Annotated in this window: 53 protein-coding genes (2 of these 53 running past the window's edge); 24 read left to right on the forward strand and 29 right to left on the reverse strand. The window is 65.3% G+C overall.

Annotation, left to right across the window (positions count from 1 at the left end; translation table 11 throughout):
* The 10 genes from BJF92_RS24190 to BJF92_RS24235 all read right to left on the reverse strand — a co-directional run.
* Positions 1–14, reverse strand: the 5' portion of a protein-coding gene (locus BJF92_RS24190; protein WP_075637326.1) for a branched-chain amino acid ABC transporter substrate-binding protein. Its footprint begins 1,105 nt before the window's first position; only the first 14 of its 1,119 coding nucleotides appear in the window; it begins with the start codon at positions 12–14; the stop codon falls past the left edge of the window.
* Positions 15–133: 119 nt separating this feature from the next.
* Positions 134–478 carry a DUF6867 family protein gene (locus BJF92_RS24195; protein WP_075637327.1) on the reverse strand — a complete coding sequence of 115 codons (345 nt, stop codon included), beginning with the start codon at positions 476–478 and terminating at the stop codon, positions 134–136.
* Between the two features lie 33 nt (positions 479–511).
* Complete coding sequence (locus BJF92_RS24200; protein WP_075637328.1) at positions 512–1,234, reverse strand: ABC transporter ATP-binding protein; 723 nt, start codon at positions 1,232–1,234, stop codon at positions 512–514.
* Complete coding sequence (locus tag BJF92_RS24205) at positions 1,231–2,133, reverse strand: ABC transporter ATP-binding protein (protein WP_075637329.1); 903 nt, start codon at positions 2,131–2,133, stop codon at positions 1,231–1,233. Before BJF92_RS24205 ends, BJF92_RS24200 begins: the two co-directional genes overlap by 4 nt.
* On the reverse strand, positions 2,133–3,524 hold the full coding sequence (gene livM, locus BJF92_RS24210; protein ID WP_075637330.1) for a high-affinity branched-chain amino acid ABC transporter permease LivM: 1,392 nt from the start codon (positions 3,522–3,524) through the stop codon (positions 2,133–2,135). Before livM ends, BJF92_RS24205 begins: the two co-directional genes overlap by 1 nt.
* A 4-nt stretch (positions 3,525–3,528) precedes the next feature.
* The gene (locus BJF92_RS24215) at positions 3,529–4,431 is read right to left on the reverse strand and encodes a branched-chain amino acid ABC transporter permease (protein WP_075637331.1); all 903 of its coding nucleotides are present in this window, start codon (positions 4,429–4,431) and stop codon (positions 3,529–3,531) included.
* A gap of 318 nt (positions 4,432–4,749) precedes the next feature.
* Complete coding sequence (locus BJF92_RS24220; protein WP_075637332.1) at positions 4,750–5,307, reverse strand: sarcosine oxidase subunit gamma family protein; 558 nt, start codon at positions 5,305–5,307, stop codon at positions 4,750–4,752.
* Positions 5,304–8,288, reverse strand: a complete 2,985-nt coding sequence (locus BJF92_RS24225) for a sarcosine oxidase subunit alpha family protein (RefSeq protein ID WP_075637333.1) — start codon at positions 8,286–8,288, stop codon at positions 5,304–5,306. Before BJF92_RS24225 ends, BJF92_RS24220 begins: the two co-directional genes overlap by 4 nt.
* Positions 8,285–8,563 (reverse strand): sarcosine oxidase subunit delta, encoded by a 279-nt coding sequence (locus BJF92_RS24230; RefSeq protein WP_075637334.1) that lies wholly within the window; start codon positions 8,561–8,563, stop codon positions 8,285–8,287. Before BJF92_RS24230 ends, BJF92_RS24225 begins: the two co-directional genes overlap by 4 nt.
* Before the next feature lie 67 nt (positions 8,564–8,630).
* Positions 8,631–9,881 (reverse strand): sarcosine oxidase subunit beta family protein, encoded by a 1,251-nt coding sequence (locus BJF92_RS24235; protein ID WP_075637335.1) that lies wholly within the window; start codon positions 9,879–9,881, stop codon positions 8,631–8,633.
* Positions 9,882–10,298: 417 nt separating this feature from the next.
* On the opposite strand from BJF92_RS24235, the gene BJF92_RS24240 reads away from it, so the two are divergent.
* Positions 10,299–11,327, forward strand: coding sequence for a DUF2793 domain-containing protein (locus BJF92_RS24240; protein ID WP_075637336.1), 1,029 nt, complete (start codon positions 10,299–10,301; stop codon positions 11,325–11,327).
* Positions 11,328–11,425: 98 nt separating this feature from the next.
* Here the strand turns inward: BJF92_RS24240 and BJF92_RS24245 are convergent, their stop codons facing one another.
* Positions 11,426–11,803, reverse strand: a complete 378-nt coding sequence (locus BJF92_RS24245) for a response regulator (RefSeq protein ID WP_280938398.1) — start codon at positions 11,801–11,803, stop codon at positions 11,426–11,428.
* Between the two features lie 307 nt (positions 11,804–12,110).
* On the reverse strand, positions 12,111–12,866 hold the full coding sequence (locus BJF92_RS24250) for a Crp/Fnr family transcriptional regulator (protein WP_075637338.1): 756 nt from the start codon (positions 12,864–12,866) through the stop codon (positions 12,111–12,113).
* 296 nt (positions 12,867–13,162) lie between these two features.
* On the opposite strand from BJF92_RS24250, the gene BJF92_RS24255 reads away from it, so the two are divergent.
* Both BJF92_RS24255 and BJF92_RS24260 read left to right on the forward strand, forming a co-directional pair.
* Positions 13,163–14,029, forward strand: coding sequence for an SDR family NAD(P)-dependent oxidoreductase (locus BJF92_RS24255; protein WP_075637339.1), 867 nt, complete (start codon positions 13,163–13,165; stop codon positions 14,027–14,029).
* A 3-nt stretch (positions 14,030–14,032) separates the two neighbouring features.
* Positions 14,033–15,697 (forward strand): VOC family protein, encoded by a 1,665-nt coding sequence (locus tag BJF92_RS24260; RefSeq protein WP_075637340.1) that lies wholly within the window; start codon positions 14,033–14,035, stop codon positions 15,695–15,697.
* Positions 15,698–16,283: 586 nt separating this feature from the next.
* Here BJF92_RS24260 and BJF92_RS24265 read toward each other — a convergent pair.
* The 3 genes from BJF92_RS24265 to BJF92_RS24275 all read right to left on the reverse strand — a co-directional run bounded on the left by BJF92_RS24265 (position 16,284) and on the right by BJF92_RS24275 (position 21,692).
* The gene (locus BJF92_RS24265; protein WP_075637341.1) at positions 16,284–17,192 is read right to left on the reverse strand and encodes a response regulator transcription factor; all 909 of its coding nucleotides are present in this window, start codon (positions 17,190–17,192) and stop codon (positions 16,284–16,286) included.
* A gap of 129 nt (positions 17,193–17,321) precedes the next feature.
* The gene (locus BJF92_RS24270; protein WP_075637342.1) at positions 17,322–20,723 is read right to left on the reverse strand and encodes a hybrid sensor histidine kinase/response regulator; all 3,402 of its coding nucleotides are present in this window, start codon (positions 20,721–20,723) and stop codon (positions 17,322–17,324) included.
* A gap of 81 nt (positions 20,724–20,804) precedes the next feature.
* On the reverse strand, positions 20,805–21,692 hold the full coding sequence (locus BJF92_RS24275; protein WP_075637343.1) for a LysR substrate-binding domain-containing protein: 888 nt from the start codon (positions 21,690–21,692) through the stop codon (positions 20,805–20,807).
* Positions 21,693–21,876: 184 nt separating this feature from the next.
* On the opposite strand from BJF92_RS24275, the gene BJF92_RS24280 reads away from it, so the two are divergent.
* The 19 genes from BJF92_RS24280 (at position 21,877) to aidB (ending at position 38,956) form a co-directional block, all read left to right on the forward strand.
* Entirely contained in the window at positions 21,877–23,214 is a 1,338-nt protein-coding gene (locus tag BJF92_RS24280; protein ID WP_075637344.1) for an MFS transporter, read from the forward strand.
* Between the two features lie 230 nt (positions 23,215–23,444).
* Positions 23,445–24,737 carry an urea ABC transporter substrate-binding protein gene (urtA, locus tag BJF92_RS24285; RefSeq protein ID WP_075637345.1) on the forward strand — a complete coding sequence of 431 codons (1,293 nt, stop codon included), beginning with the start codon at positions 23,445–23,447 and terminating at the stop codon, positions 24,735–24,737.
* 440 nt (positions 24,738–25,177) lie between these two features.
* Positions 25,178–26,836, forward strand: coding sequence for an urea ABC transporter permease subunit UrtB (gene urtB, locus BJF92_RS24290; protein ID WP_075637346.1), 1,659 nt, complete (start codon positions 25,178–25,180; stop codon positions 26,834–26,836).
* Complete coding sequence (gene urtC / locus BJF92_RS24295) at positions 26,833–28,017, forward strand: urea ABC transporter permease subunit UrtC (RefSeq protein WP_075637347.1); 1,185 nt, start codon at positions 26,833–26,835, stop codon at positions 28,015–28,017. Before urtB ends, urtC begins: the two co-directional genes overlap by 4 nt.
* A 6-nt stretch (positions 28,018–28,023) precedes the next feature.
* Positions 28,024–28,776, forward strand: a complete 753-nt coding sequence (urtD, locus tag BJF92_RS24300) for an urea ABC transporter ATP-binding protein UrtD (protein ID WP_075637348.1) — start codon at positions 28,024–28,026, stop codon at positions 28,774–28,776.
* Between the two features lie 108 nt (positions 28,777–28,884).
* Positions 28,885–29,580, forward strand: coding sequence for an urea ABC transporter ATP-binding subunit UrtE (gene urtE, locus BJF92_RS24305; protein ID WP_075637349.1), 696 nt, complete (start codon positions 28,885–28,887; stop codon positions 29,578–29,580).
* Between the two features lie 23 nt (positions 29,581–29,603).
* Entirely contained in the window at positions 29,604–30,503 is a 900-nt protein-coding gene (locus tag BJF92_RS24310) for an urease accessory protein UreD (protein ID WP_245294887.1), read from the forward strand.
* A 24-nt stretch (positions 30,504–30,527) separates the two neighbouring features.
* Complete coding sequence (locus BJF92_RS24315; protein ID WP_026618115.1) at positions 30,528–30,830, forward strand: urease subunit gamma; 303 nt, start codon at positions 30,528–30,530, stop codon at positions 30,828–30,830.
* An 82-nt stretch (positions 30,831–30,912) separates the two neighbouring features.
* Entirely contained in the window at positions 30,913–31,218 is a 306-nt protein-coding gene (locus tag BJF92_RS24320; RefSeq protein ID WP_075637350.1) for an urease subunit beta, read from the forward strand.
* Positions 31,215–31,661, forward strand: coding sequence for a lysozyme inhibitor LprI family protein (locus BJF92_RS24325; protein WP_078058368.1), 447 nt, complete (start codon positions 31,215–31,217; stop codon positions 31,659–31,661). The genes BJF92_RS24320 and BJF92_RS24325 overlap by 4 nt, the downstream gene beginning before the upstream one ends.
* A 145-nt stretch (positions 31,662–31,806) precedes the next feature.
* Entirely contained in the window at positions 31,807–32,070 is a 264-nt protein-coding gene (locus BJF92_RS24330; protein ID WP_075637352.1) for an AbrB/MazE/SpoVT family DNA-binding domain-containing protein, read from the forward strand.
* Complete coding sequence (locus tag BJF92_RS24335) at positions 32,067–32,474, forward strand: type II toxin-antitoxin system VapC family toxin (RefSeq protein ID WP_075637353.1); 408 nt, start codon at positions 32,067–32,069, stop codon at positions 32,472–32,474. Before BJF92_RS24330 ends, BJF92_RS24335 begins: the two co-directional genes overlap by 4 nt.
* Before the next feature lie 2 nt (positions 32,475–32,476).
* Complete coding sequence (ureC, locus tag BJF92_RS24340) at positions 32,477–34,189, forward strand: urease subunit alpha (protein WP_075637354.1); 1,713 nt, start codon at positions 32,477–32,479, stop codon at positions 34,187–34,189.
* Between the two features lie 43 nt (positions 34,190–34,232).
* Positions 34,233–34,904 (forward strand): TIGR02117 family protein, encoded by a 672-nt coding sequence (locus BJF92_RS24345; protein ID WP_075637355.1) that lies wholly within the window; start codon positions 34,233–34,235, stop codon positions 34,902–34,904.
* A 248-nt stretch (positions 34,905–35,152) separates the two neighbouring features.
* Complete coding sequence (locus BJF92_RS24350; RefSeq protein WP_075637356.1) at positions 35,153–35,695, forward strand: peroxiredoxin; 543 nt, start codon at positions 35,153–35,155, stop codon at positions 35,693–35,695.
* Positions 35,696–36,075: 380 nt separating this feature from the next.
* A complete protein-coding gene (ureE, locus tag BJF92_RS24355; protein WP_075637399.1) occupies positions 36,076–36,552 on the forward strand; it encodes an urease accessory protein UreE in 477 nt (158 codons plus the stop codon).
* On the forward strand, positions 36,545–37,231 hold the full coding sequence (locus tag BJF92_RS24360; RefSeq protein ID WP_075637400.1) for an urease accessory protein UreF: 687 nt from the start codon (positions 36,545–36,547) through the stop codon (positions 37,229–37,231). The genes ureE and BJF92_RS24360 overlap by 8 nt, the downstream gene beginning before the upstream one ends.
* Positions 37,232–37,517: 286 nt before the next feature.
* Positions 37,518–38,129: an urease accessory protein UreG gene (gene ureG, locus BJF92_RS24365; RefSeq protein WP_075637357.1), complete on the forward strand. Its 612-nt coding sequence runs from the start codon at positions 37,518–37,520 to the stop codon at positions 38,127–38,129.
* A gap of 5 nt (positions 38,130–38,134) precedes the next feature.
* Complete coding sequence (aidB, locus tag BJF92_RS24370) at positions 38,135–38,956, forward strand: AidB family quorum-quenching N-acyl homoserine lactonase (RefSeq protein WP_075637358.1); 822 nt, start codon at positions 38,135–38,137, stop codon at positions 38,954–38,956.
* 76 nt (positions 38,957–39,032) lie between these two features.
* Here the strand turns inward: aidB and BJF92_RS24375 are convergent, their stop codons facing one another.
* The 11 genes from BJF92_RS24375 to BJF92_RS24425 all read right to left on the reverse strand — a co-directional run bounded on the left by BJF92_RS24375 (position 39,033) and on the right by BJF92_RS24425 (position 51,340).
* A complete protein-coding gene (locus BJF92_RS24375; RefSeq protein WP_075637359.1) occupies positions 39,033–42,344 on the reverse strand; it encodes an efflux RND transporter permease subunit in 3,312 nt (1,103 codons plus the stop codon).
* 34 nt (positions 42,345–42,378) lie between these two features.
* Entirely contained in the window at positions 42,379–43,566 is a 1,188-nt protein-coding gene (locus BJF92_RS24380) for an efflux RND transporter periplasmic adaptor subunit (RefSeq protein ID WP_075637401.1), read from the reverse strand.
* A gap of 390 nt (positions 43,567–43,956) precedes the next feature.
* Positions 43,957–44,949 (reverse strand): ABC transporter substrate-binding protein, encoded by a 993-nt coding sequence (locus BJF92_RS24385; protein ID WP_075637360.1) that lies wholly within the window; start codon positions 44,947–44,949, stop codon positions 43,957–43,959.
* Positions 44,950–44,965: 16 nt separating this feature from the next.
* Positions 44,966–45,829 carry an ABC transporter permease gene (locus tag BJF92_RS24390; RefSeq protein ID WP_075637361.1) on the reverse strand — a complete coding sequence of 288 codons (864 nt, stop codon included), beginning with the start codon at positions 45,827–45,829 and terminating at the stop codon, positions 44,966–44,968.
* Positions 45,826–46,710 carry an ABC transporter permease gene (locus BJF92_RS24395; RefSeq protein WP_075637362.1) on the reverse strand — a complete coding sequence of 295 codons (885 nt, stop codon included), beginning with the start codon at positions 46,708–46,710 and terminating at the stop codon, positions 45,826–45,828. Before BJF92_RS24395 ends, BJF92_RS24390 begins: the two co-directional genes overlap by 4 nt.
* Entirely contained in the window at positions 46,707–47,042 is a 336-nt protein-coding gene (locus BJF92_RS24400; RefSeq protein ID WP_075637363.1) for a hypothetical protein, read from the reverse strand. Before BJF92_RS24400 ends, BJF92_RS24395 begins: the two co-directional genes overlap by 4 nt.
* A 51-nt stretch (positions 47,043–47,093) precedes the next feature.
* On the reverse strand, positions 47,094–47,885 hold the full coding sequence (locus tag BJF92_RS24405) for an ABC transporter ATP-binding protein (RefSeq protein WP_075637364.1): 792 nt from the start codon (positions 47,883–47,885) through the stop codon (positions 47,094–47,096).
* Between the two features lie 126 nt (positions 47,886–48,011).
* The gene (gene hydA, locus BJF92_RS24410) at positions 48,012–49,469 is read right to left on the reverse strand and encodes a dihydropyrimidinase (RefSeq protein ID WP_075637365.1); all 1,458 of its coding nucleotides are present in this window, start codon (positions 49,467–49,469) and stop codon (positions 48,012–48,014) included.
* A 16-nt stretch (positions 49,470–49,485) separates the two neighbouring features.
* The gene (locus tag BJF92_RS24415) at positions 49,486–49,857 is read right to left on the reverse strand and encodes a type II toxin-antitoxin system PemK/MazF family toxin (protein WP_210187608.1); all 372 of its coding nucleotides are present in this window, start codon (positions 49,855–49,857) and stop codon (positions 49,486–49,488) included.
* Entirely contained in the window at positions 49,842–50,054 is a 213-nt protein-coding gene (locus BJF92_RS24420) for an antitoxin MazE-like protein (RefSeq protein ID WP_075637367.1), read from the reverse strand. Before BJF92_RS24420 ends, BJF92_RS24415 begins: the two co-directional genes overlap by 16 nt.
* A gap of 35 nt (positions 50,055–50,089) precedes the next feature.
* Positions 50,090–51,340, reverse strand: a complete 1,251-nt coding sequence (locus tag BJF92_RS24425) for a Zn-dependent hydrolase (protein ID WP_075637368.1) — start codon at positions 51,338–51,340, stop codon at positions 50,090–50,092.
* A gap of 339 nt (positions 51,341–51,679) precedes the next feature.
* On the opposite strand from BJF92_RS24425, the gene rutR reads away from it, so the two are divergent.
* Complete coding sequence (rutR, locus tag BJF92_RS24430; RefSeq protein ID WP_075637369.1) at positions 51,680–52,324, forward strand: HTH-type transcriptional regulator RutR; 645 nt, start codon at positions 51,680–51,682, stop codon at positions 52,322–52,324.
* A 19-nt stretch (positions 52,325–52,343) separates the two neighbouring features.
* Here the strand turns inward: rutR and BJF92_RS24435 are convergent, their stop codons facing one another.
* Positions 52,344–54,029, reverse strand: a complete 1,686-nt coding sequence (locus BJF92_RS24435; protein ID WP_075637370.1) for an adenylate/guanylate cyclase domain-containing protein — start codon at positions 54,027–54,029, stop codon at positions 52,344–52,346.
* 310 nt (positions 54,030–54,339) lie between these two features.
* On the reverse strand, positions 54,340–55,272 hold the full coding sequence (locus BJF92_RS24440; protein ID WP_075637371.1) for a LysR family transcriptional regulator: 933 nt from the start codon (positions 55,270–55,272) through the stop codon (positions 54,340–54,342).
* Positions 55,273–55,396: 124 nt separating this feature from the next.
* Here BJF92_RS24440 and BJF92_RS24445 point away from each other — a divergent pair, with 124 nt between their 5' ends.
* Positions 55,397–56,434, forward strand: coding sequence for a zinc-dependent alcohol dehydrogenase family protein (locus BJF92_RS24445; protein ID WP_075637372.1), 1,038 nt, complete (start codon positions 55,397–55,399; stop codon positions 56,432–56,434).
* A gap of 42 nt (positions 56,435–56,476) precedes the next feature.
* Here the strand turns inward: BJF92_RS24445 and preA are convergent, their stop codons facing one another.
* A protein-coding gene (preA, locus tag BJF92_RS24450; protein ID WP_075637373.1) for an NAD-dependent dihydropyrimidine dehydrogenase subunit PreA crosses the window boundary here: on the reverse strand, positions 56,477–56,478 show a 2-nt sliver of it. It continues 1,312 nt past the right edge of the window; only 2 of the gene's 1,314 nt are visible here; its start codon lies off the right edge, out of view; the stop codon is cut by the window's right edge — 2 of its three bases fall inside, at positions 56,477–56,478.

The following is a 56,478-nucleotide window of genomic DNA, read 5'->3' on the forward strand; positions in this document are numbered from 1 at the left end:
AGTGACTTTTTCATCCTGTAACTCCCAAGTGTTCGAGCGGGTCTTTTGGCAATCCGGCATTGTCCCCACTATGACGCTGCCGGAAACTTTTAAAGATCGGCAGATCCCGCAGGGTCTGCCGTCCGTTCCCTTGTTATTTTGCCTTCCACGAGAAGGGTGACACCTTCTCGTAGAGCCAGTAGTAGCTCGTGGTCATCTGCTGGGTTCGATAAAACCGGAAGCCGGCCGTAGAAAACAGCAAAAGAACGATCGTGTCCACGATGTAGTAGTGCAGGCTGAACATGGTTCCGCCAAACAATGCGTGATGAACGAAGCGGATCGCCAGGCCGAGCAGCGCGGTATATATCAGCACCAGGCCATAGCCCTTCCAGCTGTCGGCCACGCTCTTGCCGGTGCGCCAGGCCGTCCAGCCGCCGATGATGCATGTGATCATCATGAACTGCGCGAAAGAGGCTTCTTCGTAGAGAATGCCCTGCATGAAAACCGTCTCCTTGAAAGAGCGGGCCCGGCGTCAGTGACGCCCGCCCTCCAGATAGGCCGCGCGCACTTCCGGGTTGGCCAGAAGCTCGCGCCCGCCGCCCGACATCGTCACCTGGCCGTTGACCATGACATAGGCCCGGTGCGACAGCTTCAGCGCGGCAAAGGCGTTCTGCTCCACCAGGAAGACGGTCAGCCCTTCGGTTTCGTTCAGCTTGCGGATCGCCTCGAAAATGCCCTTGACGATCAGGGGCGCGAGACCCAGCGACGGCTCGTCCAGCAGAAGCAACTTCGGACGCGCCATCAGCGCGCGGGCGATCGACAGCATCTGCTGCTCCCCGCCCGAAAGCGTGCCGCCGCGCTGGCTCTGGCGCTCCTTGAGGCGCGGGAAGAGCGCAAACATCTTCTCCACATCCTCGTTGAAATACTTCAGATTGTCGAGGCTCGCGCCCATCTGCAGATTTTCATAGACCGTCATGCGCGGGAAGATGCGCCGCCCCTCGGGCGACTGGGCGATGCGCAGCCGGGCGATCTCATGCGTCGGCATGCGGGTGATGTCACGGCCCTCGAACAAAATCTGCCCGGTGCGCGCCTGCGGGCTGCCGCAGATCGTCATCATCAGCGTCGACTTGCCGGCGCCATTGGCGCCGATCAGGCAGACGATCTCGCCCTTCTGCACCTCGACATCGACACCGGCGAGCGCGCGGATATTGCCGTAATAGGTCTCGACGGCCTTGACCTGGAGAAGCGCGGTCATTTCTGGCCTCCTTCTTCCACTTCGTGCGCGACCTCTTCCACTTCGGCGATCACCTCTTCGATCTCATCATCCTCGACGCCCAGATAGGCCGCGATGACCTTCGGATCGTTCTTTACGAAATCCGGCGTGCCGTCCGAGATCTTCTGACCATATTCGAGCACGACCACATGGTCCGAGATTTCCATGACGACGGACATGTCGTGCTCGATCAGGAGGATCGAGGTGCCGGTCTCGCCACGAATTCCCTGCAGCAGCGTGTTGAGCGCCAGGGATTCGCGCGGGTTGAGGCCGGCGGCCGGCTCGTCCAGGCAGAGCAGCTCCGGCCCCGTGCACATGGCGCGGGCGATTTCCAGGCGGCGCTGCGCCCCGTAGGGCAGATCGCCCGCCGGATCGTCGGCCCGCTCGATCAGCGCGGCCTTCTCCAGCCAGTGCTTGGCCAGTTCGATCGATTCCTTCGACGCCTTGCGATAGGCGGGAAAGCCGAGCAGGCCGAGGATCGTATAGCCAGACGCGCGCATCAGCGTGTTGTGCTGGGCCACCAGAAGGTTCTCCAGAACGGTCAGGCCCGTGAAGAGCCGGATGTTCTGGAAGGTGCGGGCCACCTTGGCGCGTTTGTTGATCTCGAAATCGGCCAACCGTTCCAGCAGGAAGTCTTTCCCCGCCTTCTGCCGCAGCGTCATCATGCCCATGGTCGGCTTGTAGAAGCCGGTGATGCAGTTGAAGACGGTGGTCTTGCCGGCGCCGTTCGGGCCGATCAGCGCGGTGATCTCGCCGCGCCGGCACTCGAAGGACAGGTCGTTGATGGCCATCAGGCCCCCGAAGCGCATCGACAGATGCTCGACCTTCAGGATCGGGTCGGCAGAGCTTGCCGCCGGTTTCATCACAGGTGCGACAGCCATCAGCCGTGCCCTTCCTTGGTAAAGCTTGACGAGACGCTCTTGCGGGCATGGAGGAAGGCGCTGGGTTCACGCGAGCCGACGAAGCCGCGCGGTTTGAGCACCATGACCACGATCATGGCCAGGCCGAAGAGCAGCATGCGATAGAGCTCGGGCGTGAAATCCGGCCCGAAGATCGCCTTGAGGAAGGTCAGTTCGCGCAGCATTTCCGTACCGCCGACCATGACCACCGCGGCCACCGCGATGCCGACCAGCGAGCCCATGCCGCCGAGCACGACGATCGCCAGGATCACCGCCGATTCCAGGAAGACGAAGGATTCGGGCGAGACGAAGCCCTGGCGGGCAGCGAAGAACGAGCCGGCGAAGCCGCCGAACATGGCGCCCGTGGCAAAGGCGGTCAGCTTGGTCGTCACCGTGTTGATGCCGAGCGAGCGGCAGGCGATCTCATCCTCGCGCAGCGCCTCCCAGGCCCGGCCGACCGGCATGCGCCGCAGGCGGATGGTGACGAAGGCCGTCAGGAGCGCCAGGGCCAGAATGACGTAGAACAGGAAGATCTTGTAATAGGCCGCCGACATGGGCAGGCCGAAGACCTTGGCGAAATTGTTCGGCGCGCCGACATCGAAGGAATAGATTCCGAAGATCGAGGCCTTGGCGATGCCCGAAATGCCGAAGGTGCCCTGGGTCACTTCGGTCCAGTTGATCAGGACCAGGCGGATGATTTCCCCGAAGGCCAGCGTGACGATCGCCAGATAGTCGCCGCGCAGGCGCAGCACCGGGAAACCGAGGATCATGCCCCAGAGTGCGGCCAGAATGCCGGCCATCGGCAGCAGCACCCAGAAGGACAGGCCGAGATGGGTGGACAAAAGCGCGTAGGAATAGGCGCCGACCGCGTAGAAGGCGACATAGCCCAGATCGAGCAGGCCGGCCAGGCCGACGACGATATTGAGACCCCAGGCGAGCATGACATAGATCAGGATCTGGATCCCGAAATTGTCCACCCACTTCAGCGAGCCCTGCGTGCCGAACAGCGCCACCATCAAGGGCGGATAGAGCACCAGCGCGATGATGGCGATGGTGGAGAAATTGCGCTTGACGTAGCTCGGCTGCAGCTCGAGATCGGCCGCCGCGGACTTGGCGTCGCGCCGGCGTTTCATGGCGGGCTGGATATAGAGCACGCCGAGGAAGCGGGCGACCATGGCCAAGCCGACGAAGATGGCGAGCAGACCCGGCCGCGGGACCAGGATCAGCTCGTTGGAGATGTTCTGGTCGGTTTTCAGGCCGACATAGAGGACGAAGAGGCCGAAGGCGATGATGCCGGCCAGAACGGCCTCGCGCAGGGCCCGCGCCATCGTTGAAGCTTCGGCGCGCCCGGGAGTGGCGGAAACAGGTGCCATCGTCTTATACCTTCTCGACCTCGGGCCGCCCCAGAATGCCTGACGGCTTGAAGATCAGCACGATCGCCAGGATGGAGAATGTGGCCACATCCTTGTAATCGATGGTGAAATAAGCCGACCAGAGCGACTCGATCAGGCCGATCAGCAAACCGCCCAGCACCGCGCCCGGAAGGGAGCCGATGCCGCCGAGAACCGCCGCCGTGAAGGCCTTGACGCCCGGGATGAAGCCGTCGGTAAAGACCACGACGCCGTAATACATCAGGTACATGGTGCCGGCGACGGCCGCCAGCGCGGCGCCCATGATGAAGGTGACCGAGATCGTGCGATCGACGTCGATGCCGAGCAGCGCCGCCATCTTGCGGTCCTGCTCCGTGGCGCGCTGGGCGCGGCCGAGGGGCGTGCGGTGCACGATGTACCAGAAGACCGACAGGAGCACGGCGGTGATGACGATGATCAGGATCTGCTTCAGCGAGATCGTGATGCCGGCAATGTTATAGACCGAGGAGACCATCGGCGGGATCGGCTTGTTGCGCGGGCCCTGGGTCACCTGGATGAAGTTCGACAGGGCGATGGACATGCCGATTGCGGTGATCAGCGGCGCCAGGCGGAAGGAACCGCGCAGCGGCCGGTATGCCACGCGCTCGATGGTCCAGTTCCACAGGGAGGCCATGATCATGGCCACGATCATCATCACCAGAAGCGCGATCACCACAGGCACGCCGGCAAACAGGCTGGTCAGCGCCAGGAACACGATGAGGGCAGCAAAACCGCCCAGCATGAAGATGTCGCCATGGGCGAAGTTGATCATTCCGATGATGCCGTAGACCATCGTATAGCCGATGGCGATCATTCCATAGATCGAGCCGAGAGTCAGCCCGTTGACGAGCTGCTGGACGAAATACTCCATCAATTTTTCCCCGATGGCCGGCGTGACGGAGGGCCGGCCAATTGTTCTTATTGTCTCCCGCTTGTGCGGTTAGGGGATTCCATACCGCTTTCGATCGAAAAGGAAAGCACAAAAAATGGTCGCGCACATTTTCGTCGCGATCGCTCAAAAATTTCGCATTTGCCTGCGGGGAAAAGCCAAAACCGCGGCAGGATCTTTCGCCAATGCTGCCTTTTGCCGCAGGATCGACGGAGGCGATCAAAGCCGGACGACAATACCAGTGATGCACTTTATTAGATCCTGCGCACAAGCGTGCGCGCAAGAGCTGTGCTGGCCATCTCAGCCAGACAGGCCAACGGAGAGGTCGAATTCGCGTCCCATGCGCTTCAGCGCGTCGAGGAGGGAGGTGGCGTAGGAGCGCGGCGCCAGGATCTCGAAGAGGTTGTCGCCCGTGCGCGACAGGTGCATGCGGATCGCATGGCAGAGCACAAAACCGCCATCGCCGAGGCCGAACACATCCGGATGAAGATCGAGTCCGACGCCCTTGGCGAGAATCCGCCGGCAATGCGGCCCGGAGAGCCTGAGGCAGACCTCCCCGTCGCCCGCATCGAGCACGAAGGCGAGCGAGCCGAGCCGCTCCGCCAGCCGGGCGGGCAGAGCGGCCTGGGGGTCGTCATCCAGCACGATCCATTCCTGCGGGCCGGCGGCGCGCACGCCTGCCATGCCACCGAGAATGGCGGCGACGGCGACGCTTTCGCCCGCTGCCGCAATCACCCGGGCGATCGAGGGCCGCGCGAGGATCTCCAGATGATCGACGGCGCGCACGTCCGAGGTCAGGATCGCCGAGAGGGGATGCTGCCAGTCGAAGGCCACGGGAAGGGAAGAGAGGTCGCTCATGCCGGCTCCTTCGGCTCGATCTTGCGGTTGTCAGGGTCGACGAAGACGGGCGAGACGACCTCGGCCAGAAACTCCTCCTTGTGCAGCCTGTCCCAGACCAGCACGCGTTCGCCCAGCCGTTCGCGCCCCGATTTCAAGAGCGCCAGCGCGATCGGATGGCCAAGCGTCGGCGAATAGCAGGCCGAGGTGACATGGCCCTGATCGTTGAGCGTCGAGGGCTTGGCGCCTTCGCGCAGGAGATGGGCGCCTGCGCGGATCATGCGCTGGCGATCGACCGGGACGAGGCCGACCAGCTGGCCGCGATCGGCGGCGGTCAGGCCATAGCGCTCCGACAGCCGCTTGCCGATGAAGTCCGGCTTCTGCCGCGCGAGCATGTGCCCGAGGCCGACATCGTCAGGGGTGGTGCGCCCGTCGAGCTCGGCATGGGTGACATGGCCCTTCTCGATGCGCAGCACGTTCAAGGCCTCGAGCCCATAGGGGCAGATGCCATGGGCGCGGCCGGCCGCCATGATCGCCTCGGCCACCGCGCGGCCATGACCGGCGGGCACGGCCAGCTCATAGGCAAGCTCGCCGGAAAAGGAGATGCGGAAGAGCCGCCCGCGCAAGCCCCCGCGCAGCGTCACCGCCTGCGCCGCCAGCGGCGGAACGGCCTCGGCGGACAGATCGTCCTCCACCACCGCCTGCAGCACCTGGCGCGCCTTGGGCCCCGCCAGCGACATCTGCGCCCATTGCTCGCTGACGCTGGCGAAACGCACCTGCAGCGCGGGCCAGAGCACCTGGGCGGCGTGCTCGAGATGGCTCATGACCTTCGCGGCCATGGCCGTCGTTGTGGTGATGAGATAGTGCTGATGGCCGAGCCGGCTGACCGTGCCGTCATCGAACACCATTCCGTCCTCGCGCAGCATCAGCCCGTAGCGGGCCTTGCCCACGGGCAGCCGGAGCATCGGATTGCAATAGAGGCGGTTGAGGAACTCGGCCGCATCCGGGCCGAACAGCTCGATCTTGCCGAGCGTGGACACATCGCACAGGCCGACGGCCGCGCGCACCGTGCGCACCTCGCGATCAACGCTGGCGCGCCAGTCCTTCTCGCCCGGGCGGGGAAAATAGGCGGGCCGGTGCCACAGCCCGGCCTCGACGAACATTGCGCCTTGCGCCTTGGCCCAGCCATCGAGCGGAGAGAGACGGTGCGGCACGGCCTCCTCGTCGCGCGCCGTGCCGGCCAGCGCACCGAAGGAGACGGGCGTGTAGAACGGGCGGTAGGTGGTAATGCCCACCTCAGCCGGCGACAGGCCCTTCATCGCCGCCAGCAGGCCGGAGGCGTTGACGCCCGAGAGCTTGCCCTGATCGGTGGCCATGGCATTGGTGGTGTAGCGCTTGGCATGCTCGGCATGGCCGAAGCCCTCGCGCAGCGCCAGGGCAAGATCGCCGGCATGGACGTCGTTCTGGAAATCGACGAAGGCCTTGGACCGGGCGCCGGGCATCAGCCAGACGGGCGATGCGGCAGCGCCCGAGGCGGCCTCTTCTGCGTCGATCTCGGGCAGGGGGACGGTCGGCGCGCTGCGGCCGAGATCGGCCACCACTGCCGTGGCCTTGCGCACGCCGTCACCGAGCGCTTCGGCAAGCGTGGAAAGGCCGGCGGCAGCGCCTGCGGCCTGGAAGTCCGGGCCGACATCCGGCGGCAGGAAGGCCTGATGGACATCCGACCAGACGGGCTTGGCACCGTGCTGGCAGGCAAGATGCACGCGCGGGTTCCAGCCGCCGGCCATCGCCACAGCATCGCAGTCCAGCCGCTCCTCGAAGCCGGCGCGAACCGTGACCAGACCCTCCACCGACAGGCGGCCGAGCGTGTCCACCACATGCGCGCCCGTGAGCGTTCTTGCCCCTTCGGGCATCGGCGAGGCCTGCGCCGACGCGGTTCGTGCGTCGATCAGCGCCACGACCTCCACGCCGCGCCGCGCCAGCGCGGCGGCTGTCTGCCGGCCGGAATCGGAGGCGGTGACCACGGCCACACGCTTGCCCACCGCCACGCCATAGCGCGCGGCATAGGTCAGCGCCGCGCCCGCCATCATCACGCCCGGCCGGTCATTGCCGCCGAAAACGAGCGGCCGCTCCTCTGCGCCTGTCGCCATCAGCGCCCGCTTGGCAACGATGCGCCAGATGCGCTCCACCGGCTGCTTGTCGGACGGGATCGGCAGATGTTTCTGCACCCGCTCGACCGCGCCGAAGACATTGTCGTCATACCAGCCGAACACGGTGCTGCGCGGCAGAAGCGTGACATTGGGCAGGGCCGCCAGTTCCTCGACAAGGATCGCGGCGAAATCATGGGCGGGGCGGCCGTCGATCAGCCGCGTTTCCGACAGCAGCCAGCCGCCGAGACGGAAATCCTCGTCCGCCAGGATCACGCGCAGACCCGCGCGCCCGGCCGTCAGCGCTGCCATCAGGCCGGCCGGGCCGGCCCCGATCACCAGCAGGTCACAGAAGGCCCAGGCCTTCTCATAGGCATCGGGATCGCGCTTCAGCGTGGCGCGTCCCAGGCCCGCGGCACGGCGGATCAGTGGCTCGTAAAGCTTCTCCCAGAAGGCGGAGGGCCACATGAAGGTCTTGTAGTAGAAGCCGGCGGAGAGCAGCGCTGAGAGCCGGTCGTTCAGCGCGCCGAAATCGGTAGCGAGCGATGGCCAGCGGTTCTGGCTGACGGCCGTGAGCGTCTCGTGCAGTTCGACCATGGTCGCGCGCAGATTGGGCTCGCGGCGGGTGCCGCCGCCCACCGTCACCAGCGCGTTGGGCTCGGCGGAGCCGGCGGTCATCACGCCGCGCGGCCGATGATATTTGAAGCTGCGCCCCATCAGCGACACCCCGTCGGCAAGCAGCGCCGAAGCCAGCGTGTCGCCGGCAAAGCCGGAATGGCGGCGCCCGTCAAAGGTGAAGGAAAGAGGCTTGCCGCGATCGATGAGACCGCCGGTGAGCAGACGATGCGCGCTCATGCCGCCCCTCCCTGCGCAACTTCCGCCGCATCGGCCACTGACAGAACGTCATGGGTCAGCGTGTTGCGCTCGACCACGAGAAAGCGGCGGCAGCCGCCGACATGCTGCCAATGCTCGACATGCACCCCGCGCGGATTGGCGCGCAGATAGACATACGCATGCCAGGCCTCGTCGCTCGCCTCCGGCGCGGGACGCAGCAGCGTCGCATCGCCGCGCACGGCAAACTCCTCTTTCGGCCTCGGGCCGCAATGCGGACAGGAAATCAGACTTGCCATGGATCAGCGTTCCCGATCGGTCGGACTGGAAGGGCGGAAGAGAGTGGCATGCGGGTGGCGGCGGGTCTCAATGCAGGTTGGGCTGAGGCCCGGCGCCGGCCTCGTCGATGAGGTGGCCGCGCTCGAAGCGATCGAGCCGGAAGAAGCGGGCGGCGGGATGCGGCTCGCCCTTGGCGATCAGATGGGCAAAGCAGAAGCCGGAGGCCGGCGTCGCCTTGAAGCCGCCATAGCACCAGCCGGCATTGAGGTAGAGATTGTCGATCGACGTGCGGCTGATGATGGGCGAGCCGTCCATCGACATGTCCATCACGCCGCCCCAGGCGCGCAGAACCTTGACGCGCGACAGGCCGGGGATCATCGCCACGCCTTCCTCCATCACATGCTCGGCGGTGGCAAGGTTGCCGCGCTGGGCGTAGGAGCCGAAACCGTCGATCTCGCCCCCGAAGACCAGCCCGCCCTTGTCGGACTGCGAGATGTAGAAATGCCCCGCGCCATAGATGATCACATGGTCGATGCAGGGCTTCAGGCCTTCGGTGACGAAGGCCTGAAGGACATGGCTTTCGATCGGCAGCGCCAGATCGGCCATGCGGGCGACCTCGGAGGAATGTCCGGCAGCGGCGAGCCCCAGCCTGCCGCAGCCGATGAAGCCGCGCGTGGTCTCCACGCCCACCACACGGCCCGCTTCGCGGCGGATGCCGGTCACCGCGCAATTCTGAATCAGATCGACGCCCAGCCGGTCGGCGCCGCGGGCATAGCCCCAGGCCACCGCATCATGGCGGGCCGTGCCGCCGCGCTTCTGCAGGAGACCGCCGAGGATCGGAAAGCGGGCGTGATCGAAATTGAGGAACGGCATCATCCGGCGCACGCCCTCGCGGTCGACCAGCTCGGCCTCCACGCCCTCCATCCACATGCCATTGCCGCGCCGGATCAGCGCGTCGCGCTCGCTGTCGCTGTGATAGAGGATCATAACGCCGCGCTGGGAGAGCATGACGTTATAGTTCAGCTCCCGTTCCAGCCCTTCCCAGAGCTTCATCGAGAATTCGTAGAAGGGCTCGTTGCCGGGCAGGAGATAGTTGGAGCGTACGATGGTGGTGTTGCGCCCGACATTGCCGGAACCGAGATAGCCCTTCTCCAGAACGGCGATATTGGTGACGCCGAACGCCTTGGCCAGATAATAGGCCGTGGCCAGCCCATGCCCCCCGCCGCCGACGATCACCACGTCGTAATGCGGCTTGGGCTCCGGCTCGCGCCAGACCGGGCTCCAGCCCAGATTGCGGCCCAGCGCGTTCTTCAGGAGAGACAGGGCGGAATAGCGCATAGCGGCGGTGGTTCCATCTGTTTCGGAGAAAGGATGTTTCGGCACAGGCGTTTGCAGGCGGGCCCCTCGAGACGCAGGAGCCCGGACGCGATACGGACGGGAGGCAGGCGGCCGAGCCTTCCGCAACGCCGCCCTTCCTGGGGGCCGATCGCGGCGAAAAGCCGGCAGCCGCGGCGCCTTTTTCGCTGGCGCCCGCTTGTTGCGGCAAAGCACCAGCGCCCCCCGCGCCACTGTCAGCCCTTGCATAGGATGAAGACGGTGCCGAGCGCAACCGTGCCAAAATGGCACAGCCGTCTTTCTCGCGCTTCCTCGTGGCGGACGTGGGAGGCACCTTGCGCAAACCTCCCCGCGCCATCGCCTGCGGCGACAATCGCCCCGGGCGCTGAAGCCCTGTTTTTCCCGGGGAGATCCGACAGAATGAGCGAGCGCAGCAGCAATCTCGACATGCCCTTCATCCTGCCGCAGCAGGCGCAGAAACACGTGACCCACAATGCCGCGCTCCAGCTTCTGGACGCGGTAACCCAGCTGGTGGTGACCGACAGCGTCACCGCCCCGCCGGCCAATCCGGCCGAGGGGCTGGTGGTCTGGGTCCTGCCGGCGGCCACGGGCCTCTTTGCCGGCCGTTCGGGGCGGCTCGCCACATTCCAGGATGGCGGCTGGTCCTATCTCCTGCCCAGGACAGGCTGGCGCGGCTGGTTTCTGGCAACGAGACGGCTTCTGGTCTTTACCGGCCAGGGCTGGGAGGATGCCGATGCGCTGGCCGCCGCGCCGATGCTGGGCGTGCATGCGCCGGCCGACAGCACCAACCGCCTGGCCGTCGCCGCTGCGGCCAGCCTGTTCTCGCATGATGGACAGGGGCATCAGATGAAGATTAACAAGGCGAGCGCAGGCGACACGGCCTCGCTCCTGTTCCAGAGCGGCTGGTCGGGCCGGGCGGAGCTGGGGCTTGCGGGACAGGATGCCTTTTCGCTGAAAGTCAGCGCCGATGGCGCAAGCTGGCAGACGGCACTGGAAACCGACGCGGCCGGCCGCGTGCGCCTGCCGCAGCGCCCGCTGGTGCGCGCCTCTCTCGGCGGCGGGGCGAAGACGATGGCGGATGGGACGCGCAGCGGCTTTGCCACGCTGGCCGTCAACCAGGGCGGCTTCGGCCTCGGTACGACGGTGGGCGGCAATGGCGCCGCGCTGCTGGTGCCGGCCTCGGGGGTCTACCTGGTGATGCTGACGCTGGACGCCGCGCCGTCCGGCAGCTTCTCGATCACGGCCGAGGCCAATGCGCAGCTGGCATTGGCGAGCTTTCGCAACACCAGCCCGCCCGCCCAGGTCAATGCCACGGCCTTCGGGCTTGCTTCGCTTGCGGCAGGCGACGAACTCAGCCTGCGCCATGGCGGCACAGCGACGGTCGATTTCTCGCCCGGCCGGACGGAGCTGATGGCGATGAGGGTCTAGGGCATCGGACCGAAAAGCGGGAACCGGTTTTCGGAACAATCCGATGCAAAAACAAAATTCCAGAGCATCGGGCTGCGTATGATCTTCAGTTCGCTGTTCTAACGGCTCGCGGCGACGGCTGACAGGAGCGTCGCCATCATATCCTCGTTGAACGGCTTGGTGATTCGCGGCAGATGCCTGAGCGCCGGCGGAAAGACGGCGCTCTCGCCATAGCCCGTGACGAAGCCGAAGGGCGTGCCGCGCGCAGAGAGCTCGTCGGCAAAGGCGAAGCTGGTCTCCGCGCCGAGATTGACGTCGAGCAGCGCGAAATCAAAGGGATGTTCGGAAACGAGCTGGCGCGCCTGCTGGGCGTTGGTAGCGATTTCCACGTGATCCACGCCCAGAGACCGCAGAATGTCCTCGGCTTCCATGGCAATGATGAAATTGTCCTCAAGCACGAGAATGCGCTTGACCGTAGCCGTGTCTGAAGACGCCACCAATGTGCTTTCCTGTATCGAATCCATGCGATGCCCCCGAGAGAGGCATATATGGTCGTCTTACGACAACTGCGAGAGGCGGTGCATTTAAATAAGACACACCCCTTCGAGCGAACAGTCAATAAGATCGGGTTAAAGCACGATCCACAGGATCGGCGAAAACCCGCGATTGACAGCTGCTGAAGGCCGGCGGCCGGCCCCGCCAGGCAAATTCGACCCTGCCAGGCAATTTTTTAGCTTCGCCAGGCATTTGTGAAGAGCAGCGCATCCATCAGAAACCCGCTTCCCCACGTTCCGGCCGTCCGCGTCAGATGAACCGCCTTTTGCTTTCCGGCATGCCCTCCCATCCCGCGGCTTTGAGAAGCCCTTCCTCGTCGAGGATCTCGCAGCCGCGCTCGCCCCAGCGCAACAGGCCGCGCTCGGCCAGCTTCTTCAGCGTCTTGTTGGTGTGGACGATCGACAGGCCGAGCGTGTCGGCCACATGCTGCTGGGTCAGCGGCACCACGGTCGGATCGTCGCGGAACAGGCCCGACGCCCGGCCCCTCTGCGTCAGGAAGGCGAGAAGATAGGCGGCGCGCTCCATTGCGGTTCTTCGGCCGATGCTCAGCAGATGTTCGTCGAGGATGCGCTCCTCCTGCGCCGCGATCCAGGTGATGTCGAAGGCGAGGTCCGGCTGGTCGCGATAGAGATGGCCCAGCCGCTCGCGCTCGAACACACAGAGTGTCAGGGAGGAGAGCGCCTCCACCGAATGCTGCATCTCCGCCATCAGCGTCGCCTGCAGGCCGACGAGATCGCCGGGCATGGCATAGTTGAGAATCTGCCGGCGGCCATCGTCCAGCATCTTGTAGCGGAAGGCCCAGCCGGAAAGCACGGTGAAGAGATGCGCGCTCTGTGCGCCTTCCGACAGCACGGTCGTGCCGGCATTCAGCGTCAGCTCGCCGGTCTTGAAGCTGGAGACGAAGTCCAGCTCCTCCAGCGTGAAATCGCGAAAGGTCGGCATCTTGCGCAGGGGACAGGCTTCGCAGGGCGTCTGTTTGCTGGAGGAGATTTTCGGAAACGCCATGGAGGTCTCTGGGGGCGGCTGGGCGAAGCGCCGGGAAGGTGAAGGGAACGGTCTTTCGACGATCTCGGCCCCCGCGCCGCTCGAACCCGCTGGCAAAGCGGCGCTCGATCGACAGGGGAAGCCGGCGACGACTCGGGCGACCGGAATTTAAGTTGTTGCAGTCTTACCAATATTGTGCGGGAGGGCATTAAAATTTCACAAGCGGTTTGCTCCTTCCTTTCCGTGCCCTATCGTTGTCGCGCAGGCAGGCGCGCATTCGGGGTCGTCGCCGCCGGGCCTATGAGGAGGAGGAACGGATGATCAACACCATTCTCGCGGCGGGACGCACCGCCGTCGTCACCGGCGCGGCCTCGGGCATCGGCCTTGCCGCCGCCGGCCGCTTTGCCGCCGCCGGCATGAATGTGGTTCTGGCCGATCTGGAAGGCAGGCGGCTGGACGATGCCGCCGCCACGGTCGCCGCGCAGGCGCCGTCAGGGACAAGCGCCGTGATGGCCGTGCCCACCGACGTCTCAGACATCGCCTCCATCACCGCGCTGGCGGAAGAGGTCGAAGCGCGCTTCGGCGCGGTCCATCTGCTGATGAACAATGCCGGCATCGGCCCCGGCAGCTCGATCTTCGGGCCGATCGACGCCTGGGAACGGGTGCTCGCCACCAATCTCGGCGGGGTGATCACCGGTACGCGCGCCTTTGGCGAGGCGATGATCGCTCATGGCGATCCGGCCATGATCATCAACACCGGCTCCAAGCAGGGCATCACCACGCCGCCGGGCGATCCGGCCTATAATGTCGCCAAAGCGGGGGTGAAGGTGTTCACCGAGGCGCTGGCGCATGAGCTGCGCAACCGCGAGGGCTGCGCCGTCACCGCGCATCTGCTGATCCCCGGCTTCGTCTTCACCGGCTTGACCGCCGGCAGCCGCACGGAAAAACCCGCCGCCGCCTGGACGCCCGAGCAGACGGTGGATTTCATGATCGACAGCCTGGAGCGCGGCGACTTCTACATTCTCTGCCCCGACAATGACGTGCCGCGCGAACTGGACGAGAAGCGCATTCTCTGGGCTGCCGGCGACATTGTGGAAAACCGGCCGGCCCTTTCGCGCTGGCATCCCGACCATGGCGCCGCCTTTGCCGCCTATCTCAAGCGCGACCGGCCGGTCGTGGCCTGATCGATGACCATCCCGTCGAACGGCCTTCACCACGTCACGCTGATCACCCGCAGGATCCAGGCGAATGTGGATTTCTACGTCGGCTTTCTCGGCCTGCGCCTGGTCAAGCGCACGGCCGGCTTCGAGGATGCGGCGCAGCTCCATCTCTTCTATGGTGACCGCACCGGCCGCCCGGGCTCGCTGATCACCTTCCTGGCCTGGGAGGATGGCGGGCAAGGCCGCCTCGGCCGGGGCGCGCCGAGCGAGATCGCGCTGGCGATTGCCCCTGAGGCGATCGGCGCCTGGATGACGCGCGCCCTGCGCTTCCAGATCCCGTTCACCGGGCCGGAGAGTGAATTCGGCGAGCCGGTTCTGCGGCTGAAGGACCCCGACGGCGTCATCGTCAAGCTCACCGGCACGCAGGCGCTGTCCGACCGCAACGCCCCCTGGTCACAGCCCATCGACGAGGAAGATCCGGTCGGCGCCTTGCCGCCGGTGGCAGACGCCGATGCGGTACAGGGCCTCCGGGCGGCAACGATACTGACCGAACGGCCCGAGGAGACCGCCGCCTTCTTCAACCGCCATTTCGGCCTTGTGGAGCTCGCCCGCGAGGGCTCCGTGCGCCGCCTCGCTTTTCCCCGGGGCGATGCGATCGACATTCGCGATGCCGCAGGCTTCTGGGAAGCGGCGCCGGGCACCGGCACCATCGATCACATCGCGCTTCGTGCCGCCGACAACCGCGCGGTCGCGGCGCTGCGTCTCGCGCTGGCGGCCGAGGAGGCCGGGCCGACACCGGTGCATGACCGGCGCTATTTCACCTCGCTCTATGTGCGCGAACCCGGCGAAAGCCTCGTGGAATTCGCAACGGACGCGCCGGGCATGACCGTGGACGAGCCGGAGGCGACGCTCGGAACACGCCTGTTCGTACCGGGGCATGAAGACCGGATACCGCCGCTGGAGACGACGGTCGTGCTGCCGCAATTCGCGCTGCCCGGCGAACCGCGCCGCATCGCGCGCGACCTGCCCTTTATCCACCGCCTGCAGGCGCCCGAAGAGGAGGACGGCACCACGCTGTTTCTGCTGCATGGCAGCGGCGCCAACGAGCTGAGCCTTCTGCCGCTCGGGCGAAAGGCCGCGCCGGGCGCGCTCTTGATCGCGCTGCGTGGCCGGGCCCTGGAGGAGGGCAGCCCGCGCTTCTATCGCCGGATCACGCCCTTCCGCTTCGACCAGGCGGATGTGCGCGCCGAAGCGGACGCCTTCGCCGCCTTCATCACCGACAGCGTCGCCGCCTATGGCGTCGATCTCGATCACGCGGCCTTCCTCGGCTATTCCAACGGCGCCAACATGATCGCCGCGACCCTGTTCCTGCATCCGGGCCTGATCCGCCGCGCGGTGCTTCTGCGCGCCATGAACCCGCTGGAGGAGCCGCCCGCAGCCGATCTCGCGGGAACCTCCGTACTGATGCTGTCGGGCTCGGACGACGCTTATGCCGCCCATGCGCCGGCGCTGGAGGAGGCTCTGCGCGCCTCGGGTGCCGAGGTCGAGGCACGGCGCATTGCCGCCGGGCATCTGCTGACCGAGGAGGATACGAGACAGGCTGGGCTCTGGCTGGCGGGGAAGTCTCCGCGCCTTGGATCGGAAAGTGAGAGCCGGTCTTCGGAAGACGTCGGTGCAAAAACAATAGGCTAGCGCATGTCGCGCAAAGGTGCGCAGCGGTTTTTGGACAACGACCGGCGATGAAAACGACTTAAGGCTTGGGACAGTGAATCGCCAAGATTGCGCGAGGCATCAGAGCATCATCTGCTCGGCGTGAAACGAGAATAGAAAGGACCCTGCTTCCGACAACAGGCCTTGGAGCGTCGATCTGAGTCCGGTCACACGAAATCCTGGGAAGTACGTCCGAATTTGGATTTCTGGCAACGATGATCATCAGGCGCGACGTCATCCTCGGGCTTGTCCCGAGGATCTGCCATGGTTGATAATTGGTCGGTATATCAGGCGTTTGCAGATATCAGGGACAAGCCCGAGGATGACGGAACGAGGACTTTGCGCCTCTGCCAGGAAGCTCCGGATATCGCGAAGCGATCGACCGGATTTCGGATCAGACCGAGCGGCGCCCCGGATGCCGGATGGTCCATCGGCTGCGCGTCGGGGGCCGGCAGATGGCACCGCGGAATGAGGCAAGTCCAGCGCGCGGCAGCGTTGCGGAGGGGTAGCCTTGCATGCGGTTGCCGAGGTCGCTTCGTCCCTTCCGTTTCGACGGATGCTCCCGACCTTACCCCTCCCGCAGCACTTCCACCGCCTTGATCGCGGCGGAGGCGCGGTTTTCCACGCCGAGCTTCATGTAGATCTGCTCCAGATGCTTGTTCACCGTGCGGGCGGAGAGGCCGAGGATTTCGGCGATGTCGCGGTTGGCCTTGCCCTTGGCGATCCAGGCCAGCACCTCGGCCTCGCGCTGGGTGAGCCCGAAGCGGCTGCGCAGCAGATCCTCCTCGCTTCCCGCGCGCACACCGGTCAGGCGGAAGAGAAACTCGTCGGCGCCGATCGCGCCGAGAAAGGCGAGCTGCAGCACGGGCGCACCATGGCGGGCGATCGTCAGGCCGGCCTCCGTGCTGCCGGCAGCGCGGGCCGCCATCCAGCTTCTGAGGTGGCCGGTCAATGCCGCCATGCCATCCTCGGTCTCGATGGCGGCGTTGACCAGGCGGCTTGCCTGCGGCGTGGACCAGTTCACGCTGCCATCGCCATGCGCGGCGAGCAGATGCCGTCCGGCGGCATCCAGCGCCACGCGCGCGCTCTGGGCCGAGCGGGCATTGGTGAGATGAACACGGATGCGCGCGCGCAGCTCGTCGATGTTGATCGGCTTGGTCAGATAGTCCACCCCACCGGATTCCAGCGCATGGACCACATGCTCGGTCTCCGTCAGCCCGGTCATGAAGATCACCGGAACGGGGGCGATGGCCGGCTGGCGCTTCAGCGTCCGGCAGGTGTCGAAGCCGTCCATGCCCGGCATCACCGCGTCCATCAGCACGAGATCGGGCGTGATGCGGTCGACGACATTCAGCGCCGCGCGGCCGGAGGTGGCGATCAGCACGGAAAAGCCGGATTGCTCCAGCGCTTCGGTGAGGAAGCCCAGCGTTTCCGGGCTGTCGTCGACGATCAGGACGATATCGCGCGGATCAGACATGCGCAGGGTTCTCCCGCTCGGGCGCCGGGTTTCTGGTTTCGCATCGCATGAGAGCATCGGACCGGAAATCATATGCAGTCTGATGCTCTATCGTTTTGTTACAACACCGGATCTTTGCGAAACCGGCAATCACGTTTCGGTCCGATGCTCGGTCTTGCGCGGCGGCGCAGCGCCGGTCCGGGCGAGGAAGGCGGCATAGCCATCGAGGTCGAAGGCCTGCACATAGGCTCTGGCGGCTTGGGTGAAGGGTTGCAGCGCGGCATCGCGGGCAAGCTCCGTCAACTTGGCCTCTATGCCCCTGACATAGCCGATCTCGCCCAGCCGCCGCAGTTCGGCAAGATGATCGGCCGCTGGCGGCATCAGCGCGGCCGGGGCAGGGGCCGGCTGGGCCGGAGCCGCCTCCTCATAGATCCACTCCAGCCCGAGATGCAAGGCCAGCTTGTCCTGCACGCGGCGGATGTCGAAGGGCTTGGCCAGCGTGTCATTGTGCCCGTCCTCGCCGCCGGCGGCCGAGCCGTCGCCGATATTGGCTGAGAGCATTATGATCGGCGCCAGCTGGCCCGCCGCCCGCAGGCGCGAGACCAGCTGCCAGCCATTGATGTCGGGCATGGAAATATCGATGAAGAACAGATCCGGCCGGACACCCTCGATCAGCGCCAGGCATTCGGAGCCGCCCGCCGCCGTCAGCACCACGAAGTCGAGCGGCACGAGCAACTCGCGCATGAGATCGCGGTGATCCTCATTGTCATCGACGACGACGATCGTCCGGCGTGCGCCTGTATAGCCGCAGACGGGGCGCTGGGCGGGCCGGGCCGTCGCCGCCGGCCGGTCGACGGCCGACAGCATCAGCCGGATGCGGAAGGTGGAGCCGGCCCCCAGCGCGCTGTCCACCGCGATTTCGCCGCCCATGGTCTGGGTGAGCAGGCGGGTGATGGTCAGCCCGAGGCCGAGGCCGGGCAGGCGCAGCACCGCCTCGGTCTTGCCGCGCTGGAACGGCTCGAAGATGCGCGGCAGCTCCTCGGCAGCAATGCCCCGGCCGGTATCCGACACGGTGAAGGTCGCCACCTGGCTGCGATAGCCGATCTCGAAGCGGATCTCGCCCGTCTCGGTGAATTTGATGGCATTGGTCAGGAGGTTGACGAGGATCTGGCGCAGCCGCTTCTCGTCGGTGCGGACATAGGCCGGCAGGCTGGCGGCGCGCTTGTGCGTGAAGGTGAGGCCCTTGGCTTCGGCCTGCGGACGCAGCATGTCGACGATCTGGTCGAGAAACTCGGTGAGGTGGATCTCGTTGGAATAGACCTGGAGACGGCCCGCCTCGATCTTGGAAATGTCGAGCAGACCGTCGATCAGGCCGGAGAGATGCTCGGCCGAACGGCGGATGACCTTGACCGCCGGTTGCCTCTCCCTGGGGATCGCAGCGTCCCGCTCCAGGATCTGGGCGTAACCGAGTACGGCGTTAAGCGGCGTGCGCAGCTCGTGCGAGAGGCCGACCACATAGCGGCTCTTGGCGCGGTTGGCGGCCTCCGCCGTCTCCTTGGCCTGCTGCAGGGCGGCGTCGGTCTTCTTGTGCGCGGCGATTTCCTTGAGGAGCAGCGTCGTCTGGCGGGAGGATTCCTCCTCCGCCACCACCCGGCTGTCATGGGCGAGCACGTAGAACCAGCAGACGATCCCGGCAATCACGGCGAAGACGAAGAAGACCACGCCCACCGTGCGCTCCACCACGCCGGCGGCTTCCGGCGCGGCAAGCGCGATCTGATGGGCGACCAGAAGCAGGATGGCGCCGAGCAGGCTGACCGACAGCACCACGGCAATGGCATAGCGGCCGAGCCGGCTCGACAGGCTTTCCACCAGCCGTTCGGGCAGCAGGCGGCGCGCCACCACGGAAGCCTGCGCGTTCATGCGCGCTTGCGGCTTGCAGACATCGTGGCAGCGGCTGTCGAGCGAGCAGCAGAGCGAGCAGATCGGCGCGGCATAGGCCGGGCACCAGGCCATGTCCTCCGGCTCGAACGGATGCTCGCAGATCGAGCAGGTGATGGCCGGCATCGTCTTCCAGTTCGCCCGGGCCTTGCGCGCGAGGTAGAAGCGCCCGCCCGTGCCCCAGGCGATCAAAGGCGAAAGGAGGAAGGCGATGAGCGTGACGAAGGTCGACAGCGACGCCATGACTGGGCCGAACAGGCCGAAATGCGCCGCAAGCGCAATGGTGGCAGAAAGCAGCATGCTGCCCGTGCCCACGGGATTGATGTCGTAGAGATGGGCGCGCTTGAACTCGATGCCATCAGGGGCGAGGCCGAGCGGCTTGTTGATGAAGAGATCGGCCGAAATCGTGCAGAGCCAGGCCATGGCGATGATGGAGAAGATGCCGAGCGTCGCCTCCAGCAGCCGGTAGATGCCGAGCTCCATCAGGAGCAGGGCGATGGCGACGTTAAAGACCAGCCAGACGACGCGGCCGGGATGGCTGTGGGTGAGACGCGAGAAGAAGTTCGACCAGGCGAGCGACCCGGCATAGGCGTTCATCACATTGATCTTCAGCTGCGAGACCACGACGAAGGCCGACATCATCAGGAGGGCCGCCGTGTCATTGGGGATCATGTAGCCGAAGGCGGCGAGATACATATGGGCGGGGTCGGCCGCCTGTCCGGATGGCACGCCGGTCGATAGCGTCAGCACGGCCAGGAACGACCCGGCAAGCAGCTTCGGCACGCCGACCACCACCCAGCCGGGCCCGGCCAGGAACACGGCGAGCCGATGGCGCCATTTGCGTCCGCCCTCCGGCGGCAGGAAGCGCAGGAAGTCCACCTGCTCGCCGATCTGGGGCATCAGCGCCAGGATGACTGCGCAGGCCGCACCGAATTCCAGGAGATTGAACGGGGCCGGGCCGCCCGCGCCGATATTGGAATGGCCGATGCCGGCAAAGGCGCGCCAGAGGTCGATCTTGCCCCAGTCGGCAAAGGCGATGAAGATGAAGGGCAGGACGTTGAGCGTGATCCAGAAGGGCTGGGTCACCAGCTGGAAGCGCGAGATCAGCCGCACGCCATAGATAACGAGCGGAATGACGACGACGGCGCTGATGATATAGCCGATCCAGGGCGGAATGCCGAAGGCGAGCTCCAGCGCGCCTGTCATGATCGAGGCTTCGATGGCAAACAGCATGAAGGTGAAGCTGGCATAGATCAGCGAGGTGACCGTGGAGCCGATATAGCCGAAGCCGGCCCCCCGGGTCAGAAGGTCGATGTCCACGCCGTGGCGGATGGCATAGCGGCTGATCGGCAGGCCGATGACCAGCATGACCACGGCCGCGACCGCAATGGCGATGGCGGCATTGGTGGTGCCATAGGACAGCGTGATCGTGCCGCCGATCGCTTCAAGCGCCAGAAAGGAGATCGCCCCGATCGCCGTCTGGGAGATGCGGCTGGAGGAAAAGCGCCGCGCGCTCTTGGCGGTGAATCTCAGCGCGTAGTCTTCCAGCGTCTGGTTGGCGACCCAGCGGTTATAGTCGCGCCGGATAGGGATGATGCGCTGGCGTGCGGACATGCCTAAAAATTATCTTTCCTCGGGATCTGATTATCTCCTGGGCATCTTCATGAGAATCGGTTGCTTGGCAAGCGGCCAGGATCAGGAAAGCGCGTCGGAGGTCGCGCGCATTTCCGCTGTCAGCCATCGTTCCAGCGCGACTGCGTCAGGCCGGCCGGCAAGATGGCGCGCAACCCACAGCACAATGCGCCGTGGCCCGGGCTTGAAGCCGAAGGGGGCCACCAGCCGTCCGGCGGAAAGCTGTTCCATCACCAGCATGCGCGGCACCACTGCCATGCCCAGGCCACAGGCTGCCGCCTGGATCAGCAGATAGAAATGGTCGAAGCTGGTTTTGGCCGCCAGCGCCTCACCGCCAAGCCCGGCCACGCCCTGCCAGTCCCGCCAGGCCTCCGGCCGGGTTCGGCTGGCCAGAAGCGTGGCGGCCGGCAGGTCCGTTTGCTGGCGGATGCCGGCCTGTTCAAGATAATCAGGCGCGCAGACAGGCCCGATCGCCTCCACCCCCAATTCGCGGATCACCGCGTCCTGCGGCGGCTCGATGATGCTGGACCGGATCGCCATGCCGATCTTGTCGCGCACAAAGTCGATGCGGCTGAAATTGAGATTGAACTGCAGTTCGATTTGCGGATGCAGCTCGTGGAACTGCCCGATGCGCGGGATGATCCAGCCCATCATGATCGAGGAGGAGCAGGAGAGGGTCAACGGTTCCGGTCTTACCCGCGCGACGCTTTCCTGGATCAGCTTGAAGGCGCTGGTCAGCCCCTCCGCCAGCCGCTGGCCCTCCGGTGTCGGCTCCATGCCCCGCGCGGTCTTGGCCAGAAGGGTGACACCAAGCGCCTCTTCAAGCGCTTTGACCTGTCGGCTCACAGCGCCGTGCGTAACGAAAAGCTCACTGGACGCCAGGGTCACGGAGCGGTGCCGGGCTGCGGCTTCGAAGGCCCGCAAAGCATTGAGCGATGGCATGCTGGACATCCGGCCTCCTTCTCTGTGAGTTTTCCTCACAACCAGATCCGTTTTAATCGATTGCGGACACCTCGCCAAGCTTCATAAACCGGGGGAGGGGTTGCACGGTCGGGCTGGAGGAGCCTGTCGACCGGTTGGCGGACCCGCCGCAGCCCGGAGGGAGGGCTGGCGGCATCAGACGGGAGGAGAAGCCATGGCAGTGCAAAGTTTGGATACGGGCGCAATCGAGCGCTCGGCGGTTCGCAAGGTGACGAGGCGGCTCGTGCCGTTCATCGGCCTGATGTTCTTCATCAACTTCCTCGATCGAACGGCAATTTCCTTTGCCGGGCCGAACGGGATGACGAACGATCTGGCGATGACGGCGGCCCAATTCGGCTTTGCCGCGGGCATTTTCTTCTTCGGCTATATCGTTCTGGAAGTGCCGAGCAATCTGGCGCTGCACAAATACGGCGCGCGCCGCTGGCTGGCCCGGATCATGGTGACCTGGGGCATTGTGGCCCTTTTGTTCACCTGGGTCAGCAGCGTGCCGCAGCTTTATCTGCTGCGTTTTCTTCTCGGCGTGGCCGAGGCCGGGTTTTTCCCGGGCGCCATCCTGTTTCTGAGTTCCTGGGTACCGCTGCGCCACCGCAACACGGTCCTGGCGCTGTTCTATCTCGCCCAGCCGCTGACCACAGTGCTCGGCGCGCCGCTCGCCGCCTCTCTGATCCAGGCCCATGGCCTGTTCGGCCTGGAGGGCTGGCGCATCATGTTCTTCGGCGTTGCGCTGCCGGCCATCGTCGTCGGCATCATCAGCTGGTTCTACCTGTCCGACAAGCCGGCCGATGCCAAGTGGCTCACCCCCCAGGAGCGCAACTGGCTGACCGACGAGCTGGCGCGCGAAGACAAGGCCAAGGTTGTCGCCCATGGCCGCATCAACGGCCTGGCCTTGACCGATAAGCGGGTCTGGCTTCTGTCCGCACTCTACTTCGGGCTGATCTACGGGCTCTATGCCATCGCCTTTTTCCTGCCCACCATCATCGCAGGCTTCGAAGGCAAGTTCGGCACCAAGTTCGACGTCTTCGACAAGGGCCTGATCACGGCCATCCCCTATTTGCCAGCGGCGGTCGCCATTTATGTCTGGAGCCGGTTCGTCGCCAAGCGCGGTGTCCAGGGGTGGCATATCGGCCTGCCGGCCATGATCGGTGCGTTGAGCATTCCCGCTGCCTTGCTGATGGGCTCGCCCGAGACCACGATCCTGATGATCACCATCACCGCCTGCGCGATCTTCGCCGCCCTGCCGAATTTCTGGGCGATTCCCTCGCGCTTTCTCGTCGGCCCGGCCGCGGCTGCGGGCATCGCGCTCATTAATACCATCGGCAATATTGCCGGCTTCGCCGCGCCCTACATCACCGGCCTGCTCAAGGACGCGACAGGGCTTTATCAGGCGCCGATGTTCGTCGTCGGCGGGTTCATGGCGCTTTCGGCGGTGATCGCCTTCTCGCTCGATCGAAAGACGCCGAAAAGCGAAGCCCTGCAGCCGCACAAGGCTTAGGCGCGCCCGCCAGCACGCAAGAGCAAAGGGTCGGCCTTCGCGTCGGCCCTTTTTTCGTTTCGCCTGCACGATGACCCGCCATCGATCTCCCATCTGCGCAGGCTTTCCCCCCGCAGCTACGTCAAATGACGTATGTCGCGCTGCACAATTCCGCCCGATAGTCGCCACAGACAGCTGAGGTTTAACACATTGTTCACCGGCTGCCTCACGCAACAAGAGGGGAAATCACAATGAATCGCAGGAGCTTGCTCAAGAGCGCCCTGGCTGCCGGCATGCTGGCGACCACTGCTTTCCACGGCGCCTTCGCCGCTGACGACACGATCAAGGTCGGTGTTCTCCATTCCCTGTCCGGCACCATGGCGATCTCGGAAACGACGCTCAAGGACGCCATGCTGATGCTCATCGAGGAGCAGAACAAGAAGGGTGGTCTTCTGGGCAAGAAGCTCGAAGCCGTCGTGGTCGACCCGGCCTCCGACTGGCCGCTCTTTGCCGAAAAGGCCCGCGAGCTGATCTCCGTCGACAAGGTCGCTGCCGTGTTCGGCTGCTGGACCTCGTCCTCGCGCAAATCCGTGCTGCCGGTCTTTGAAGAGCTGAACTCGATCCTGTTCTATCCCGTGCAGTATGAAGGCGAAGAGTCCTCGCGCAACATCTTCTACACGGGTGCTGCGCCGAACCAGCAGGCCATCCCCGCCGTCGACTATCTGATGAACACGGAAGGCGTGAAGCGCTTCGTGCTGGAAGGCACGGACTATGTCTATCCGCGCACGACCAACAAGATCCTGGAAGCCTATCTGATCTCCAAGGGGATCCCGAAGGAAGACATCCTGATCAACTACACCCCCTTCGGCTTCTCCGACTGGCAGACCGAAGTGGCCAAGATCAAGGACTTCGGCTCGGCCGGCAAGAAGACCGCAGTGGTTTCGACCATCAATGGCGATGCCAACGTTCCCTTCTACAAGGAACTGGGCAACCAGGGCATCAAGGCCACCGACATCCCGGTCGTCGCCTTCTCTGTCGGCGAGGAAGAGCTGGCCGGTCTCGACACCAAGCCGCTGGTCGGCCATCTCGCCGCCTGGAACTACTTCCAGTCCGTCGACGCGCCCGCCAATGCCGAGTTCATCAAGACCTGGCACGCCTACACCAAGAACGACAAGCGCGTGACCAACGACCCGATGGAAGCCGCCTATATCGGCTTCAACGCCTGGGTGAAGGCCGTGGAAGCCGCCGGCACCACCGATACCGACCCCGTGCTCGACCAGATCATCGGCACCACCGTGCCGAACCTGTCGGGCGGTTATGCCACCGTGATGCCGAACCACCACATCACCAAGCCGGTGCTGATCGGCGAAATCCAGGAAAACGGTCAGTTCGAAATCGTCCAGCAGACGCCGGAAGTCGTGGGCGACGAGTGGTCGGACTATCTGCCCGACTCCAAGGACCTGATCGCCGACTGGCGCAAGCCGTTGTCCTGCGGCAACTTCAACGTGAAGACCGGCAAGTGCGGCGGCAAGACCACCAACTGATCGGGATCTGACGATCAGACCATGGCGAGGGCGCCGTCCGTATCCCTCGCCGTCGCTGCGGCTTTGCGGCCGCAGCGCCCGGCCCCGCCGTCCAGCCCCTTTCTCCTGGCTGGATGGCGGGCCTTATCGCGAACTGGCACGTTTGATGCTTCTTTGTCTGAGGTTTGTTTGAAGCGGCCCGGCTTGACCCGATCAGGCAGGGTGTTTGCGCCGTTAAAGCATCGGACCGGGAAGCGGGAACCGGTTTTCGGGTAAATCCGATGCAAAAACAAAATCTTAGAGCATCAGACGACGTATGGTTTTCAATCTGATGCTCTAAAACCGTGCCTCTCGTCCCGTCCTCTCCTGCGGCTTGCCACCCGTTTCGGTGTCGCAGGGGCCAAGCGCAGGGGTCAAGCATTGCAAAAGCAGCAGCCACGCCGAGCAGGAAAGATCTCTCCATGATCCGCGCCCGATCCAGACCTTCGCTTTTTTCCCCGGTCCGCTGGCGTCTCGCCGCGGCCTGCCGCCTGTTCGTGCTGGCTCTGGTGCTGACGGCAGCCTGCGGCTTCTCGCCCGCGGCCGCCCAGGAGGCGCTGCGCCCGCTCGTCAATGCGCTGGGCACGGGCGGCTTTCCCGAGCGCGCCGAGGCCGTGAAGGCGCTGGCGGCGACGGGTGACCCCAAGGTGCCCGAAATCCTCACCTACCTGAACGATGGCGAGCTGTATGCGCCCAAGGCCGGAGGCGCGGTCTACCGCATCGCCTCGGGCAATACGGTGATCGATCCGCTGACTGGCGCGCCGGTGGAAGGGGTGGCCGCCGGGGGGCTGCAGAAAATCCGGCTGAACAACACGCTGCGCGGCGCCATCACCACCGCCATGAGCCAGCTGACGCTCTTGAGCCCGGACCGCGACAAGCGCTTTTCGGCCGCGCAAGACATCCTCAAAAGCGCCGATCCGGCCCAGCTGGCGCTGGTCGATGGCGCGCTGGCGCAGGAAAAGGATAATGCGATCAAGGGCCTGCTCGGCGCCGCCCGCGCCGTGATGGTGCTGAGGTCGGACCATTCCGTGGAGGAGAAGAAGGCGGCGATCGAGACGGTGGCCGCGCGCGGCAACCGTGACGCGCTGACGATTCTGACAACGGCGCTCGCCGGCGCGCCGGCCGATCTCGTGCCGGTCATCGAAGGCAAGATCGAGGGCATCGAGCGCCAGATGGCGCTGTGGGACGTGGCGCAGAACATCTGGTACGGGCTGTCGCTCGGCTCGGTCCTGCTGCTCGCCGCCATCGGGCTCGCCATCACCTTCGGCGTGATGGGCGTGATCAACATGGCCCATGGCGAAATGGTCATGCTCGGCGCCTACACCACCTATGTGGTGCAGCAGGCGGTGGCGACCTATGCGCCGGCGCTGTCCACCTACGGCCTGGCGATCGCCGTGCCGACCGCCTTTCTGGTCACCGGGCTGATCGGCGTCGCCATCGAGCGCGGCATCATCCGCTTCCTCTATGGCCGGCCGCTCGAAACGCTGCTGGCCACCTGGGGCCTGTCGCTGATCCTGCAGCAGGCGATCCGCTCGATCTTCGGCCCCACCAACCGCCAGGTGGACAATCCTCCCTGGATGTCCGGCACGGTGGATGTCGGCGGTCTTGCGGTCACCTGGAACCGTCTGTGGATCATCGTCTTCTCGATCGCCGTGTTCTTCGCGCTGCTGACGCTGCTCAAGCGTTCCCGCCTCGGGCTGCAGATGCGCGCCGTGACGCAGAACCGGCGCATGGCCTCCTCCATGGGCATCCGCACGCCTTATGTCGACGCGCTGACCTTCGGCCTCGGCTCCGGCATTGCCGGCATGGCCGGCGTGGCGCTCAGCCAGATCGACAATGTTTCGCCCAATCTCGGCCAGAACTACATCATCGACAGCTTCATGGTCGTGGTCTTCGGCGGCGTGGGCAATCTCTGGGGCACGCTGGTGGGCGCGCTGTCGCTCGGCATCGCCAACAAGTTCCTGGAGCCCTATGCCGGCGCCGTGCTCGGCAAGATCCTGATCCTGGTGCTCATCATCCTCTTCATCCAGCGGCGGCCGCGTGGGCTGTTCGCGCTCAAGGGACGGGCGATCGAACAATGATCACAGAATTTCTCCTTTCCCGGCACGAGAAGAAGACGCTTGTCGTCGCCGCGCTGATCCTCTTGGCCGCTATCCTGGTGCCGCTCGCCAATCTGCTCGCGCCCGAAGGCAGCCTGCTGCACGTGCCGGATCATCTCGTGCCGCTGATGGGCAAGTATCTCTGCTATGCGCTGCTGGCGCTGGCGCTGGATCTGGTCTGGGGTTATTGCGGCATTCTCTCGCTCGGCCATGGCGCCTTCTTCGCGCTCGGCGGCTATGCCATGGGCATGTATCTCATGCGCCAGATCGGGCCGCGCGGCGTCTATGCCAATCCGCTGCTGCCGGATTTCATGGTCTTCCTCAACTGGAAGGAGCTGCCCTGGTACTGGACCGGCTTCAACCATTTCTGGTTCGCCGGGCTCATGGTTCTCCTGGTGCCCGGACTGCTCGCCTTCGTCTTCGGCTGGTTCGCCTTCCGCTCGCGCGTGACCGGCGTCTATCTCTCGATCATCACCCAGGCCATGACCTATGCGCTGCTGCTCGCCTTCTTCCGCAACGAGATGGGTTTTGGCGGCAATAACGGCCTGACCGACTTCAAGGACATTCTCGGCGCCAACATCCAGGCGCCGGAAACCCGCGCCACGCTGTTTGCCATGACCGCGCTGCTGCTGGCGCTGTCGCTGATCCTCTCCTCCGCGATCGTCCGCTCGAAATATGGCAAGGTGCTGATCGGCGTGCGCGATGCCGAGAGCCGCACGCGCTTTCTCGGCTACCGCGTGGAGAATATGAAGCTCTTCATCTTCACCGTCTCGGCGATGATGGCCGGCATTGCCGGCGCGCTCTACGTGCCGCAGGTCGGCATCATCAATCCCGGCGAGTTCGCTCCCGCCAACTCCATCGAAGTCGTCATCTGGACGGCGGTCGGCGGGCGCGGCACGCTGATCGGCCCGATCATCGGCGCGATCCTCGTCAATTTCGGCAAGACCATCTTCACCGCCGCCTTTCCGGAATTCTGGCTCTTCGCGCTCGGCGCCTTGTTCATCGCCACCACGCTGTTCCTGCCCAAGGGCATTGTCGGCACGGTGATGCAGGGCTCGAAGGCGCGGGCCGAGCGGCAGAAGGCGGTCGCCGCCGAAAAGGGGCGCACCGCCGCCCAGCCCAGCCAAGGCGCCGCGGCGCACGAAACCCAGGCCGCGGAGTGAGCCGCCATGGACAGCAAGATCACCAACAGCATCCTCTATCTGGACAATGTCTCGGTCTCGTTCGACGGGTTCAGGGCGCTGAACGCGCTCTCCTTCGTGATCGAACCCGGCGAACTCAGGGCCATCATCGGCCCGAACGGCGCGGGCAAGACAACGATGATGGACATCATCACCGGCAAGACCCGGCCCGACCAGGGCGAGGTCTATTTCGACGGGGCCATCGACCTCACCCGCAAGGACGAGGCGGAGATCGCCCAGCTCGGTATCGGCCGCAAGTTCCAGAAGCCGACCGTCTTTGAAAGCCATACGATCTGGGACAATCTGGAGCTGGCGCTCAACCGCAAACGCGGCGTCTTCTCCACCCTGTTCTACCGCCTGACCACCGAGGACAAGGCGCGCATCGAGCACATCCTCGAAACCGTGCGGCTGACGGCACGCAAAAACGACTATGCCGCCAACCTCTCCCACGGGCAGAAGCAATGGTTGGAGATTGGCATGCTGCTCGCTCAGGAGCCGAAGCTCTTGCTGGTCGATGAGCCCGTTGCCGGCATGACCGATGCCGAGACGAGCGAGACCGCACTGCTCTTGAAGGACATCGCCAAGACCCGGTCGGTCGTCGTGGTGGAGCACGATATGGGCTTCATCCGCGACCTCGGCGTCAAGGTCACCTGCCTTGCCGAAGGCTCGGTGCTCGCCGAGGGATCGATCGATTTCGTCTCGAACGATCCCAAGGTGATCGAGAACTATCTGGGCCGGTGAGGGGCAAGTGAGCATTCTTTGCTTCAGCCGCCGCCGGCAATCCATAGAACCACCGTTTGGCGATGCGCTTCGCCCCATCCGCACGATACGACAAAAGGGGACACACCCATGCTGACCGTTGACAACGTCAATCTGCATTACGGCGCCGCCCAGGCGCTGCGCGGGGTTTCGATCACGGCGCCGATGGGCAAGATCACCTGCGTGCTCGGCCGCAACGGCGTGGGCAAGACCAGCCTGTTGCGGGCGATCACGGGCCAGCAGGCGACCAGCGCCGGGACGATCGCCTTCAATGGCGCCGGGCTCGACGGGCTGGCGCCCTATCGCCGCGCCAAGCTCGGCGTCGGCTTCGTGCCGCAAGGGCGCGAGATCTTTCCGCTGCTGACGGTGAAGGAAAATCTGGAGACGGGCTATGCGCCGGTCGCCCGCAAGGACCGCTTCATCCCCGACGATATCTTCTCGCTGTTCCCGATCCTGCAGACCATGCTCGGCCGGCGCGGCGGCGATCTCTCAGGTGGGCAGCAGCAGCAGCTCGCCATCGGGCGGGCCCTGGTGACGCGGCCGAAGATCCTGGTGCTGGACGAGCCGACCGAGGGCATCCAGCCGTCGATCATCAAGGATATCGGCCGGGCGATCCGCTATCTGCGCGATTCCACGGGGATGGCGATTCTGCTTGTGGAACAGTATCTTGACTTCTGCCGAGAGCTTGCCGACCATGTCTATATCATGGACCGCGGGGAGATCGTGCATGAAGGACCGGCCGAGACGCTGGACACGCCGGAGGCGCGCCGTCACCTCACCGTGTGAGGGCTGTGCAAGGGGATGTCGGCATGGCTGACGCCGTTGCCGTTTCCCAAATGCCGCCACCGCTCGCCACGGATCCAACGCCGCGTGCGCTCAGCCTGTCGCCGCCGGGCGCACGGGCGCAGCGCGCCTGGGGCTCCGGCCGGCTCTCGACCAAGGCGGGGCAGGGGCGCACCCGGCTGGAAACCTTCTATCAGGAAGGCTGCGCCAAGCTGCGCCTGCCGGAGATGTTCGACGGCACGATGGAGGCCGTGCTGATCAACAGCTCCGGCGGCCTGACCGGTGGCGATCGCATGGAATGGCGCTTTGCCGCAGGGCCTCAGACACAGCTGACGCTGACGACGCAGGCTTGCGAGCGCATCTACAAGGCCAGTGCCGGAACGGCCGAGATCGACACGCGCCTCACGGTCGGCGAGGGCGCCCGGCTCGACTGGCTGCCGCAGGAAACGATCCTGTTCGACCGCGCGGCGCTTGCACGCTCGCTCGAGGTGGACCTGGCCGAGGATGCGACCTTTCTTGCGGTCGAGGCCGTGCTGCTCGGCCGCAAGGCCATGGGCGAGACGGTGCGCACAGGCGCTTTTCGCGACCGCTGGCGCATTCGCCGTGAAGGCCGGCTGCTGCATGCCGATCAATTGGCGCTGGAGGGCGAGATCGCGGCGCTGGCTAGGCGTCAGGCCGTGCTCGGCGGCGGGGTCGCCTTTGCCAGCCTGGTGTTCTGCGCGGCCCACTGCGCCCATCATGTCGCGCCGCTGCGCCGGCTGCTCGGCCCTGCGCAGGGCGGGGTCAGCCATGTCACCGTCGGCGGGCAGGACAAGCTGGTGATCCGCCTGATCGCCGAGGATGGCTTTTCGCTGAGAAAAACCCTGGTTCCGATGATTTCGCACTTGCGTATGGGCGCAAGCCTGCCGAAAGTCTGGAACCTGTGACCGCATCATGAAGACGGGGACCGCATGAACCTCACGCCCAGGGAAAAAGACAAGCTGCTCATCTCGATGGCCGCGATGGTCGCGCGCCGCCGGCTGGAGCGCGGCGTCAAGCTCAACCACCCCGAAGCCATCGCGCTGATCACCGACTTCGTGGTCGAAGGCGCGCGCGATGGGCGCTCCGTGGCCGAGCTGATGGAGGCCGGCGCCCATGTGCTGACCCGCGATCAGGTGATGGAGGGCATCCCGGAGATGATCCACGACATCCAGATCGAGGCAACCTTTCCCGACGGCACCAAGCTGGTGACCGTGCACGAACCGATCCGTTAACAGCGCGCCGCTGCCTGGCAATGGTTGGCGCGCATGGCGCGCCAGCTCTTCGAAATCCATGATCAAGAAGGAGGTACGCGCCATGATCCCCGGTGAAATCATCGCCGCCCCGGGCGAAATCGAGCTGAACCAGGGCCTCGACACGGTGACCGTCACCGTGTCGAACACCGGCGACCGGCCGGTGCAGGTCGGCAGCCATTACCATTTCGCCGAGACCAATGCCGGTCTCGACTTCGACCGCGCAGCCGCGCAGGGCCGGCGGCTGGATATTCCGGCCGGCACGGCCGTGCGCTTCGAGCCGGGCCAGACCCGCGAGGTGACGCTGATCCCCTTCCAGGGCAAGCGCGCGATCTATGGCTTCCGCCAGAAGGTCATGGGCTCCCTGTGAGAAAAGCGACATCCCGCGCGAGCGCTTTGGCCCTGCTGTGCGGCCTTGTTGCAGGTCTTTGCGGTACGCGCGCGCAGGCGCAGGACGCGCCGCAGATCGATTGCGAGCAGGCGGAATCGCAGATGGAACTGAACTACTGCGCCGATCAGGATTACGCCGAGGCCGACCAGGCGCTGAACGAGACCTATCGCCAGGCGATGACGCGGCTGCGCAAGGCCGATGCCGATCTTGCCGCCACGCCGGGCGCCGAGGCTGGGGCGGTGGAGGCGCTGAAAGCCGCCCAGCGCGGCTGGATCGCCTATCGCGACGGCCAATGCATCCTGGCTGGCCTTCCCGTGCGCGGCGGCACGATGGAGCCGATGCTGGTGCTGAACTGCCAGGCGGATCTGACGCGCAAGCGCACGCAGGAACTGAAGGAAACAATCGCCGCTCTGGATCAATAGGCTTGACGGCAGGAAGGCGACGAGACGGAAGGAAAGCGGGTCGATCATGCAAAGGGGTGGTAGAATGATGGCGGTCTCAGTGGCTCTTGGGCCAGAGGAGCCCTGCCGCTTTTCCATCCCCAGGTCTTGAATCGAGGATTTCGCCATGTCGAGCACCGTTCGCATCACCTCGAAAAACCAGATCACCCTGCCGTCAGAGGTGCGGCGTGCGCTGGGCATCGCCGCTGGCGGACGCGTTCAGTTGATCGTGGAGGAGGGCGGAAAGGTCTCCATCGTCGCGAAGAAGACAGGATTGCGTCATCTCAAGGGCTTGTTTGCCAAGGTCGGCGCACCTGTCGACGTCGATCAGGCCATTGCCGAGACCGTCGAGCGTCGCGCCGCCGGCGACAGGCAGGAGGAGGATCCATGATCGGGCTCGATACCAACCTGCTGGTCCGCTACATCCTGGATGATGATCCCCATTGGTCGCCCATCGTCACGCGCTTCCTTGACGACAATCTCTCGCCCGAGCGTCCCGGCTATATCAATCCGGTCACGCTGGCCGAGCTCGTCTGGGTCTTGCGGCGCCAGCCCGGCTATGATCGCGCGCGGCTCGCTGACGTGATCGATGGCCTCCTTGTCTCCGATAGCCTGATCCTTGGTGAAGCGGATGCCGTAGCCCGCGCGCTCTCCGGCTTCCGGGCTGGCACCGCAGGCTTTGCCGATCACCTCATTGCCGAACTGAACCAGGCCGCCGGTGCCGTGCGCACGGTTACGCTCGATCGCGCAGCCGCCAAGAACCCTCCCTTCGTTCCTCTGTCCCAGGAAGCTTGACGATGCCCTACAAAATGTCCCGCGCGGCCTATGCCGGCATGTTTGGCCCGACCACCGGCGACAGGGTGCGCCTGGCCGATACCGAACTGTTCATCGAGGTGGAGAAGGACTTCACCACCTATGGCGACGAGGTGAAGTTTGGCGGCGGCAAGGTCATTCGCGATGGCATGGGCCAGAGCCAGGTGACGCGGGCCGAGGGTGCGGTGGATACGGTGATCACCAATGCGCTGATCGTCGATCACTGGGGCATCGTCAAGGCCGATGTCGGCTTGAAGGACGGGCTGATCGTCGCCATCGGCAAGGCCGGCAATCCCGATACCCAGCCCAATGTCGATATCATCGTCGGCCCCGGCACGGAGGCGATCGCGGGCGAAGGCAAGATCCTGACCGCCGGCGGCATGGACAGCCATATCCACTTCATCTGCCCGCAGCAGATCGAGGAAGCGCTGATGTCAGGGCTGACCTGCATGCTCGGCGGCGGCACCGGGCCGGCCCACGGCACGCTGGCCACCACCTGCACGCCTGGCCCCTGGCACATCGCCCGGATGATCGAGGCGGCCGACGCCTTCCCGATGAACCTCGCCTTTGCCGGCAAGGGCAATGCCTCGCTGCCCGGCGCGCTCACCGAAATGGTGCTGGGCGGCGCTACCTCGCTGAAGCTGCACGAGGATTGGGGCACGACGCCGGCGGCCATCGATTGCTGCCTGTCGGTTGCCGATGAATATGACGTGCAGGTGATGATCCACACAGACACGCTGAACGAAAGCGGCTTCGTCGAGGATTCCATCGCCGCGCTGAAGGGCCGCACGATCCATGCCTTCCACACGGAAGGTGCGGGCGGCGGCCACGCGCCCGATATCATCAAGATCTGCGGCCAGCCGAACGTCATCCCGTCCTCGACCAATCCGACGCGGCCCTACACCGTCAACACGCTGGCCGAGCATCTGGACATGCTGATGGTCTGCCACCATCTGTCGCCCTCGATCCCCGAGGATATCGCCTTTGCCGAAAGCCGCATCCGCAAGGAGACCATCGCGGCCGAGGATATTCTCCACGATATCGGCGCCTTCTCGATCATCTCCTCCGACAGCCAGGCCATGGGCCGCGTCGGCGAGGTGGCGATCCGCACCTGGCAGACGGCGGATAAGATGAAGCGCCAGCGCGGCCGGCTGAAGGAAGAGACGGGCGACAATGACAATCTGCGCGTCAAGCGCTATATCGCCAAATATACGATCAACCCGGCCATCGCCCATGGTCTGTCCCACGCGATCGGCTCAATCGAAATCGGCAAGCGCGCCGATCTCGTGCTGTGGAGCCCGGCCTTCTTCGGCGTGAAGCCGGATATGGTGCTGCTCGGCGGCATGATCGCGGCCGCGCCGATGGGCGACCCCAACGCCTCGATCCCGACGCCGCAGCCGGTGCATTACCGGCCGATGTTCGGCTCCTTCGGCAAGGCGCGCACCAATTCCTCCGTGACCTTCGTCAGCCAAGCCGCGCTCGATGCCGGGCTTGCGGCGCGCCTCGGCGTGTCGAAGAAGCTGATGGCGGTCAAGAACACCCGCGGCGGCATCGGCAAGGCCTCGATGATCCACAACAGCCTGACACCGGTGATAGAGGTCGATCCCGAGACCTATGAGGTGCGGGCCAATGGCGAGCTTCTGACCTGTGAGCCGGCGACGGTTTTGCCGATGGCGCAGCGCTATTTCCTGTTCTGATCGAACCGGGCACCGAACCTTGCGCCCTGGCTGGAGAGTGGCCATGCATTCGTTGAAACGGATGCTGCTGGGGCTATTGATCATCGCGGCGATTGCGGCAGCGGGAACCTTGATCCCGAGGCCGCTTTTTTCCCGATCATCCTTGGCCGCTGATGGCGCGGCGCGACAGGTTCTCGTCCTCTCCAACCCGATCCACACCGATCTCGCTTTTCCCGTTGATGATGAAACGCTGGCCCGATTTCCGTTTCTGGAGGCGTCTGGACTACCGGTTCGACACCCGCTGGCCCGCTGGGTGATTTTCGGATGGGGTGGCCGGTCGTTTTACCTGGAAACGCCAAGCTGGGCCGAGCTGAAAGCGCTTCCGGTCCTTCGTTCGCTGACCGTCGATCAATCCGTCATGCATGTCGAAGTCCTCGGAGAGATCGATCTGAACAATCCGGCGGTCTACAGCCTGTCAGTCGGCGAGGATGATTTCGCACACATGGCCGGGACGATCGCGGAGTCTTTCCGCATGGCCGGCGGCAAGCCGGAGGTCATTTTCGGAAGATCCTATGGCCGCTCGGATCTCTTCTTCGAGGCGAATGGCCGATTCAACGCGCTTCTCGGCTGCAATACCTGGACCGCGCGGGTGTTGCGGGATGGAGGGTTGAGAACGGGCTTCTGGAACCCCTTGCCGGCTTCGCTGACGCTTTCGCTGTCCTTGTTCAACAAGTGATGGCAGCCCCGGCAAGGAGGGCGAGAGCGGGCTCAGCTGCCAGGTTGGCTTTTGAGGAATCCGGCCGGAAGCTGGAACCGGTTGTCGGAAAAATCCAGTGCCCCAGCCATGCGCCAGCCGAATAGCTCCTATGCGCTGGTGTTGAAATCGGCCTTTTCTGCTGCGCTGCATCCAAAAAATGATTATCTGGAACAAGTATTGCTTCCCCGGCCCCGGCGGGGCGCGTTCATTTTGGAAGGAGACGATCCATGCTCATTAACCGCAAAGTGCCCGACGTTACTTTCCGCACGCGGGTTCGCGATGAATCGATCGGCGGTCCCAATCCCTATCGCTGGCAGGATGTCACGTCTGCGGATTATTTCGCCGGCAAGCGCGTCGTGCTGTTCTCGCTGCCGGGCGCCTTCACGCCCACCTGCTCGACCTATCAGCTGCCGGATTACGAGAAGCTGGCGCCGGAGTTCCGCGCGCTCGGCATCGATGCGATCTATTGCCTGTCCGTGAACGACGCCTTCGTCATGAATGCCTGGGCCAAGAGCCAGAACCTCGAAAACGTTCAGGTCATTCCGGACGGGTCGGGCGAGTTCACCCGCAAGATGGGCATGCTGGTGGCCAAGGACAATCTCGGTTTCGGCATGCGCTCCTGGCGCTATGCGGCCATCGTCAATGATGGCGTGGTCGAACAGTGGTTCGAGGAAGAAGGCTATAGCGACAATTGCGACAGCGATCCCTATGGGCTGTCCTCGCCGCAGAACGTGCTGGCCGCGCTGCAGGAGCGTAAGCTCGCGGCTTAAGCGGACCTGCGGCTTCGCCCACCATCCAATCATCGTCGAAGCCGCCTTTCGGGGCGGCTTTTTTTTGAAGCATCTGACCGAAAGGTGAGACGCCGTTTTCGGAAAAATCCGGCGCAAAAGCAAAGTCCTGGAGCATCGGACTTCATAGGGTTCTCCGTCCGATGCTCTCGTCGCGCGCCCCGTTCGGCGGCAAAATGGGGATGGCGGCGCTTGGTGCTTTCGCGGGGCCGCCGGCCGGGCTAGATTGGTCGCTCATCAAGCATGTCGTCGGCCGGCCCTCATGCGGTCGCCGCCGGCGGCATGCCCGGACAAACAGTCCGGCGCGCTGGCATGACCGGAAACGGCATGCCGACAGCCGGACATTGCAGATGGCTTGCCTCATGCCCTATCGTTCCACCGAAGTTCTTTCGCCCGGTCCCGCCGATCTCGCGCCGATCGCCATCCTGACGCTCGCCCATGATCAGCGCCATGTCCGGCGCAAGCTCATTCATCTGCCGGATGACGATGTGGTCATGCTGGACCTGCGCCAGGCGGTCATGCTTTCCGATGGCGATCTGCTGGTCCTGGAAGGGGGCGGCCATATCCGCATCGAGGCGGCGGAAGAGCCGCTTTACGAGGTGCGCGGCCACGATGCCCGCCATCTGACCGAACTGGCCTGGCATCTCGGCAACCGGCATCTGCCGGCGGCAATCGAGGCGGACCGCATCCTGATCCTGCGCGATCCCGTGATGCTGCCGATGCTCGAGGGCCTCTCGGCCTCGGTCCGCGAGGTGGTGGAGCCTTTCCAGCCGGCCCGCGGCGCCTATCACCATGGCGGTCACGATCATGGGCATGGCGCGGGCCATTCCCATGGATGAAGGTGCCCGGCCTTCGGCTGGCGCGACCACCGCGCTTCTGCGGCTGATGACGTGGATGTCGCCGGCCTTTCCGGTCGGCGCCTTTTCCTATTCCGGCGGCCTGGAACAGGCGATCGCCAACGGCGCACCCGGCACCGCCGAAGCGCTTTGCGACTGGCTGTCGGCCTCGCTGACCCGGGGAAGCCTGTGGAACGACGCGGTGCTTCTCGCCGAGGCGCATCGCAGCGTCGGCGATCCCGCGGCACTGGCAGAGGTTGCGGAACTGGCCGAGGCACTGGCCGGCGGGCGGGAGCGCCATCAGGAAACCTTGCTTCAGGGCAGCGCCTTCCTCACTGCCGCGCAGGCCTGGCCTGAGGTCTCCCTGCCTGCCTTGCCGGCGGAAACGGCCTATCCCGTGGCGGTCGGCGCGGTTTCGGGCGCGCATGGCGTGGAGCGGGTCGCCGCGATCGCCGCCTATCTCCAGGGCAGTCTGGCGAACCAGACCTCGGTGGCGATCCGTTGCGGCCTGATCGGCCAGGTCCAGGCGGTGGCGCTGCTCGCGCGTCTGGAACACCAGGTGGAAGAGATCGCCGATCGGGCTGCGAAGTCCTCACTGGAGACGCTGGGCACGGCGACCCTTGCCGCGGACATTGCCGTGATGGCGCACGAAACCCTGCCGTCGCGGCTTTTCCGTTCGTAAGGGTAGAAATTCCGATCGCTTCAGGGCGTGCAGAGGACACTGGTCCGGTGATGACGTCCCGCTGGGCGGCGCACATCAAGGCGGTTGGCAAGACAAGAACTCGCGTGCTGATTGTGAGTGTCGGCGACGTCTGAAGAGCAAGGCACGGGCCGGTCAGGCGGCAGCGGGTCGGTTTCCATGGGAGCGGAATTTACGCGGCCGGGTGGGATTTGAAACAGAACGGAGCCTCGCCGGCGGGACCCATCCGGCGGCGCCGGTGCTCCGGCAAGATGAGAGGAACGGCTTCATGACATCCCAGAACGGCCCGCTGCGCGTGGGCATTGGCGGCCCGGTGGGGTCCGGCAAGACGGCGCTGACCGACAAGCTCTGCAAGGCCATGCGCGACCATTATTCCGTGGCGGTGGTCACCAACGACATCTACACCCAGGAGGACGCCGAGGCGCTGGTGCGGATGCAGGCGCTCACCTCCGACCGCATCGTCGGTGTGGAGACGGGCGGCTGCCCGCACACCGCCATCCGCGAGGATGCGACCATCAACCTGCAGGCGATCGCCGATCTCAACCGCCGCATTCCCGATCTCGATGTCGTCTTCATCGAGTCCGGCGGCGACAATCTGGCGGCCACCTTCTCGCCCGACCTCGCCGATCTGACGATTTATGTGATCTCGGTCTGCCAGGGCGAGGAAATCCCGCGCAAGGGCGGCCCCGGGATCACCAAGTCCGACCTGCTCGTCATCAACAAGCGCGACCTTGCCCCCTATGTCGGCGCCGATCTCGATGTGATGGAACGGGACGCCACGCGGATGCGCGACAGCAAGCCCTTCGTGTTTTCCGACATGAAGCGGGGCGAAGGCGTCGAGCGGATCGTCGAATTCCTGCGCGTGCAGGGCGGGCTGTGACGGGCATGGGCGGGGTCGCGCAATCCTTCGGACCTTTTTCGGTCACGCGGTTGATCGACGGCGTGTTCGAGGCGCCGGTCGCGGATCTGCGCCATCTTGGCGGGAGCGGGCCGCTTGCGGCCTTCACCGCCGGGGTGGCCGGATCGACGTTGCCGATGGACGTGAATTGCTTCCTGCTGCGCAGTGCCGAGGGGTTGACGCTGGTTGATGCCGGCTGCGGGAGCGCCTGGGGCGCGCGCTATGGCCATGCCCGCGCGGCCATGAAGGAGGCCGGCATTGATCCCGGCGACATTGACCGCGTTCTGATCACCCATCTTCATGGGGACCACGCGCTGGGCCTGATCGAGGGCGAATCGGCCTATTTTCCCCGCGCCGAGATCATCATTCCCGCCCGCGACTTTGCCTTCTTCACCGATGAGGCGCAGCGTGCGGCCGTTCCGGCAGCCCGGCGCGGCGGCTTCGACGTGGCGGCCCGGGTGCGCCGCGCCTATGGCGACCGCATCCGGCTTGTCGGCGAAGGAGCGGTGACCGAGGGGATCGTGCTGCTCCCATTGCCCGGACACACGCCGGGACAGGCCGGCTATCGGCTCGGGTCTGGGGAGAACGCGCTGGTCATCATCGGCGATGCGCTGCATCTCGCGGAGGCTCAGGCCGCAGATCCCGATCTCGGCTTTATTTATGACGTCGATCCCGTGATCGCAGGCGACACACGGCGCAGGCTTCTGGGCGAGGCCGCGGAACAGGGTTGGGCCCTTGCCGGTGGTCATCTGCCCGGCATTCTGCGAGCCCGCGCGACCGAAGGACGCTTTGTGCTGACGGCGGTTTGACCAAAACCTGACCCGCTCAACCCAATCAACCCTTGTGCCGGCGCGTGGAGGACGCGCCGGCACAAGGGTTTTTACCTCATTCCGCCGCCAGCCTTGGATGGGCGACGACCTGACCGCCGCGCGGCAGGACGCGGCCTTCCAGGCGATCGATCCGTTCCTGCATCGCCTCGATCTGGCGCTCCTGATCGCCGAGCTTCTCCGTGAGATCGGCATTGGCCAGCGGCTCGATTTCCTGCTCCTTGGCGCCGAAGAAGCGGCCGAAGAGACGGCCGAGCAGGCGCGACAGGTCGTCCATGATCAGGAAGAACGAGGGCACCACCACCAGCGACAGGACGGTGGAGACGATGATGCCGCCGATCACCGCAATCGCCATCGGCGCGCGGAATGAGCCGCCTTCGCCGACGCCGAGCGCCGAGGGCAGCATGCCCGCCGACATGGCGATCGAGGTCATGATGATCGGGCGGGCGCGCTTGCGGCCGGCCTCGATCATCGCTTCGACCCGTTCCATGCCGTGGCGCTTCATCTCGATGGCGAAATCGACCAGCAGGATGGCGTTCTTGGTGACGATGCCCATCAGCATGAGAATACCGATCAGCACCGGCATGGACATCGCATTCTGGGTGACGATCAGGCCCACGGCCACGCCGCCAATGGCGAGCGGCAGCGAGAACAGGATGGTGAAGGGCTGGATCACGTCCTTGAACAGGAGGATCAGCACCACCAGCACCAGCATCAGGCCGAGCAGCATGGCGTTGCCGAAGCCGCGTTGCATTTCTGCCTGCACCTCGGCATCGCCGGCCTCCTGGAAGCGCACGCCATGTGGAAGCTCCGTCTCGGCGGCCACCTGCTTGAAACGGTCAGAGGCCGTGTTCAGCGCGACGCCGATCGGCAGGTCGGCGCCCAGCGTCACCACGCGGCTGCGGTCGTAACGCTTGATCGAGCTCGGACCTTCCGAATAGCTGATATCGGCCAGCGCCGAGATCGGCACCAGGGCGCCGGCAGCGGTGCGGACCTTGAGATTGCGGATTGCGCCGAGATCGGTGCGCATCTGCGTATCCACCTGCACCCGGATCGGGATCTGCCGGTCGTCGAGCGAGATCTTGGTCAGCGCGGCGTCGATATCGCCGATCGTGGCGACGCGCACCACATCGGCGATCTGCTGGGTGGTCACGCCGAGGCGCGACATCTGCCCGGCGCGCGGGCGGATCTGTAGCTCCGGCCGGGGCAGGGCGCCGTCAGGGCTGACATTGGCCAGCACCGTCTCGTGGCGAAGCTTGGCTTCGAGCCGGCTCACCGCCTCGCTCAGCTCCGCATCGCCCTTGGACAGGAGGTTGAAGGACAGGTCGCGCTCACCGCGGTCATTGAGCTTCATCACCCGGACATCGGGAATGTCCGCAAGCGCCGCATAGATCTGCTTCTCGATCTGCGCCTGCGGAATGATGCGGCCCTTGGGCGGCAGTTTGGGCAGATGCGGACCGATCACGGGGAGGTTGCCGAGCAGATTGTTGACCAGCTTGTTGACCAGCGAATGGTCGAGCTTGTCCAGAAGCACGGTGACGGTGGCCCGGCGCAGCTCCAGATCGCCCTTCGGCGAGGCACCGCCGAGAACGAAGACGGCGTCGACGCCGTTCATGTCCTTGACGCGGTCATAGATCGCCGTGGTCGTGCGCTCGGTATCCTCCAGCATCGCATCCGGCGGCAGCTCGACCGACAGCACGATGCGCGAGGCATCTTCCGGCGGCAGGAAGCTGCCGGGCACGGTGGACAGCAGCGCCAGCGAACCGACGAGAAAGGCAATGGCCCCGGCCAGCGTGGCATAGCGCATGTACCAGCGCCGCGTGGTGAAGCTGATCAGGCGCGTATAGCCGCGCATGATCGGCCCGTCCTTGTCATGGTCCTCATGCCCGTCGGCGTCGCCCGAGCGCATGATATAGGCGGCCATGACAGGCGTGATCAGCCGCGCCACCATCAGCGAGAAGAACACCGAGACCGCGACTGTCAGGCCGAACTGGATGAAATACTGCCCGGGAATGCCCGGCATGAAGGACACCGGCACGAAGACGGCGATGATGGTGAAGGTGGTGGCGATCACCGCCAGGCCGATTTCGTCCGCCGCCTCGATGGCTGCGCGATAGGGCGATTTGCCCATCTTGATATGGCGGGAAATGTTCTCAATCTCGACGATGGCGTCATCGACGAGAATGCCGGTTGCCAGCGTCAGAGCCAGAAAGGAGACCAGGTTCAGCGAGAAGCCGAGCAGGTCCATGATGTAGAAGGTGGGGATGGCGGAAAGCGGCAGGGCGGCGGCCGAGATCAGCGTGGCGCGCCAGTTGCGCAGGAAGAGCAGCACCACGGCCACGGCCAGCAGCGCACCTTCCATCAGCGTGTGCAGCGCCGCCTCGTAATTGCCATAGGTGAAATAGACCGAGTCGTTGACGAGCTTGATGTCGACCTCGGGGTTCTCGCTGCGCACCTTGGTCAGGATCTTGGCCACGGTTTCCGCCACGGTCACTTCGCTGGCGCCCTTGGAGCGGAACACGGCGAAGGTGACGACCGGCACGCCGTCGAAGCGGGAGAAGCTCTTCGGTTCCTGATAGGTGTCGGTGACGGTGCCGAGATCGGTCAGCCGCACGAAGCGGCCATTGGGCAGGGCGATCATGCTGGACGCCAGGGCCTGGACCGAGCGCGTATCGCCCAGCGTGCGGATCGCCTGTTCGGCGCCGCCGACCTGGCCGCGGCCGGAGCCGAGGTCCCGGTTGGTCTGGCGCAGCTGGGCATTGACGTCGGAGGCGGTGACGCCATAGGCGTTCAGCCGGGGCTCGTCCAGCGCCACGCGCACCTCGCGGTCCGCGCCGCCATAGCGGTCGATCTTGCCGATGCCGGGCTGGCCCTGCAGCGCGCGTTTGATCGTGTCATCGACGAACCAGGAGATTTCCTCGAGCGTCATGTTCGGCGCGGAGACGGCAAAGGTCTGGATCGCCTGACCCTCGACATCCACCTTCGACACGATCGGCTCATCGATCGAGGCCGGCAGCGTGCCGCGAATGCGGTCGATCGCATCCTTGGTGTCCTGCACCGCCTGCGGCGTCGGCACCTCCATGTTGAACTCGACCGCCGTCATGGACTGACCGTCGGAGATGGTCGAGGTCACGTGCTTGACGCCGGAAATCCCGGCGACCGCATCCTCGATCTCCTTGGTCACCTGCGCCTCCAGCTCGGAGGGCGAGGCGCCGCTCTGCGTCACCGTGATCGAGACGATCGGCACGTCGATGTTCGGAAAGCGGGTGATCGGCAGCTTGTTGAAGGACTGATAGCCCATGAAGAGCAACAGCACGAAGGCCAGGATCGGCGCGATCGGGTTGCGAATGGCCCAGGCGGAAAAGTTCATGGTCGCGCTCGCTTTGGAACGGAAAATGAAAGGGTCAGTTGGTCTCGGCCGGGGCCGCGATCACCGGATTGATCTTGTCGCCGTCGCGCACATAGGCACCGGCCTTGGCAACCACCTGATCGCCCGCCGCAAGGCCGGAAACGACTTCGACGCTGCCGCCATCCTGAATGCCGGTCTGGACCGGCACCAGCTTGATCACGCCATCCACCACCTTGCGGGCAAAGCTGCCATCCGCCTTGCGGGTCACGGCCGTCAGCGGCAGGCTCAGCGCCGTCTTCTGCGCCACCGTGATCGTGGCCCCGGCATACATGCCCACGCGGGCCCTGTCGGGTTCCGGCAGGCTGATATAGGCGATGCCCAGGCGGGTCTGCGTATCGACCGTCGGCGAGAGCAGGCGGATTGTGCCGTGCAGCGTCTCGGCGCCATCGGTCAGCGCCACCTCCGCCTTCTGCCCGGGGGCCAGCCGCATCAGGTCGGTTTCCGTCACGTCGGCCCTCAGTTCCAGCGCGCCGTCGCGCACGAGGGTGAAGAGCGGCTGTCCGGCGCCGCTGGCAATGGCACCGACCTTGGCCGTCTTGGCGGAGATCACGCCTGATACGGGCGCCTTGACCTCGGTGCGCGACAGGCGCAGGTCCACATCATGGATCTGCGCATCCACCACGGCGATATCGGCCTTGGCCACGGAAATCATCTGTTCGGCGGAGCTGGCGCGTGCCCGGGTGGCGGCGGCCAGAGCGTCCTGCTGTTCGCGCTGTGCGGTGGAGACGGTGCCGGAAGCCTCCAGACGCTGGGTGCGGGCTCGGGAGCGTTCGGCCTCCTCGGCATTGGCCCGCGCCTCGATCAGCTGGGCCTGATACTGGGCCAAAGACGCCTCCGCCTTCGCGCGCTGGGCCTGATACTGGCTTTTCTGCAGCAGCAGCGTGTCCTTGTCGAGCACGGCCAGCACCTGGCCGGCGGTGACCTTGTCGCCGACATCGACCCGAACCTCGGAGATCGGCAGGCCTTCCACCAGCGGCGCGGCATAGCTTTCATCCACCGGCTGGATGGTGCCGGTCGCCTTGACGCGGTCGGCCAGCGGCTTCTCGGTCACGGCGGTGACGACGATGGCGGGAAGGCGGGGCGCGACCTGCGGCGTGGCGGCCGTTTCCTCGGCCCTGGCCGCTCCCGAGAGCAGGAGCCCCAGCGCCAGCGGCGCATGCAGCCAGACGAATTTGCGATGAATGCCCATGTCCCGTCCCCAGTTCATCGTCGAGTCCACGTGCCATGACGAGCCCACAAAGCCATGGCTATCCTGCCGCGCTTACGGAAACTGTCAATTGCCGGATCATTACCTTCAGGAGCCATGCAAGCTCCATGCCCATTCGCCTGCCATCCATGTCCCGGCCTTAGCCCGTGGCATGAGCACAAGACAGGATTTGCGAACACGCAAGGTCTCCGCAAGCAATAAAGAATGGTTCCTCACTATTTACATTGTTCTATCTTCGTTCGCAATCCCCGGTCCCATAAAAATGCGCGGGCAGCCTTTTGACGTGCTGCCCGCGCTGGATCGGGGATCAAACGTGCCATGGGCGCACCCGGCCGGCGTTCCGGCCAGGTGCGTGATCCGGCTTGCTTATTTCAGCGCGGCCTCGGTGATCTCATGGGTGAAGGCGCCAGCCGGTTCCTTGGTGATCACGGGGTCCGAACCGCCCTTCAGCAGCGACTCCACCGTGCGCTTGTAGTCGGCCTCGTCGAGCGCGCCGGTGGAGCCGGCGGTCAGCTTGGCCACTTCGCTCATCATGCGCTTCTGGTGCTTTTCGGTCTGGGCGCCGGTGGCGTCGTTTTCGAGCACGATCCCGGCCGCTTCATCCGTATGCGCCTCGGCATATTTCCAGCCCTTCATCGAGGCGCGGACGAACTTGACCATCTTCTCCTTGAAGGCCGGGTCCTTCAGCTTGTCTTCCAGCACGTAGAGCCCGTCTTCCAGCGTCGCGACACCCTGGTCCTCATATTTGAAGGTGATGAGATCCTCCGGCTTGATGCCGGCGTCGATCACCTGCCAATATTCGTTATAGGTCATGGTGGAGATGCAGGCGGCCTGCTTCTGGATCAGCGGATCGACGTTGAAGCCCTGCTTCAGCACGGTGACGCCGTCAGGCCCGCCATTGGTCTTCAGGCCGAGATGGCTCATCCAGGACAGGAACGGATATTCATTGCCGAAGAACCAGACGCCGAGCGTCTTGCCCTTGAAGTCGGCTGGCGTCTTGACGCCCGATTCCTTCAGGCAGGTCAGCATCATGCCGGACTTCTTGAAGGGCTGGGCGATGTTGACCAGCGGCACGCCCTTTTCGCGCGTGGCCAGCGCCGAGGGCATCCAGTCGACGATGACATCGGCGCCGCCACCGGCAATCACCTGCGGCGGGGCGATATCGGGGCCGCCCGGCTTGATCTCGACGTCGAGGCCTTCCGCCTCGTAATAGCCCTTCTCCTTGGCGACGTAATAGCCGGCGAACTGCGCCTGGGTCACCCATTTCAGCTGCAGGGTCACCTTGTCGGCGGCCTGGGCCTGGAGCGCCATCAGCGAGGCCGCGCCTGCCAGAAGCAGCGATGCGATCATGCGTGTCATTGTCAGTTCCCCTTGATTATGTCCGCTCACCGCGAACGGACGGATGCCAGAAAGTGACGGCGCGCTCGACCAGCGCCACCGCCCCATAGAAGCCCGAGCCGGCCAGCGCGGCCACCGCGATCTCGGCCCAGACCATGTCGACATTCATGCGGCCGACTTCGGTGGAAATGCGGAAGCCCATGCCGACGATCGGGGTGCCGAAGAATTCGGCGACGATGGCGCCGATCAGCGCCAGCGTCGAATTGATCTTCAGCGCATTGAAGATGAAGGGCCAGGCGGCCGGCAGCCGCAGCTTGGTCAGCGTCTGCCACCAGCTGGCGGCATAGGTGCGCATCAGGTCCCTTTCCATGGAGGAGGCGGCCGAAAGCCCCGTCACCGTGTTCACCAGCATGGGGAAGAACGTCATGATCACCACGACGGCGACCTTGGAAGGCCAGTCGAAGCCGAACCACATGACCATGATCGGCGCGATGCCGACGACGGGCAGGGCGGAGACGAAGTTGCCGAGCGGCAGGAGCCCCTTCTGCAGGAAGGGCGAGCGGTCGATGGCGATCGCCACGACAAAGCCGAAGCCGCAGCCGAGCACATAGCCCGTCAGCACCGATTTCAGCACGGTCTGCTGGAAATCGGCCCAGAGGATCGGCAGCGAACCGATCAGCCGCGTCCAGATCATCGAGGGCGGCGGCAGGAGCACGACAGGCACCTGGAAGCCGCGCACCAGCCCTTCCCAGAGCACCAGCAGGGTGACGCCGAAGATCAGCGGCACGGCGATGTCGATCAGCCGTTTCAGGCCGCGCGAGGCCGGGCGCAGCCGCACCAGCCATTCGTTGAAGCCCCAGGCGAAGAGCCAGAAGACCAGCGCGCCGATCACAAGCGTCATGGCCGCGCTCCCATGCGTTTGAGCACCATGGCATGCAGCATGCCGACGACCAGCACCAGCACGGCGGCGAGCCCCGCCGCCATGAACAGCGCCGACCAGATCTGCACTGTCTGGCCATAATAGGAGCCGGCGAGCAGGCGCGCGCCAAGCCCGGCCACCGCACCGGTCGGCAGCTCGCCGACGATGGCGCCGACAAGCGAAATGGCGATCGCCACCTTCAGCGAGGTGAAGAGATAGGGCATGGCGGCCGGCCAGCGCAGCTTGGTCAGCACCTGCGCCGCGCTGGCATCATAGGTGCGCATCAGGTCGAGCTGGATCTGCTCGGGGCTGCGCAACCCCTTCACCATGCCGACGACGATGGGGAAGAAGGAGAGATAGGTGGAGATCAGCGCCTTGGGCAGCAGACCCGAAAGGCCGATGGCATTCAGCACCACGATGATCATCGGCGCGACCGCAAGAATCGGCACGGTCTGGCTGGCGATCACCCAGGGCATCAGCGAGCGGTCCATCGCCCGGTTGTGGACGATGCCGATGGCGAGCAGAATGCCGAGCACCGTGCCGATGGCAAAGCCGAGCAGCGTGGCCGAGAGCGTCACCCAGGCGTGATAGACAAGGCTGCGCTTGGAGGTGATCGGCTTGTTGACCGTGGTATCCCACAGCTCGGCGAAGACCTGATGCGGCGCGGGCAGCACCGGGCGCTCCTGCGCCATGGTGTTTTTCAAAAGGTCGGTCAGCGCGATGGTGGTGCCGGCGCGCGCGGCCGTGTCGCGCTCGAAGGGGGCGTTGAGCCAGGCGGCGGCGCCGTACCAGAGAACCACGATCGCGACGAGGATGGTGGCGACGGGCAGGATCTTGTCACGAAAACGCGGTGCGGTGCTCATGGCTTGCTCCCCACCGGAACGAGCATCAGCCCCATGGCGACGACGCCCAGCGCCACGCCCGCCATCTGCTGGCCGGTCATCCTCTCGCCGAAGACGAGAAAGGCGATGGCATTGATCGCCACCAGCTGTCCGATGGCCGAAAGCGAGATGGCAAGGCCGAGCCCGCCCTCGCGCATCAGCCGGATCATCACCAGATTGCCGAGGCAATAGAGCAGCAGCGACAAGGCCAGAAGCGGCCAGCGCTCGGAGCTGACATAGGCGCGCGAAGCGGTGGCGCCGGCAAGGAAGATCGGGATGGAGAGGAGGAGGAAGAACAGGAAGCGGCCGCTCATCTCCTGCCTCCCCGGGGACAGAGTTGCGGTTGCTCGCACGGGAAAAGCTCTCTATTCGTCATAGCTGTGCCCCGCCCTCAAGCCGTCGCGCACCCGGCTGGCAATCTCGAGGAATTCCGGCGTCTCGCGAATGCCGAGCGGCCTTTCCTTCGGAAGCGTCGAGGTGATGACATCTGTGACCCGGCCCGGGCGCGGGCTCATCACCACGATCTTGGTGGAGAGATAGACGGCCTCGGGAATGGAATGGGTGACGAAGCAGATGGTCTTGTCGGTCTGCGCCCAGAGCTTCAGCAGTTGCTCGTTCAGATGGTCGCGCACGATCTCGTCCAGCGCGCCGAAGGGCTCGTCCATCAGGAGAAGATCGGCATCGAAGGCCAGCGCGCGGGCGATCGAGGCGCGCTGCTGCATGCCGCCGGACAATTGCCAGGGAAATTTCCGCCCGAAGCCGGTGAGGTTGACCAGCGCCAGCACCCGCTCGATCCGCTTTTTGCGCTCCTCCTTCGGCGTGCCCATGATCTCCAGCGGCAGGGCGATGTTGTCCTCGATGGTGCGCCAGGGATAGAGCGCGGCCGCCTGGAACACATAGCCATAGGAGCGATTCTTTCGCGCATCCTCCGGCGTCGTGCCGTTAACGGTGATGGTGCCTTCCGTGGGCCGTTCGAGATCGGCGATCACCCGCAGAAAGGTGGTCTTGCCGCAGCCTGACGGCCCGATGAAGGAGACGAAGTCGCCCTTGGCGATCTCCAGATCCACCCCCGTCAGGGCGGTCACGGGCCCGTCAGCGGTGGCAAAGGTGAGGCCGAGCTTGCGCGCGGAGACGACGGAGGCAGGCGATGGGGTCATTGCGGGCACGCTCATCGGACAACCGGGAAAAAGTGCGCCCAGAGGGGTCCGGGCGCAATGCGGATCGGAGCTTTGGGGGCAAAATTGGTGTGGACGCGGCACATCAGCCGCGCCCGCGCCTGTTGCTCACACCCCGCTCGCCGGAATGCCCGTGCGTTCCACCTTGCGCGGCGCCGTCAGCTCCTTCCAGGTGGAGAGCGCCTTGGCGGGCGCGGTCAGCGGCGGGCGGGAGACGAAGCGGCCATGGCCCTCCTGGCTCTTCATCGCGCCTTCTTCCACTGCCACCTGGCCGCGCGTCAGCGTGAAGCGCGGCAGACCCATGACTTCCTTGCCCTCGAAGACATTGTAGTCGATGGCCGATTGCTGGGCGCCGGCCGTAATGGTCTTGCCGCGCTTCGGATCCCAGACGACGAGATCGGCATCGGCGCCGACCAGGATCGCGCCCTTCTTCGGATAGATGTTGAGGATCTTGGCGATGTTGGTGGAGGTGACGGCGACGAATTCGTTCATCGTCAGGCGGCCGGTGCTCACCCCGTAGGTCCACAGCATGGGCAGCCGGTCTTCCAGCCCGCCGGTGCCGTTCGGGATCTTGCGGAAATCGCCAAGGCCGGTGCGCTTCTGCGCCGTGGTGAAGGCGCAATGGTCCGTCGCCACGCATTGCAGCGAGCCCGACGCCAAGCCTGCCCAGAGGCTGTCCTGATGCGCCTTGCTGCGGAAGGGCGGCGACATCACCCGGCGCGCCGCATGGTCCCAGTCCTTGTTGAAATATTCGCTCTCGTCCAGCGTCAGATGCTGGATCAGCGGCTCGCCATAGACGCGCATGCCCTTCTGCCGGGCGCGGCGGATCGCCTCATGGCTCTGCTCGCAGGAGGTATGGACGATATAGACCGGGCAGCCCGCCATGTCGGCGATCATGATCGCGCGGTTGGTGGCCTCGCCCTCCACCTCGGGCGGGCGGGAATAGGCATGCGCTTCCGGCCCGTCATTGCCTTCCGCCATCAGTTTGGCCTGCATCTGCGCCACCACGTCGCCGTTTTCGGCATGGACGAGCGGCAGGGCGCCGAGCTCGGCGCAGCGCTGGAAGGAGGAGAACATCTCGTCGTCATCCACCATCAGCGCGCCCTTATAGGCCATGAAATGCTTGAAGGTGTTGATGCCCTTGTCGCGGACGATGGTCTCCATCTCGTCGAACACCTGCTCGCCCCACCAGGTGATCGCCATGTGGAAGGAATAGTCGCAGGCCGCGCGCGAGGTCTTGTTGTCCCACATGGTCAGCGCGTCGAGCATGGACTGGCCGGGATTGGGCAGGGCGAAATCCACCACCATCGTCGTGCCGCCGGCCAGCGCCGCGCGCGTGCCGCTGTCGAAGTCATCGGCCGAATAGGTGCCCATGAAGGGCATCTCCAGGTGCGTATGCGGATCGATGCCGCCGGGCATGACGTAACAGCCTGTCGTGTCAAGCTCGGTCCCGCCCTTGAGGTTCGGCCCGATCTCGGCGATCACGCCGTCTTCGATGCGGATATCGGCCTTGTAGGTGAGATCGGCGGTGACGATGGTGCCGTTCTTGATGATGGTGCTGGTCATGGCTGTTCCCTTATCCTTACGCCTCGCTGCGGGCACCGATCAGCCGATCGAAACCCATGATGTGCAGAAGCGCTGTTTCAACTTTGGCCAGGTCGACCGCCGAGAGCTGACCGACCTTTTGACGGATGACGCTCTTGCGCAGCGGCGAAAGCTTGTCCGTCATGATCTGCGATGGCTGGCCGAGCCCGTTTTCCGGACTTGGCTCGATGAGGGGCCGCAGAACGGGCGCCTCGATCAGATGGCTGGTCATCGGGCAGGCGAGCGCCGTGCTGAAGATCGGCAGGAACAGATCCGACTGGAGGATGACGGCAGGGCGCGGTTTCCCGACATCGCCGGGGAAAGCCGCAATCACGACATCGCCCCGGCTGAGCATCATGGCTTGTCCCACTCCGACGGTCCTGCTGCCTCGATCCAGCCCGTCACGTCATCCGTCTGATCGGCGGCGGCGATCCGTTCGGCTTCCGCTGACAGGCGGGCGTTCAGCAGGGTGTCCTCCGCCTCCGGAACCCAGATTTCGACCGGACGATATCCTTGGCGCAGAAGCTCTGCGCGCTCGTCGCCGGTCAGTTCTCTCGGTCGTCCCATGACGCGTTCCTTCATCCGGTTCGGATGCCGCTATTCTACTCCACCAGCCCCGCCGTCTCCACCACCGCATGGAACAGCACGTCGCAGCCGGCCGACGCCCAGTCCTTCGAGATTTCTTCCGCCTCGTTGTGCGAAAGGCCGCCGACGCAGGGGCACATGATCATGGTGGCGGGCGCCACCTTGGCGGCCCAGCAGGCATCGTGGCCGGCGCCGGAGATGATGTCGCGATGCGACAGGCCGAGCTTTTCGGCCGAGCGTCGCACCGTGTCGACGAGGCCGGGATCGAAGGTCACGGGATCGAAATGGCCGACGGCCTCGACCGAACAGCCGACGCCGATGGCGGAACAGATCTCTGCCGCTTCCGCCTCGATGCGCGCGCGCATCGCATTGAGCTTGGCGAGATCGGGCGAGCGGATATCGACGGTGAAAACCACCTTGCCCGGCAGGACATTGCGCGAATTGGGCGAGAAGAACACCTGGCCGACGCCGCCCACGGCATCCGGCTGGCTCTCCATCGCCACGGTCTGCACCATCTCGACGATGCGCGACAGGGCCAGTCCGGCATTCACCCGCATCGTCATCGGCGTGGAGCCGGTATGGGCTTCGCGCCCGGTCAGCGTGAATTCCAGCCACCACAGGCCCTGGCAATGGGTGACGACGCCGATGGTCTTGTTCTCGGCTTCAAGGATCGGGCCCTGCTCGATGTGATATTCGAGATAGGCGTGCATCTTGCGCGCGCCCACCTCTTCCTCGCCCAGCCAGCCGATGCGCTGCAGTTCGTCCCCGTAGGTCTTGCCCTCGGGATCCTTGCGCGAATAGGCATAATCGAGCGTATGCACGCCGGCAAAGACGCCGGAGGCCAGCATGGCAGGAGCGAAGCGCGCGCCTTCCTCATTGGCCCAGTTGGTGACGACGACGGGATGCTTCGTGCGGATATTAAGATCGTTCATGGTGCGCACGACTTCGAGCGCCGCGAGCACGCCGAGCACGCCATCGAACTTGCCGCCGGTCGGCTGGGTGTCGAGATGCGAGCCGACATAGACGGGCAGGGCGTCGGGATCCTCGCCCGCGCGGGTGGCGAACATGGTGCCCATCTTGTCCACGCCCATGGTCAGGCCGGCGGCCTCGCACCAGGATTGAAACAGGCTGCGGCCCTCGGCATCCGCGTCGGTGAGCGTCTGGCGGTTGTTGCCGCCGGCGATGCCGGGGCCGATTCTCGCCATGTCCATCAGCGCGTCCCAGAGCCGATCGGAATTCACGCGCATGTTCTCGCCTGGCGCTGCCATGGCGTCTCCCTTTCATCGCTTGCGCAGGCCCCGGCCTGTTCCGCCGGACGCGCCCGCTTCGTTCCCATTGCGGACCTCCTGGTGCGGAACGTTTCCCGTTCTCGCCCGCGGCCCTTTCTTGTTCTTGTGCCGTGCTGGCCACGGCCTGGGGCCCCGTTTTCCGGGGCTTCCGGTTTTTGTGATCGGCCGGCCGATCGGCCGTTGCCTTTGCCGGCGAACTGTCTGATAATTTGACCGGTTGGTAAACATTATGAGCTTCCACCGCCGCACTCAAGACGAAAAAATCAAAAATTTCGGTGTGGTGGCGAAGCCTTCGCGAAGGGGGGCGGCGGGACATCCATGGTACTTCCGAGAGCAGCGAAAACACAGCGTCGCACCCGGATCCAGGAGGAAAAGGAAGAGCGGATTCTCGAGGCGGCGCTGGAGGTTTTTGCCACCAACGGCTTTCGCGGCTCGACCATCGACCAGATCGCCGACGTGGCCGGCATGTCCAAGCCGAACCTGCTCTATTACTTCCGCACCAAGGAGGCGATGCACCGCGCCCTGATCGAGCGCGTGCTGGACACCTGGCTCGACCCGCTGCGCGCTTTCGATGCTGAGGGCAATCCGGTCACCGAGATCCGCAGCTACATCCGCCGCAAGCTGGAAATGTCGCGCGACTTCCCGCGCGAGAGCCGGCTGTTCGCCAATGAGATCCTGCAGGGCGCGCCGCATATCGAGGACGAGTTGGTCGGGCCACTGAAGCAGCTGGTGGACGAGAAGGCGCAGGTGATCCGCGCCTGGGCCAAGGCGGGCAAGATCGCCAAATGCGATCCCTATCATCTGATCTTCTCCATCTGGGCCACGACCCAGCATTATGCCGATTTCGACGTGCAGGTGCGCGCCGTGCTGGGCGAGGATCTGGCAGGCGAGGGGCGCTTCGAGGATGCCGCGCGGTTTCTCGAGCAATTGTTCCTGCACGGCTTGACGCCGCAGGGCGGCTAATCCCTGCAAGCCGGGCGCTTCAGCCGCGCTCCGCCGCAGGTGTCGCCTCGGCCTTGCGGGCCGCCTCGATCATCGGCGCGAGGCTGCGTGCATCCTGTACGATCAGGGTTTCCAGCGTGCCGGTGCGGCCGCGAATGCTGATCGGATAGGTCGGCTGATCCTCGAGCGAGACGCCGGCTTGACGCAGAAGATCGGCCGAGACCGCCAGTTCCGCGTCATATTCCTTGGCAAAGCCTTCCAGGCGGCTGGCGGCATTGACCGAATCGCCGACGGCGGTCAGCGCGGCCGCCTGCCCATAGCCGATCCGGCCGATGATGGCCGTGCCCGCATGCATGCCCATGGCCACGCGGAACGGCCTTGTAAGCTCGCTTTCGAAGCGCTGGTTCAACAGGCGGATGCCGTGGGAGATCTCGGTTGCTGCGGTCAGCGCCTGCAGGCTCGCCTCGTTCAGCCGATTGTGCAGGCCGAACATGGCGAAGACGCCATCGCCGATGAACTTGTTGACCACGCCGCCGGCGCCCTCGACGGCCTCGCCGACCATTTCGAAATAGCGGTTCAGCAGAAACACCGTGTCGAAGGGCAGGTGCTGTTGGCTCATGCGGGTGAAATCGCGCAGATCGCAGAAGAGCAGGGCGACGCGTCGCTCGCGCCCGCCCGTCTCCTCCTCCGGCGTCTGCACTTTCACCCCGATATTGTCCGCGCCCAGGATCGGCGCGATGGCCACGTCGAATTGCGGCTTGAGTTGGCAGGCGAGGCGGACATTGTCGGGCGCATTGATCCGCTCCAGCGTCGCGCGCTCGGCCTTGCCGGCCGGCGGCAGCCGGTCCAGGCCTTCCGTCACGCGGACCCGGCAGGTGGAGCAGCGGCCGCGGCCGCCGCAGATGGCGACATGGGGAATGCCCGCCGCGCGGCTCGCCTCCAGCAGGCTGAAGCCGCGATTGACCGAGAGCACGCGACCATCGGGATAGCGGATGCGCACCTTGCCGCGCATGGGTATGAGCCGGGCGATCAGCACGCCCGCGATCGAGAGCCCCAGGCCCGCAAACAGCGCGATGCGGATCTCGGCCAGCACCGCCGGGTCGGTGCGCCCCTTCATGAACCAGCTTTGAGACGGCAGGGCCGCGCCGAGCGAGCGCCCGCCGGCGGCAAAGCCGAGCAGGGCGAGCAGCGGCACCATCAGCGCCAGTGTGTAGAGCGGCAGGGCGATGCGCGGATACCAGGGCTTCGGCCGCAGCCAGAACCAGAAGCCGAGACAGCCATGCGCCCATGCCAGAAGCAGGGCCAATGACTGGTCCAGCCGGTCGATCGGCTTGCCCCAGAGATAGGGCAGCAGATCGTAATAGCCGGCGGAATAGCCCGACAGGACCCAGTCGATCCGCGTGGCGGTGACATGGCCGACGAGCAGGAAGGGCATGGCCAGCCCGGAGACGATCTTCAGCTTTTCCTTCCAGGGCATGCGCAGCGTCTGGCGGCGGTAGAGCGCTTCCAGCGCAAGCACGAAATGCACCGCCAGCGCTCCGTAAAGGGCGATGCCGCCGAGCGGATTGCGCCAGAGGAGGTTGAAGGTCAGGCGTCCGCGTTCCATGGCCTGGACGGAGATCAGGCCGAGCGCATGGTTGGAAAAATGCGTCAGGAGAAAGACCCCGAGGATCAGCCCCGAGGCCAGATGAAGCCGCTTGCGCACCCGCGAGGGGTCGAGTCTCACGCAACGTCCTCCTGACCATCCGACGAATAGACCGGGCGGAAACGCCACAGCCGTCCGGTGCCGGCCAAGCGCCGCTCCGGTCTCTTCCCGCATCCCTTCCGCTGCCCGGGCCTTTCGCGCGGCCATGCAGCCGCGTCAGGGCCCGGCGGAACACAGAACCGGTGCGCTCCATATCGCCAGCTTTGCATGTTTAGGCAACCATCGCGGTGGTTACAAATTGTTCACTGGCCTGGCGGCGCGAAACCTGTCGTCCCCTTGAACGGTGCGCAGGCAAGGAATCGCTTCCATTTTTCCCGAGCGGCGGGCCGGCTCAGGGCACGGCCGCGCATGCCGGATCGACCAGCGCGCCGACGCGGGCCGGCAGGTCCGCCGCCAGGCGGTCGATGGCGATCCTGAGCTTGGGCAGCATCACCGGCGTCTTCAGCCAGACGGCATGGGAGGAAAAGGCGATGCTCTCGACATCCGACATCACCTGCACCAGCCGCCCTTCCGCCACCGCCGTGCGCACCATCCAGCAGGGCAGCCAGGCAAGGCCGAGGCCGGCGCAGGCGGCATCCAGAAGCGCTTCGAGATCGTCCACCCGCAGCCGCGTGCGGGGAATGACCGCGCGCATCGGCTCGGCCGGCGTGGGAAAGATCCAGCTGCGCACGGCGGGCCCGCGCGCATAGAGCAGGCCGTCATGGGCCGCGAGATCCTCCAGCCGGCGCGGCACGCCGCGCGCGGCCAGGTAGGACGGGGCGGCGCAGACGGTCATGCGCTGGAACACGATCCGCCGGGTCATCAGCTCGGGCTCGTCCTTCAGCACGCCGTTGCGGATGCACAGGTCGAAGCCTTCCTCCACCAGATCGACCACCCGGTCGCTGAAGGAGAGGTCCAGCTCCAGCCCGGGATGCTCGCGCATAAGGCAGGCCAGGATCGGGGCGATGCAGCTGCGCCCCAGCACCACCGGCATGGAGACCCGCAGCCGCCCGCGCACCTCCCGCCGCCCGCTTTCGATCAGCGCCTCGCCGGCGCGGATTTCCGCCACCGCCTTCAGGCAGCGCTCGTAGAAGAAGCGGCCTTCCTCCGTCAGGCTCTGGCGCCGCGTGGTGCGGTGGAACAGCCGGGTGCCAAGCCGCGCCTCCATCCGCCCGATCGCCTTGGCCACCGCCGAACGGGTGAGGTGCAGCCGCTCGGCCGCCTGCGAGAAGCTGCCGGCTTCCGCCGCCTCGACAAAGATCGGCACATCGCGAAGCTGCTCCATCGTATCCTCATGGTCGACAATGAGTGGAAAGACTATCGCAAATGCCGCGCGGAATTCAACGATAAACTCCTTGCGTCATCCGGACCGGCAAGGTCCGAACCAAACCGCAAGGAAGAAGACGACCATGACCCTCTCGCCTGCCATCCGCCGCTGGAGCCTCTCTGCCTATGGCCAGCAGAACCTCAGCCTTTCGAGCGCAAGCCCGTCAGATGCATGGGGCCGCGCGCCCGAGGGCGCGGAGATAAGGGTCAGGGTCGAGGCGGTCTCGCTCAACTACCGCGACAAGCTGATTGTGGAAAACGGCATGGGCGCAGCACTCGCCTTTCCCTTCGTTCCCGCCTCGGACATGGCTGGCACGGTCGAGGCAGCGGGCCCCGATGCGACCCGCTTCAAGCCGGGCGATCGGGTGATCTCCACCTTCTTCCCCAGCTGGATCGAGGGGCGCGCCGCCGGCAATGCCCTGATGCCGCCCTATCGCGCGCTCGGCGGTGCCTTTCCCGGCGTGCTGGCCGAGCAGGTGACCTTCCCCGAGGACTGGTTCGTCGCCGCGCCGGCGACACTCGATGCGGCCGAGGCCAGCACCTTGCCCTGCGCCGGCCTGACCGCCTGGACCGCGCTGGTGGAAACGGGCGCCATCAAAGCCGGCGATCGGGTCCTGATCAAGGGAACGGGCGGCGTCGGCCTCTTCGCCCTGCAGATCGCCAAGGCCCACGGGGCGGAAGTCTTCCTCACAACCGGCAGCGCGGAGAAGGGCGAACGCGCCCGTGCGCTGGGCGCCGACCATATCCTGCCGCGCGAAAACTGGGTGCAGCCGCTGTTGCAGGCCTCCGGCGATCACGGCGCCGATCATGTGGTGGATCTCGTCGGCGGGCCGACGCTCGCCCAGTCGCTGCAGGCCGTTTCGGTCGGCGGCCGCATCTCGGTGATCGGCGTTCTCGAGGGCTTCGATCTCCAGGCCTCGGCCGGCCCGCTGCTGATGAAGAGCGCCACCATCCAGGGCATCAGCGTCGGCCATCGCCGCGCGCTGGAGGATCTGGTGCGCGCAGTCGACCGGATCGGCCTCAAGCCCGTGATCGACGCGCGCTACCCCTTCGAGGCTGCCCAGGACGCCTTCGCCCATCTGGAGCACGGCCCCTTCGGCAAGGTGGTGATCACGCTGTGATGAAAAAGCCGGGCCTCTCGCTAGGAGAGGCCCGGCCTGTGCTC

It is taken from the genome of Xaviernesmea rhizosphaerae, from assembly GCF_001938945.1.
Classification (GTDB): domain Bacteria; phylum Pseudomonadota; class Alphaproteobacteria; order Rhizobiales; family Rhizobiaceae; genus Xaviernesmea; species Xaviernesmea rhizosphaerae.

What these genes read in the sequence shown, in the direction of transcription:
- BJF92_RS24405 (WP_075637364.1), bottom strand. Translation starts at nt 47,885, where the DNA reads ATGACCCCATCGCCTGCCTCCGTCGTCTCCGCGCGCAAGCTCGGCCTC.
- BJF92_RS24420 (WP_075637367.1), bottom strand. Translation starts at nt 50,054, where the DNA reads ATGGGACGACCGAGAGAACTGACCGGCGACGAGCGCGCAGAGCTTCTG.
- urtB (WP_075637346.1), top strand. Translation starts at nt 25,178, where the DNA reads ATGATCCGCGCCCGATCCAGACCTTCGCTTTTTTCCCCGGTCCGCTGG.
- BJF92_RS24255 (WP_075637339.1), top strand. Translation starts at nt 13,163, where the DNA reads ATGATCAACACCATTCTCGCGGCGGGACGCACCGCCGTCGTCACCGGC.
- BJF92_RS24275 (WP_075637343.1), bottom strand. Translation starts at nt 21,692, where the DNA reads ATGTCCAGCATGCCATCGCTCAATGCTTTGCGGGCCTTCGAAGCCGCA.
- urtD (WP_075637348.1), top strand. Translation starts at nt 28,024, where the DNA reads ATGGACAGCAAGATCACCAACAGCATCCTCTATCTGGACAATGTCTCG.
- livM (WP_075637330.1), bottom strand. Translation starts at nt 3,524, where the DNA reads ATGGCACCTGTTTCCGCCACTCCCGGGCGCGCCGAAGCTTCAACGATG.
- BJF92_RS24270 (WP_075637342.1), bottom strand. Translation starts at nt 20,723, where the DNA reads ATGTCCGCACGCCAGCGCATCATCCCTATCCGGCGCGACTATAACCGC.
- BJF92_RS24220 (WP_075637332.1), bottom strand. Translation starts at nt 5,307, where the DNA reads ATGAGCGACCTCTCTTCCCTTCCCGTGGCCTTCGACTGGCAGCATCCC.
- BJF92_RS24425 (WP_075637368.1), bottom strand. Translation starts at nt 51,340, where the DNA reads ATGGCAGCGCCAGGCGAGAACATGCGCGTGAATTCCGATCGGCTCTGG.
- BJF92_RS24315 (WP_026618115.1), top strand. Translation starts at nt 30,528, where the DNA reads ATGAACCTCACGCCCAGGGAAAAAGACAAGCTGCTCATCTCGATGGCC.
- BJF92_RS24330 (WP_075637352.1), top strand. Translation starts at nt 31,807, where the DNA reads ATGTCGAGCACCGTTCGCATCACCTCGAAAAACCAGATCACCCTGCCG.
- BJF92_RS24195 (WP_075637327.1), bottom strand. Translation starts at nt 478, where the DNA reads ATGCAGGGCATTCTCTACGAAGAAGCCTCTTTCGCGCAGTTCATGATG.
- ureC (WP_075637354.1), top strand. Translation starts at nt 32,477, where the DNA reads ATGCCCTACAAAATGTCCCGCGCGGCCTATGCCGGCATGTTTGGCCCG.
- BJF92_RS24225 (WP_075637333.1), bottom strand. Translation starts at nt 8,288, where the DNA reads ATGAGCGCGCATCGTCTGCTCACCGGCGGTCTCATCGATCGCGGCAAG.
- ureG (WP_075637357.1), top strand. Translation starts at nt 37,518, where the DNA reads ATGACATCCCAGAACGGCCCGCTGCGCGTGGGCATTGGCGGCCCGGTG.
- ureE (WP_075637399.1), top strand. Translation starts at nt 36,076, where the DNA reads ATGCCCTATCGTTCCACCGAAGTTCTTTCGCCCGGTCCCGCCGATCTC.
- BJF92_RS24215 (WP_075637331.1), bottom strand. Translation starts at nt 4,431, where the DNA reads ATGGAGTATTTCGTCCAGCAGCTCGTCAACGGGCTGACTCTCGGCTCG.
- BJF92_RS24265 (WP_075637341.1), bottom strand. Translation starts at nt 17,192, where the DNA reads ATGTCTGATCCGCGCGATATCGTCCTGATCGTCGACGACAGCCCGGAA.
- urtA (WP_075637345.1), top strand. Translation starts at nt 23,445, where the DNA reads ATGAATCGCAGGAGCTTGCTCAAGAGCGCCCTGGCTGCCGGCATGCTG.
- BJF92_RS24390 (WP_075637361.1), bottom strand. Translation starts at nt 45,829, where the DNA reads ATGACGCTTGTGATCGGCGCGCTGGTCTTCTGGCTCTTCGCCTGGGGC.
- BJF92_RS24310 (WP_245294887.1), top strand. Translation starts at nt 29,604, where the DNA reads ATGGCTGACGCCGTTGCCGTTTCCCAAATGCCGCCACCGCTCGCCACG.
- urtE (WP_075637349.1), top strand. Translation starts at nt 28,885, where the DNA reads ATGCTGACCGTTGACAACGTCAATCTGCATTACGGCGCCGCCCAGGCG.
- BJF92_RS24345 (WP_075637355.1), top strand. Translation starts at nt 34,233, where the DNA reads ATGCATTCGTTGAAACGGATGCTGCTGGGGCTATTGATCATCGCGGCG.
- BJF92_RS24235 (WP_075637335.1), bottom strand. Translation starts at nt 9,881, where the DNA reads ATGCGCTATTCCGCCCTGTCTCTCCTGAAGAACGCGCTGGGCCGCAAT.
- urtC (WP_075637347.1), top strand. Translation starts at nt 26,833, where the DNA reads ATGATCACAGAATTTCTCCTTTCCCGGCACGAGAAGAAGACGCTTGTC.
- BJF92_RS24230 (WP_075637334.1), bottom strand. Translation starts at nt 8,563, where the DNA reads ATGGCAAGTCTGATTTCCTGTCCGCATTGCGGCCCGAGGCCGAAAGAG.
- BJF92_RS24200 (WP_075637328.1), bottom strand. Translation starts at nt 1,234, where the DNA reads ATGACCGCGCTTCTCCAGGTCAAGGCCGTCGAGACCTATTACGGCAAT.
- BJF92_RS24375 (WP_075637359.1), bottom strand. Translation starts at nt 42,344, where the DNA reads ATGAACTTTTCCGCCTGGGCCATTCGCAACCCGATCGCGCCGATCCTG.
- BJF92_RS24280 (WP_075637344.1), top strand. Translation starts at nt 21,877, where the DNA reads ATGGCAGTGCAAAGTTTGGATACGGGCGCAATCGAGCGCTCGGCGGTT.
- BJF92_RS24360 (WP_075637400.1), top strand. Translation starts at nt 36,545, where the DNA reads ATGGATGAAGGTGCCCGGCCTTCGGCTGGCGCGACCACCGCGCTTCTG.
- BJF92_RS24250 (WP_075637338.1), bottom strand. Translation starts at nt 12,866, where the DNA reads ATGGCGTTTCCGAAAATCTCCTCCAGCAAACAGACGCCCTGCGAAGCC.
- BJF92_RS24445 (WP_075637372.1), top strand. Translation starts at nt 55,397, where the DNA reads ATGACCCTCTCGCCTGCCATCCGCCGCTGGAGCCTCTCTGCCTATGGC.
- BJF92_RS24395 (WP_075637362.1), bottom strand. Translation starts at nt 46,710, where the DNA reads ATGAGCACCGCACCGCGTTTTCGTGACAAGATCCTGCCCGTCGCCACC.
- BJF92_RS24260 (WP_075637340.1), top strand. Translation starts at nt 14,033, where the DNA reads ATGACCATCCCGTCGAACGGCCTTCACCACGTCACGCTGATCACCCGC.
- BJF92_RS24205 (WP_075637329.1), bottom strand. Translation starts at nt 2,133, where the DNA reads ATGGCTGTCGCACCTGTGATGAAACCGGCGGCAAGCTCTGCCGACCCG.
- BJF92_RS24400 (WP_075637363.1), bottom strand. Translation starts at nt 47,042, where the DNA reads ATGAGCGGCCGCTTCCTGTTCTTCCTCCTCCTCTCCATCCCGATCTTC.
- BJF92_RS24320 (WP_075637350.1), top strand. Translation starts at nt 30,913, where the DNA reads ATGATCCCCGGTGAAATCATCGCCGCCCCGGGCGAAATCGAGCTGAAC.
- BJF92_RS24335 (WP_075637353.1), top strand. Translation starts at nt 32,067, where the DNA reads ATGATCGGGCTCGATACCAACCTGCTGGTCCGCTACATCCTGGATGAT.
- aidB (WP_075637358.1), top strand. Translation starts at nt 38,135, where the DNA reads ATGGGCGGGGTCGCGCAATCCTTCGGACCTTTTTCGGTCACGCGGTTG.
- BJF92_RS24385 (WP_075637360.1), bottom strand. Translation starts at nt 44,949, where the DNA reads ATGACACGCATGATCGCATCGCTGCTTCTGGCAGGCGCGGCCTCGCTG.
- BJF92_RS24350 (WP_075637356.1), top strand. Translation starts at nt 35,153, where the DNA reads ATGCTCATTAACCGCAAAGTGCCCGACGTTACTTTCCGCACGCGGGTT.
- BJF92_RS24440 (WP_075637371.1), bottom strand. Translation starts at nt 55,272, where the DNA reads ATGGAGCAGCTTCGCGATGTGCCGATCTTTGTCGAGGCGGCGGAAGCC.
- rutR (WP_075637369.1), top strand. Translation starts at nt 51,680, where the DNA reads ATGGTACTTCCGAGAGCAGCGAAAACACAGCGTCGCACCCGGATCCAG.
- hydA (WP_075637365.1), bottom strand. Translation starts at nt 49,469, where the DNA reads ATGACCAGCACCATCATCAAGAACGGCACCATCGTCACCGCCGATCTC.
- BJF92_RS24240 (WP_075637336.1), top strand. Translation starts at nt 10,299, where the DNA reads ATGAGCGAGCGCAGCAGCAATCTCGACATGCCCTTCATCCTGCCGCAG.